Genomic DNA, 52,802 nt, shown 5'->3' with positions numbered 1-52,802 from the left:
GAAACTCAGTATATTGTTTGATAATTATTCAATTTCGGACGACTTGGTTTTCTGTCCGAATTACGCAACAAAGCCATCAATAAGTCTCAAGCTCCTAATGAGCTTACTATTTATGCTATATCTAACCCTGATGATACTTGGGATAGCTTCCGACGTAATAAAAGTAAAGATGCAAAAAAAATAAAAAATAGAATTTTCTCAGAACAAAACTATATTTGTGCGTACTGTGAAATTGAATTATGTGAAGATAATGTTTTTGAGCATCATAGAAGAGTTGAACACTTTAACTCAAAATCTGGTTGGGTGGTAGGTGATGCTCAACCAAATTGGCACTTGGACTGGAATAATGTTATTGGTGTGTGTATTGGTGGTACCGATAGAAATAACACTGAACAGTTTGTTATGCCAGACAATAAATCATGTGATTCATATAAAGAACACCTCGAAACTAACCATGGAGAAAGTAAAAAGTGGCTAGGAAAAATTGTATCTCCCTTAGAAGATAATTTGAGTAGTGATATGTTTAACTATTCTCTAGCCGATGGAAAGCTTGAAGTTAATTTAGATACTGCAAACTTAAAAACATTTGAACACAACAATTTTGGAACAAGTTCAGAACTTCTCGAGTCTACTATCGAAAAGCTTAATTTGAATTGTGATCGACTAAATCTTGCAAGACGAGAAGTCCAATTTAGTTTAGAAAGATTAATAGCATCCTTCAGAAAAACAAATGATATAAACAAATTCAAGTTTATGCTGCGTAAGTGGGCCGGGGTAGATGGACCTCTTTACTTTCAAACAACCAGAGATATATTGGTTAGAGAAAATCGGATTGCTAGAAAAGCTCTAGAGGATTAATCCCATACCCTTCAATATAAAATCCTTGTTCGCTGGGTCGGTCACACCAGATTGGCCCTGTAATTTTATCCCAAACCTTACTTTGCTCAATTCTCAATCTCTAAGTCAAAACAAATTACCAAGTTGTGATAGAGTGAAGAAAAGAGTCGTTTTCTTAATTTAATTACGAGTTAAACAACCCACTCATCAATCATATCAGCCCAGTCCTGTAGCATTGATGCACGTTGCTCTCGATATTCAGCTTTATTGTAAACTGCCCTCACCCCTTTCTGCTCGTGCGCCAGGCATTTTTCTATCCAGTCGGTATTGTACCCTGCTTCATGCAGCAATGTGCTTGCTGTTCGACGTAAATCATGAGGTCCAAATTTATTCAATGACTGGCCCTCCTTTTGCGCGGCCTTGTATGTCAAATCCATGACTCGGTTCATCGTCGCACTACTCATTGGAGCATCAGAGTCATAACGGGAAGGAAGAATGTAATCAGAACCACCGGCAAATGTCTTTAAGGCGATGAGAATGTCCATAGCCTGGCGTGACAAAAATACCAGGTGCGGGTTACGTCGTTTCATTCTCTCCTTGGGGATCGTCCACAACGCTTCACTAAAGTTAATTTCATTCCAGGTTGCATTGGTTAACTCGCTTTTGCGCACCATAGTCAACAACAGCAACTTTACCGAAGCACGAATCGAAGGGGTTGTACCTACCTTTTCCATATAGCGGTACATCAAACCGATCTCAGCCGGCGTTAATGTTCGGTCTCTTGGTTCAAATCGAGCAATACTGGCGGGCCTCACCAAGTCTGCCGGGTTCTCAACTTTCTGCCCTCTCTCAATCGCCCAACGATACACCTGGAGTACAATGTCACGCGTATGCACAGCTGTTGCCGGTGCTCCACGCTCTACTATCGCGTCAGTCAATGCTCGCAGATCTTCATGAGTGATTTCTGTCAGCTTCTGATTGCCAAATTTACCCTCTAACTCTCGGGCATAGACTGAGCGACGCATATCCCGGGTAGAGTCAGCCATCTGATAGCCACGCAGCCATTTCTGAGCCCAGGCACCAAAAGTTTCAGCATCTTTGGCTCTCGCCTTAGCACGGGCTTTCTCTTTGGCCGGTGACTTTCCATCAGTAACCATTCTCTTCGCTTCATTGAGACGCTCACGCGCTTCTGCTAACGTGATGCCTCCTACTCCATAGCGACCAAAGGTAATGGTTTCTTGTCTGCCATTGATCGAGTAATTGTAGCGAAAAGAGATAGAACCTGCGGTAGTGACAGCAACATAGAGGCCATCACGATCATTGACTTTGTAAAGTTTATCTTTGGGTTTGAGATTGCGTAGCTTGGTATCAGTCAGCATGTTTCGACCTATTATTCTTGTTTGATACCATGCTGAAAAACCTCTAAAAAACTAGAAATTAATCTTTATAAAACAGATAGATATAAATATTAATACCATGCCCCATCAAAAACACTCAGCATGGTATCGGGCGTAATCCATGGCATTACCGATGAATCATACCCATCAAAATACCACGGTCAAACCGTGCTTGGCGTTGCCAGACATTGCCAAAAATGACTAAGCCAAAAACAAAAAAAGTCCGCAATTACGCGGACTTAAGTATGATTTAGTGCTTGTTAATGCTAGACCTTTCTTAAAGGAGCATTATTCCCACTCGATAGTCGCTGGTGGCTTACCTGAAATGTCGTAAACAACACGAGAAATGCCATCAACTTCGTTGATAATACGGTTAGATACCTTACCTAGGAAGTCGTATGGTAGGTGTGCCCAATGAGCAGTCATGAAGTCGATAGTTTCTACCGCACGTAGAGACACAACCCAATCGTACTTACGGCCATCGCCCATTACACCAACAGAACGTACTGGTAGGAATACCGTGAACGCTTGAGATACTTTGTTGTATAGATCAGCTGCGTGCAGTTCTTCAATAAAGATAGCATCAGCACGGCGTAGCAAGTCACAGTATTCTTTCTTGATTTCACCAAGAACACGAACACCTAGACCTGGACCTGGGAATGGGTGGCGGTAAAGCATGTTATAAGGCAGGCCTAGCTCTAGACCAATCTTACGTACTTCATCTTTGAACAGCTCACGTAGTGGCTCAACAAGACCCATTTCCATGTCATCTGGAAGACCGCCTACGTTGTGGTGCGATTTGATCACGTGCGCTTTACCAGTCTTAGATGCAGCTGACTCGATTACATCAGGGTAAATCGTACCTTGAGCTAGCCATTTCGCGTTTTTCAGCTTCTTAGACTCTTCATCGAATACATCTACGAATACGTGACCGATAGTCTTACGCTTCTCTTCTGGGTCAGACTTGCCTTCAAGTGCTTTTAGGAAGCGTTCTTCAGCGTCAACTTTGATGATGTTCAAACCAAATTGGTCGCCGAACATATCCATTACTTGTTGACCTTCGTTTAGACGAAGTAAACCGTTATCAACAAATACACACGTTAGCTTGTCGCCGATTGCACGGTGAACCAGCATCGCGACTACCGATGAATCAACACCACCAGATAGACCTAGGATAACTTCGTCGTCACCCACTTGCTCTTTAATGCGAGCAACCGCGTCTTCGATGATAGATTCCGAAGTCCATAGACGCTCACAGCCACATACGCCAAGAACAAAGTTCTCAAGCATTTGTAGGCCACCTTTTGTGTGTGTCACTTCTGGGTGGAACTGAACACCGTAGTATTTCTTCTCTTCGTTCGCCATCGCAGCGTAAGGACAAGTGTCTGTCTCACCAACTTTTACGAAATCGGCTGGGATCTCTACTACTTTGTCGCCATGGCTCATCCAAACGTCTTGAGTTGCTTCAAGGTCTTTAAATAGAGCACATTCACCAGAAACTTTAACCTGAGCGTAGCCAAACTCACGTTCGTTAGAGCCCGCTACTTTGCCTCCTAGCTGTTCCGCCATGGTTTGCATGCCGTAACATACGCCAAGCAAAGGAACACCAGAATCAAACACATATTGAGGCGCGCGTGGAGAGTTCTCTTCCGTTACGCTTTCTGGACCGCCAGATAGGATAATGCCATCTGGGTTGAATTCGCGAATATCCGCTTCTTCTACATCCCAGCTCCATAGTTCACAGTAAACGCCGATTTCACGTACGCGGCGTGCTACTAATTGAGTGTACTGAGAACCGAAGTCCAAGATCAGAATACGTTGGTCATGGATATTTTTAGTCATTTTGAGCAGTCTTTTTAAGGCTAAGTGATTAAAACCGAGGCGAGTGTACTCGCCTCTTCTTAATGCTTCAAGGAAAAAGCAAACGTTTCCGTTGGGTAATTAGTTCCCTAGACGGTAGTTCGGCGCTTCCTTAGTAATTTGAACATCGTGTACATGAGACTCTTGCATACCTGCACCAGAGATACGTACAAATTCAGCTTTCGTACGCATATCTTCGATAGTTGCAGAACCAGTTAGACCCATGCTTGAACGTAGACCACCCATTTGTTGGTGTACGATCTCTTTTAGACGGCCTTTGTATGCGATACGACCTTCGATACCTTCTGGTACTAGCTTGTCCGCTGCGTTGTCAGACTGGAAGTAACGGTCAGAAGAACCTTGAGACATAGCACCAAGAGAACCCATGCCGCGGTAAGATTTGTAAGAACGGCCATTGTATAGAATCACTTCACCCGGCGCTTCTTCAGTACCAGCAAACATAGAACCAACCATCACACATGATGCGCCTGCTACGATTGCTTTACAGATATCACCTGAGAAACGGATACCACCGTCAGCAATAACCGGAATACCATAATCATTAGCCACTTCTGCCGCATCTGCGATTGCAGTGATTTGTGGAACTCCCACACCCGTTACAATACGAGTTGTACAGATAGAACCAGGTCCGATACCCACTTTCACTGCGCTTACGCCAGCTTCGATTAGTGCTTTAGCACCAGCACCAGTTGCTACGTTACCACCGATGATGTCTAGATCTGGGTAAGCAGCGCGAGTTTCGCGGATGCGGTTTAGTACACCTTCAGAATGTCCGTGTGAAGAGTCGATAAGTAGAATGTCAACGCCTGCTTCAACTAGAGCAGCAACACGCTCTTCGTTACCAGCGCCAGCACCAACGGCTGCGCCAACACGTAGGCGACCACGCTCATCTTTACATGCGTTTGGTTTACGTTCTGCTTTGTGGAAGTCTTTCGCAGTAATCATACCGGTTAGTTGGAACTCATCATTCACAACCAATACTTTCTCTACACGAGCTTCGTGCATTTTCTCTTGCACTTCTTCTCGTGTTGCACCTTCTTTAACTGCTGCCAACTTCTCTTTTGGCGTCATTACTGAAGATACTTTCTTAGAAAGGTCCGTCACAAAACGAACGTCACGACCAGTGATAATACCAACAAGCTCATTGCTCTCAGTGACAACAGGGAAACCTGCAAAACCATGCTTTTCAGTGAGTGCAACAACATCAGCGATGGTCGCGTCAGGGTTTACAGTAACCGCGTCAGTTACCATACCAGCTTCGAACTTCTTAACTTTACGAACTTCGGCTGCCTGCTGCTCAATAGACATGTTCTTGTGGATAAAGCCAATGCCACCCTCTTGCGCTAGCGCAATTGCTAGACGAGCTTCAGTAACAGTGTCCATAGACGCTGAAATCATTGGGATGTTTAGGGTGATGTTCTTAGTTAGCTGAGTGCGAAGATCAGCTGTGTTTGGGAGAACGGTGGAGTGTGCTGGCACAAGTAGTACGTCATCGAATGTCAGCGCTTCTTTGGCAATTCTTAGCATTTGCAATATCTCACAATTAGAGGAGTAAAAAGAACAATCCAATCTCATCGTTTCGCATAATGAGGGTAACCTGCGTTAGCAACTAGCTACATTTGGATTAGATATTGCGGAGGGATTATACGGTTAACGCAATCGCTTGACCACAAATTTTTTAATTTTTTTCTTGCAATTACCCCCTTGCTATGTATTATATTGCCGCTAATTTCCATACTCACGTCTAAGAGATTAGCTGTGCTCTCCAAGACCAATCAAAACATCTTTACTGTTTCTCGTCTCAACGCGGAAGTTCGTTTACTCCTTGAAAACGAAATGGGGATCGTTTGGCTCGTCGGAGAGATATCCAACTTTTCAGCTCCTGTCTCTGGTCACTGGTACCTCACTCTTAAAGACTCTCGCGCTCAAGTTAAATGTGCCATGTTTCGTGGTAACAATCGCCGCGTTACTTTCAAACCCGCTAACGGTAATCAAGTCCTAGTAAAAGCTCGTCTGTCTCTTTATGAGCCTCGCGGTGACTACCAATTGATCATCGAAAGCATGCAACCGGAAGGTGATGGCCGTCTTCAACAAGAGTTTGAAGAGCTGAAAATGAAGCTTGCAGCAGAAGGGTTGTTCGCGCAAATCAATAAGCAATCTTTGCCTGAGCACCCTAAACGTGTTGGCGTCATCACATCGAAAACTGGTGCCGCGCTTTACGATATCTTAGACGTATTGAAACGTCGTGATCCTTCCCTACCTGTTGTGATTTATCCGACAGTGGTACAAGGTGAGGACGCAGCCATTCAAATTGCACAAGCCATTGGTCGCGCTAACAGCCGTGATGAATGTGATGTACTAATTGTGGGCCGAGGTGGTGGTTCATTAGAAGACTTATGGTGCTTTAACAACGAGATATTAGCTCGCACGATTGCAGCAAGCCAAATTCCTATTATTAGCGCCGTTGGACATGAAGTTGACGTGACAATAGCTGATTTTGTCGCCGACGTACGCGCGCCTACTCCATCAGCAGCCGCTGAGCTAGTAAGCCGTGATAACAGCCACAAAGATCAAGCTTTAGTTACCCGCCAGCATAAGTTAGCGAGCGCGATGCGTTACTACCTAGCACAACAAAAGCAGCAATCTACTCAATTAGTGCACCGTCTAGAGAGACAGCACCCAAGCTATCGCTTGCAACGTCAGACGCAACAGTTAGATGAGTTGGACATGCGCTTACAGCGAGCGATGAGTCGTTTTATTGCCTTGCGTCAACAGCGAATCGAGCGTCAACATTATCGGCTGCAATTAAATTCTCCTGTAACACGCCTTGCCGAGCAGAAGTCGAAGCTAGAACGTGTTGAGCAAAAGCTCATGGATGCAATGGATCGCAAATTACTGACTATACGCCATCAACTCGCGATTGCCGCAGAAAAGTTGGACACCGTCAGCCCACTAGCGACATTGAAACGAGGTTACTCAATTACTCAAACTGAGCAAGGTAAAGTAATTACGCAATCTTCAGATGTAAAGTCGGGAGATGTATTGATTACCCGGTTAGCCGAAGGCGACGTTCGTTCTACCGTTAACTGAATACAAACTCTGGTTAACTGACTTTCTGGAACTCAAATCGGACACGTGATTTTGATTTGAGTTCATTACACACATTACAAAAGTAACTCGCAGCACCGCATGCTTGCAGCTTCTCCAGCTCCGCCTCACAATCAGGGCAAAAACCTACTTTTTTAAAATCCGATTCACACTGTGCACAATGGTATTGTCCTGTCCATTCCAGTTCGACATTGCAAGTCGGGCAAATGTTCTGCTGCATATCCCGTTCCTCTCTCTAAACTAAGCAATTTCGAGTAACGCATGCTACTCAAAATAACGAACAAGTATGTTGATCTTCATCACCGCCCCAACAAGTTTCACGAGGCGTTAACCATACTTGATACGTAGGATCTTATACTGATCGTCTGATATTTACTCCTTGATCAGCGATCACCCCTTAAAAGAATATTTATATAACCACACACCGAAAGCATAAGTTACATATTCTGCATTCCAATTTAAAAGAGAATAAAAAACCTTAAAGAGATTTAATTAAACGAAAAATCAGAATTTAATAAAAAGATCTTATTCAAAAAGCAGTGTTTACATTGGTGTGCATTTCGATAGTTTGAGCGTCGAGCTTAACGAGTTTAACTTGGATAAAAGCAAACTCATTTAAATGGCTCGCATGCGTTCCACCACAAGGGATTACCGCTAATTGACCTTCCCCTAAATCGCACTTCCAATAGCGAGAATCCGTTAATCTGTCACCGTGGCATTCCATGGTGATCATCGCATCTCGTCGAAGCCATTCCACAAGTTGGCTATTCACTTTTTTTGCAATCGCCTGGAGGTCATTCAGCATATCTGCACTGTTTAATCCTCTTTTACGGAGTGTTTTGCCTAAACGGTACGTATCGAGGCACTTGTCTGGAGTAACATAACTCGTAACTTGTGCATAGCTATTAAAGTCATAATAACCATGTGGGTCTTTGCGGTCTGCGTCTTTTCGCCAATAGTCTTCCGCTAGTACTTTATTCAACGCCAAATACGCTAAGTGTCCTGCAGTGTGGCCTCGACTCAAAGCGCGTTGGTAATCCTTATCTACCGCCAATGTCACCAAATCATCAGTAACAAGTGATTCCGTACGTGATAAAACATGCACGACGACAAACACCCAACCTTCAGCATCACGCTTTACAGGGATGTCACTACCCACATACAGAGCACCACTTTCCTGCTCCACTGCCCCAACTTGGCAATCTACTACGTCATGCTCAGCCCCATTCACCTTCAACGTTCCTTTGTCTGCAGGGTGATCCGGCCATATGTGACTAACGGGATGGAACGGCGTGACATCTGTAATAACGTAAGTCACTTCTTCCGTATATTGAACGAGCTGTATTTGTGCTTCTAATTGCCATGTTTGATGACAAAAACGAGTCTTTGTTGCTGTGATAGTCATTTTTACGATTACTTTTGATAAAAAAATACCCAAGTAGAAACTTGGGTATTCGAATTTCATTATTTATTGCGGTTTTTCACCATCGACATCATACGCTTACGTTTACGCTCTTGTGATAGCGTAAGCTTATTCGTACGGTTCTCGTATGGGTTATCACTGTTGTGGAAGTTAATGCGAATCGGTGTTCCCATAATTTCCAGAGACTTACGGAAGTAGTTCATCAGATAACGTTTATACGAATCTGGCAATTCACGAACCATGTTACCGTGGATAACAACGATCGGTGGGTTGTAACCACCTGCGTGTGCGTATTTGAGTTTGATACGACGACCACGAACCATTGGCGGTTGGTGATCATCCACAGCCATCTTCATGATACGCGTCAGTACTGACGTACCCACACGCGTTGTCGCCGAGTTATATGCTTCTTGGATAGATTCAAACAAGTGACCAACGCCAGTACCGTGCAGCGCAGAGATAAAGTGGATACGCGCGAAGTCGACGAATCCTAGACGGCGGTCCAGTTCTTTCTTCACGCTTTCTTTCACGTCACTGTCTAGACCATCCCACTTGTTAACGGCGATGACAATTGAGCGGCCAGCATTCAGTGCAAAACCAAGCAAGCTTAGGTCTTGGTCTGAAATATTTTCACGAGCATCAATCACCAGTAGAACGACGTTTGCATCTTCTACCGCTTTCAGCGTCTTAACAACAGAGAACTTTTCAACCGTTTCATTGATACGACCACGACGACGAACACCTGCGGTGTCAATTAGTACGTATTCGCGTCCATCACGCTCCATCGGGATGTAGATAGAATCGCGCGTTGTACCAGGCATATCGTATACAACCACACGTTCTTCACCCAGAATACGGTTAGTCAGTGTCGATTTGCCTACGTTAGGACGACCGATGATCGCCAACTTAATCGGCTGCTCTTGAAGGCGTTTGAATTCAGCTTCTGCGTCTTCTTCAGTGTAATCTTCAACAAGAGGCTCTTCGTCTTCGAATCCAGTCAGGTCTTCAATCTCACCTTCTTCAGATTCACTTGTTAGTAGATCATCAAAGAATGGAGATAAAGCACGCTCAAGCAAAGCGGTCACACCACGGCCATGAGCAGCCGCAATCTGGTACATATCATCCACGCCGAGCTGCCAAAAGTCAGCACACGCCGCATCGGCATCAATACCATCGATTTTGTTTACTACCAGCATCGCTGGCTTTTCAATTTTACGCAGATGCGCCGCAATTGCTTCATCTGAAGGTGTCAGACCAGCACGACCGTCAACAAGGAACAATACAACATCAGCCTCATCAATCGCGGCTAATGACTGTTCTGCCATCTTTGTTTCCACGCCTTCTTCTGTGCCATCGATACCACCAGTATCAATCACAATGAATTCGTGCTCTTCACCAAGTCTCGCCTGGCCATATTTACGGTCTCGCGTTAGGCCTGGAAAGTCCGCAACCAACGCGTCACGAGTGCGAGTCAATCGGTTAAATAGTGTAGATTTACCTACGTTCGGACGCCCTACTAGAGCTACAACAGGTACCATAACAACCTCTACAATAATCTTTCTTCTGTAGTTATAGGTAACGACTTGCTCGATGCCAAATCAAACCAGCTTTTTACCTATAACCACGTCAGGGTTAATAAATTCAAACAACAAAACGGCTCCTAGCTGTCACCAGCCAGGAGCCGAATGTGAATTATATCACGATATTATTCGTTAATGGTTAGTTTCTTTACATCGCCGTTGCGAGTTGTAATCACATAACCATCCGACAATAACGTCGGGCCAACAGCCAAGCCGCTATCATCGACAAACTGCTGCGCAACAAATTCGCCCGTTGAACGATCCATCCAGTGAAGGTAACCAAGCGTGTCACCGACAACGAGATAATTGCCAACAATAACTGGCGCTGTAAGTTGTCGGTGCTCAAGCAAGCTGTTTTCCCACAACTCAGTCCCGCTTCGTGAATCAACGGCAACAACATGATCTTTTTCCGTTATCACAAAGATGCGACTACCATCTGTAGAAATGTCTGTCGCAGATGAGTAATTACGCTTCCAAATCGGGTTCGCTGAACGCAAGTCAATGGCGATAAGTTGACCATTGTATCCAATGGTGAAAAGAGTACCGCCTAGCACAATTGGCGATGAATCAACGTCAACCAAACGATCAATTTCTGTCGCGCCTTTTGGCGTACCAACAGGCTGTTGCCAAATCAACTGACCACGCTCAACGATAGCAGCTGCGAGTCGGCCATTTGCCGTTCCCCAAAACACACCGCCGCCAATTGCAGTCGGAGTACTGTCGCCACGTAAAGTTAAGTTCGGCACTTCTGTACTCAATGCCCAGCGTTGCTCACCTGTACTCTCATTAAGGGCAATCAACATGCCTCGGCTAGTATTGATGATAATAAGGCCTGAATCTGCAACTGGCTTCGCCAGTACCTCACCACCAACTTTTACACGCCAAACAATTTCACCTGTTTCTTGGTCAAGAGAGATGACTTCACCATTCTCAGAGCCAATGTAAAGGTTTCCGTATGCCGCTGTGATACCACCAGAGAGACGAGCAATGACATCTTCTTCTAGGTCCGTTTGCCAACGTTGTTTACCATTCTCAGGATCCAGCGCTTTTACTAAGCCATCACGACTTGCCACGAACAATGTATCATTCGCAAATACAGGGGATAGTTTTGAAAAGTAATGACCAACACCATCGCCAACCGATGTGCTCCACTCACTACTGGTTGTAAACTGACTGTCTACCTGAGGTAGTGGCGCCATTACAATGGTGTCTTTCTCACCTGCACAACCGGCAAGTACTCCCATTGTTAACGCCCCTAGCAAGGCTTTCTTAAAGACTCTTTTCATCCAATGCGGTCCTTATTTCGCCAGATCGTCCAATTTCATTTGTAGTGTCGGGCTTGCATCTGCCGCTTGCTGAGCTTCAGTATACGCAGCGTACGCAGCATCTTTGTCACCTTGGCGAATCGCAATATCGCCACGAAGTTCAGCAATACGACCTGTCCATGCTGTATCAGTGACGTTACTTAGCTCTGCCGTTGCAGCGTCGAAGTTACCCATTTCCGTCTCAATACGCGCAATGCGGTAACTAATCAATGGTAACAACGCAGCATCTTGAGTGTTGCTTTGCGCCCACTTCAGTTGCTCCAATGCAGCAGAAAGGTCTTGAGCTTCAACTTGTGCTTTAGCAAGTTGTAGCGCAGCCAATACTGAGTATTCTTTTACTTCATTTGACTCAATGAAAGCTTTCACGTCAGCTTGAGCATCAGTGCCTTTGTCTTGCAAAGCATTCATTGCTGTCGTGTAGCTTTGAGAAGCTGCTTCACTCGCCTGAATCACAGAATCCTGGTAGTAACGCCAGCCAAATAGACCACCTAAACCAACAACCGCACCGATGATGACGGCTTTGCCGTTTTCCTTCCACCAGTCTTTAATGGCTTCAACTTGTTGTTCTTCAGTATCGTAAAGTTCCACTTCCTGTCCTCTTAAAACATGTAAATGGCAGCTTAGCTGCCATTGTTCCTATTTCGTTTAAAGGCTCCACATTTGGGAGCCTTAGCTTACGAACTAGGATGTAATTTTGTTAGATTACTAAAAGACTTAAATCAGTGCTGCGATCTTTTCTGCAACTTCTGCTTGGTTGTAAGTCTCTTGCTCACCACCAGCTAAGTCTTTCAGTACTACGGTATTATCCGCAACTTCGTTTTCGCCCAGAACCAATGCTACAACAGCACCAACTTTGTCTGCGCGTTTAAACTGTTTCTTGAAGTTACCGCCACCGAAGTGATTCATCACACGAACGCCTGGAACAGACTCGCGAAGCTGTTCTGCTAGCTTCATTCCTGCCATCATGGTGCCTTCACCCGCAGTGACTACGTACACGTCAACACTGCGACGAACGTCTGTCAGTTCCAACGTTTCTAGCATCAGTACTAGACGCTCTAGGCCCATTGCAAAGCCAACCGCTGGTGTTGGTTTACCACCTAATTGCTCTACAAGGCCATCGTAACGACCACCGCCACATACAGTGCCTTGAGCACCTAGGCTCTCAGTGATCCACTCAAATACCGTGCGATTGTAGTAATCCAGACCACGAACTAGACGTTCGTTAACTGTGTATTTGATACCTGCGGCGTCTAAAAGTTCACATAGACCTGCGAAGTGTGCTTTAGATTCTTCACCCAAGTAATCTGAAAGGCGAGGCGCATCACCTAAAATAGCTTGAACGTCTGGGTTCTTCGTATCCAGAACACGCAGTGGGTTCGTGTGCATGCGACGCTTACAATCTTCATCTAGCACATCAATATGTTGCTCAAGGAATGCAACCAGTGCAGTACGGTAGTCTGCGCGGTCTTCTTGAGAACCGATAGAGTTCAGCTCAAGACGGACATGTTCATTGATACCTAGCTCACGCCATAAACGCGCCGTCATCATGATAAGCTCTGCATCAACATCTGGACCATTTAGACCAAACACCTCAACACCACACTGGTGGAATTGACGGTAACGACCTTTCTGCGGACGTTCATGGCGGAACATAGGTCCCATGTACCACAGACGCTGTTCATCACGGTTGATCAGGCTGTTTTGGATACATGAACGTACACAACCCGCCGTACCTTCTGGGCGAAGTGTTAGGCTGTCGCCGTTACGGTCATCAAAGGTGTACATTTCTTTTGAAACGACGTCTGTTTCTTCACCAACAGCGCGGCTGAATAGGTTTGTTTCTTCAACGATTGGCATGCGCACTTCGTTATAACCGTATGCGCTAATTACATTTTTCACTGTGTTTTCTAATTTTTGCCACAGTGGCGACTGAGTTGGGAGGCAATCGTTCATGCCTCGAATTGCTTGAATTGTTTTTGCCACAATACTTACCGTAATTCTCGTTGAGATTAATCTTGTACTTTAACTTCGATGCGGTTTTCGCCATTCATCATAGCTGCTTTCGCACGGATCTTAGCTTCTAGCTTATTCACAAGGTCATCGTTATCAAAGCGCTCTTTCTGGCGTTTACCATCTTCGTAGAATGCGCTCTTCTTGTTACTACCTGCTAGACCTAAGTGAGAAACTTCTGCTTCACCAGGGCCGTTTACCACACAACCGATGATAGACACATCCATTGGCGTGATGATGTCTTCTAAACGTTGCTCCAGTGCATTCACCGTACCAATCACATCGAATTCTTGGCGTGAGCAGCTTGGGCACGCAATAAAGTTGATGCCTCGAGAGCGAATGCGCAGAGATTTAAGGATGTCGAAACCGACTTTGATTTCTTCAACTGGATCGGCAGCCAAAGAGATACGCAGCGTATCGCCTATCCCTTCAGATAACAGCATACCTAAGCCAACAGATGACTTAACAGCGCCAGCTCGAGCACCACCCGCCTCTGTGATACCTAAATGAAGAGGCTGATCGATTTTCTTCGCCAGCAGACGATATGAATCCACCGCAAGAAAAACGTCTGAAGCTTTCACGCTAACTTTAAATTGGTCAAAGTTAAGACGATCGAGATGGTCTACGTGACGCATCGCCGATTCAACCAAGGCTTCTGGCGTTGGCTCACCGTATTTCATCTGTAGGTCTTTTTCCAAAGATCCACCATTGACACCAATACGGATCGGGATGTTTTTATCGCGAGCGCAATCAACAACAGCGCGAATGCGCTCTTCATTGCCGATGTTACCTGGGTTGATACGTAAACAGTCAACTCCGTACTCCGCAACTTTCAGCGCGATACGATAGTCGAAATGAATATCAGCCACTAATGGTACAGAAACTTGCTGTTTAATCAGTTTGAAAGCTTCTGCTGCGTCCATCGTAGGCACAGAAACTCGAACGATATCTGCGCCGACTTTTTCTAGTGCTCGGATTTGAGCGACTGTCGCTTCTACGTCAGTCGTGCGAGTGTTAGTCATTGACTGTACTGCAATTGGCGCACCATCACCAATTGGCACATCACCCACATAAATACGCGTCGATTTACGACGAATAATTGGAGATTCGTGTTGCATAATTTTTTATAACGGTAGAGTGAATCTAGCTACTTTGCCTGAAGTATACCCAGAAAGGTCGACAGGTTCACTTGCAAATGTCATTGTAACCCCTTCCGGTGCGCCTAATATCACTTTAAATGGCGCTTTTCCGGTAAGTTCTACATCTTGTCCTGGCTTATGAGTACCACTTACCAGCGTTTTACCATTGGTGTCTTTTACTTGAATCCAACAGTCCGCTTTAAACTTCATAGTAAGAAGTGTCATGCCTTCAGGTACTACTGGCGCAGGCTGTTCCTCTTCCGCCGCTTCAATCACGGCAACAGGTTCTTCAGAATCTACGCTTGTTGTATTTTCAGTTTCAGTCAGCAAAGGATCCGCCCCTTGCTCAACGGGTGCTTCAGTCGATTCAGCAACGCCTTCATTAGTTGAAGCAACTTCTTCAGGAGTGCTTGCGATTAACTCTTCAGCCGTCATCAAATCGATATCAGCTAATTCTTGAGCAGTGGGCTGCGGCGCTTCAACACTTGAATCCGTTACTTCCTTAGTTAGGCTATTCTCTTGTTGGTTTTGCCACCACCATGCCGCTGAAATGCCAATAATGACCAGCCCGATAACCCAAGTAAGGAGCATAATACGGCTATTGTGCTTCTCGTCTTTTGTTTTACGAGAGAAGCTTTGCATTTCAATTTCTTGCTCTTGAGGCTGAGCATCGGCAGTCTGCTCTAACGCCGTCAAAACCACCTTCTCATCAAGACCTACGAATTTTGCGTAAGAGCGTAAGTAACCACGCGTAAATGTCGCGACTTGTTGAGATTCAAATCGGTTATTTTCAATATCTTCAATCACAGAAATGCGAAGCCTCAGGCGATCGGCAACTTGCTTTTGGCTCATTCCCAAGGATTCACGTTTGTTTTTCAGTAATGTGCCAGCTTCAATAGAGAGTGGCACTTCATTCGTATTTTCGTGTTCTGTCATAATGGCGGTATTTAATCTGTTTTAGTGGCTAACGTGGTCATGTATTTTCGTTATTGTTCTTAAGCCTCTTTAAAGATAGCTAGCCAAAACGCGTTAACCAAAAATAATAATTTTAAGAAACTCTCAGCGATCTGAGTGCGAATACCCGTTTTGCAAAAATCAGCAAAACGTATGTGAGAAAGTGCTGAGAATTATCGGTGTCATCGTTAGTGTTACATATCATGATAAGCGAATGCGCAACGAAGACAAAAACTCTTTACACTCAAACTAACAGATAGCTCAAGCTTTTGTCCAAACTTTGACAAAGGAATTCGAAATTATACCCAAATAACCTTAGGTTGAAGAGTGATAGTCCCAAATCTTGGCGAAAATGTCCTAAACAATAAACAAAATAGCCAGAGCGAATGGCTCTGGCTATTTTTGAATTCCGGTCGTTTATACAGCTTTCACTTCAATGGTATCGGCACCGCGTGACGCTTTCAGCATTGCCGTACGTTTAGTTCGGTCAATTACATCACCGACCAACTGACCACATGCGGCATCAATGTCATCACCACGTGTTTTACGAACCGTAACTGTGTGCTCGTATTGCATCAATGTTTTTTGGAAGCGATCAATACGTGAGTTACTTGGTTTCTTGTAAGGTGAACCTGGGTACGGGTTAAACGGAATCAAGTTAATCTTACATGGTGTGTCTTTCATCAATTCAGCCAGCTCGCGTGCATGGTCCATGTCATCGTTCACATGATCAAGCAACACGTACTCGACTGTTACCTTGCCACGGTTTGCATTCGATGAAGCAATGTAACGACGAACGGATGCTAGGAAATCTTGAATATCCCAACGATCGTTAATTGGCATGATTTCACTACGCAGCTTATCGTTTGGCGCATGAAGAGAGATCGCTAACGCAACGTCGATTTTGCCCGTCATCTGATCAAGACCAGAAACGACACCTGATGTTGATACGGTTACGCGACGCTTCGACAAACCAAAGCCAAGGTCATCCAGCATTAACTCCAATGCAGGAATCAAGTTCTTCATATTAAGAAGCGGCTCACCCATGCCCATCATCACGACGTTCGTAATTGGGCGACGGCCTGTTTCTTTCTCAAGACCAATTTCACGTGCAGCACGCCACACCTGACCGATGATCTCTGAAACTTTCAAGTTACGGTTAAAGCCCTGCTGTGCTGTTGAGCAGAACTTACATTCCAATGCACAACCTACTTGAGAAGATACACAAAGCGTTGCGCGATCATCTTCTGGAATGTAAACCGTTTCTACATCCTGATCACCAACCTTCATTGCCCACTTGATCGTGCCGTCTGAAGAATGCTGAGCTTCTGCTACAGTTGGTGCTTTAATTTCACACTTGTGTAAAAGCTTTTCGCGCAGCTTCTTGTTGATGTTTGTCATTTTTTCGAAGTCATCTACACCGAAATGGTAGATCCACTTCATAACCTGATCGGCACGAAACGCTTTCTCGCCAAGTTCTTCCGCGAAAAACTGACGCATGCCTTTGCGATCAAAGTCGAGTAGATTGATTTTTTCAGTGGTCATGTTGCCTCTCAATGACTGAAACAAGAATAAGGGCGCGAATTGTACAGCCTTTATTCAGCTACAACAAGGGGTGTAAGACCTTGAGTTTGCTAAGGCATTAAAATAAAAACGATTAAATTTCAATCAGACTTTACGGTGAGAATAATGATTAGACAACCGACAGCAAAAGCGTAGAAGTGGTGCAGAGAAAGCAGTGAGAAGAAACACACGTAACTAAGCTTTCCCCCCTGTAAGGTGCTCAGATTAGCCAACGTCTTCGCGAGTACTTACGAATGAACTAGCCGATGAAATGGAGAACGCGGAATAAAAAACCTCGGACAATTCCGAGGTTATTACGAACTAGATCATCACGCAAAAGTGATGCATGAACGAGTTAGCGAGAGAAAACTTCTGATTCAGGGAAGAAAAACTCAATTTCACGAGCGGCAGACTCAGGGCTATCTGAACCATGAACTGAATTGTGACGCATGCTGAGTGCGTAATCAGCACGCAAAGTGCCACATGCCGCGTCCTCTGGGTTGGTTTTACCCATTAGCTCGCGGTAACGTGCAATCGCATTTTCGCCTTCCAATACCTGAACCATAATAGGACCAGATGTCATGAACTCTTTTAGAGGAGGGAAAAACTCTTTACCTTCATGCTCTGCATAAAAGCCGCTTGCCTGATCTTCTGTCAGGTGAACCATTTTGGCAGCGATGATACGTAGGCCAGCCTTTTCAATACGATTGTAGATTTCACCAATTAGGTTTCGCTCTACAGCATCAGGCTTAATGATTGAAAATGTTCTTTCTAGAGCCATAAAATTTCCTTTCTGTACTTGTAATAATAGTTGTGCTTTTAAAGTGACTTACTGGGTAAGAGCAGCACTCAAACAAGAGAGTGCTACAATCAATCTTATTTTCCAGCTTGCTCATTGAGGAAACGAGCAAGTGTACGGACACCCATACCCGTTGCTCCCGCAGCCCATTTATCAGAAGCGGCTTTACGATACGTACCCGCACAGTCGAAATGTAACCAGCCTTTTTTGTAGTCCTCAACGAAGTAAGACAAGAACGCAGCTGCAGTACTTGCACCTGGAGAATAATCACCAGAGCTGATATTCGATAAATCGGCAAAATTAGATGGCAACATTTCTCGATGGAAATCAGCAAGTGGTAGCGGCCACAAGCCTTCTTTTTCCTGGCTTGCCGCCGTAAGCGCTTGATGCGATAGCTCATCATCAAAGCTCATTAGCGCATGGTAATCGTTACCTAACGCATTCTTCGCTGCGCCTGTTAGCGTCGCGCAGTCAATGATTAACTCAGGCTTTTGCTCACTGGCGTAGATAAGACCGTCTGCAAGCACCAAGCGACCTTCCGCGTCGGTATTCATAATCTCAACGGTTTTGCCGTTTTTGTAAGTGATGATGTCGCCAAGCTTAAGGGCACGGCCAGAAACCATGTTCTCAGCACAACACAAGATCAGTTTTACGCGCTTGTTTAAACCGCGCAAGATAGCTAATCCTAGGCCACCAGTGATAGTACCCGAGCCACCCATATCTGCTTTCATAGCACTCATGAAGGTAGAAGGCTTCAAGCTGTAACCACCGGAATCAAAGGTGATGCCTTTACCCACAAGACATGCGAATACAGGTGCGTTTTCGTCACCAGTTGGGTTGTAGTCTAACTGAAGCATCGCAGAAGTACGCTCAGAACCACGGCCTACTGCGTAAATACCTTCCCAACCTTCTGCCAACAAGTCTTTGTCTTTGACGATACGTGCTGTCACCGTGCCTTTCGGCGCAACAGATTTGATGAATTCAGCAGCCATTGTCGCTAGCTGACGAGGAGCAACTTCTTCTGCCGTTTTGTTGATAATATCGCGGGTAAAATCAGTCGAAGTAATACGAGCTTGAAGCTCTGCTTGATCTTCATCAGACAATGCTGCCCACTCAACTGAGCCATGTTTTTTAGGGTTACGGAACCCTTGGTGGAAAGCCCATACGCTCTCTAGATCCCAGTTATCACCAGAAAGAAAAATAGAACGAATTCCTTGGCCATCTAGCTGACGAGCTGCACGTTGAATTGCGCCGAGATCATGACCTTCACCTAAGTGAATAGTTGCGCCGTTTTCAGCGAATGAAAGCAGTGCTTTTTCACCCCAATGTGGTGCTGCCGACTCTTGACTTAAAAATACAGACATCTGTGTAGACATGGTTTCTCCTTGTCTTATAGCAGCGTTGCCTACGCTGCTTCTTTTTAATAACTCACGGATGTTAGCATTATGTAGGGCAAAAATGTCAATTGGATAAAAAAACGGACCTAAAGGTCCGCTTTTTTTAGTAAGAATTGTTAACTAGGCTGTGTTTTACAGACTTAGTCCGCTTCGTCCATCCAGCACATGATAACGGCTTCTAGAATCTTTTCATTAGAACGGTTTGGCTCATCGTCAAACTCATCTAACTCCATGATCCATTGATGAAGATCGGTAAAACGCACTGTTTTTGGATCGACATCTGGAAACTTGTCACAAAGTTCAATCGCGATATCGCGAGAATCTGTCCATTTCATTGCTCATCTTCCTTTTGCTTCTTCCCTATATTAGGAAGATAGTTTTAGTGATCTTCTGAAGCGTGGTTTAGTGTGTATTTAGGAATTTCTACCACCAAGTCTTCATCAGCAATTCTCGCCTGACACCCTAGGCGTGACTCAGGCTCTAGACCCCACGCTTTATCTAGCATGTCGTCTTCTAGTTCTTCACTTTCTTCAAGTGAATCAAAACCTTCACGGATGATTACGTGGCAGGTAGTACACGCACATGACTTCTCACACGCATGTTCAATACCGATACCGTTTTTTAGCGCTACGTCTAGAACGGTGTCACCAGAGTTTGCTTCCAACACTGCACCTTCTGGGCACAAATCGTCGTGTGGTAATACAATAATCTTAGGCATAACTACTTATCTCTTATATATCGTCTACTGATTGACCTGACAACGCAGCTCGAATCGATTTATCCATACGGCGTGATGCGAAATCTTGGCTCGCTTTATCGGTATCTTTAATGCCCTGCTCTATCGCATCTGCATCATCACCATTACGCAGCTCAATCAAGGCTTCGATGGCTTTAATCAAGTTTTGTTTCTCTTGTTCTGATAGTAAGTCATCACCATCAGCTTGCATCGCTGCAATCAAACCTTCTATCACTCGGTCGGCTTCAACACGCTGCTCAGCTAAGGCACGAGCTTGCATGTCTTCTTTTGCGTGCGTCATTGAATCACGCAACATATCCGCCACTTCATTGTCACTTAAGCCGTAAGAAGGTTTTACTTGAATCTCTGATTGAACACCAGTGCTCTTCTCCATTGCCGTAACAGAAAGAAGGCCATCAGCGTCAACTTGGTAAGTCACGCGAATATGTGCCGCACCCGCTGCCATCGGAGGAATACCTTTTAACGAGAAGCGAGCAAGTGAACGACAGTCATCAACCATTTCACGTTCACCTTGTACCACATGAACACTCATCGCCGTTTGGCCATCTTTGAATGTGGTAAATTCTTGCGCACGCGCAACGGGAATCGTAGTGTTGCGGGGGATGATCTTCTCGACCAAACCACCCATGGTTTCAATACCGAGCGACAGTGGAATCACATCAAGAAGCAACATTTCAGAGTCAGGTTTGTTACCCGCTAGGATATCAGCTTGAATACCCGCACCGATTGCAACAACTTCATCTGGGTTAATGCTTGTCAGAGGTGTGCGACCAAAAAACTCGCCTACCATTTCACGAACCAACAATGTACGGGTTGAGCCGCCAACCATGACGACCTCGAGTACTTTATCTGCGTCGACATCCGCATCTTTTAATGCGCGACGACAAGACATCAGTGTTTTCTTCACTAGCGGACGAATCAGATCTTCGAACTGCTCGCGAGTCACGGTGCCTTTCCAGCCAAAAACGTCAACGTCAACACTGTCTTGCTCAGAGAAAGCAATCTTAGCTTCAGTAGCAATGTTCAACAGTATACGGTTCTTTTCTGCAGAAAGCGGCGCTTCTAGACCCGCTTGCTCCATTAAATAATCGGCAAATAGATGGTCGAAGTCGTCACCGCCTAATGCAGAATCGCCACCTGTTGCTAATACTTCAAATACGCCTTTCGATAAACGTAGGATAGAGATATCAAAAGTACCGCCACCTAGATCGTAAACCGCAATCACACCTTCTTGACCAGAGTCTAGGCCATAAGCAATTGCCGCAGCGGTTGGTTCGTTAAGTAGACGGAGAACATGAAGACCAGCTAATTTCGCCGCATCTTTTGTACCTGCACGTTGCGCGTCATCAAAGTAAGCAGGAACGGTAATAACTACACCAGCTAACTCACCACCTAACGTATCTTCAGCTCGCTTACCCAATACTTTTAGGATGTCCGCAGATACTTCAATCGGGTTTTTGTCACCTTGAGGTGTTTGCAGAATTGGCAGGCCGTTTTCACTCTCTTTAAAACGATAAGGAAGTGAAGAGTAACGGGACTGAATGTCCTTTAATGAACGACCGATCAAACGTTTTACAGAGATAATCGTGTTCTCTGGTTCAAACTCTGCTTTGGCTTTGGCTTCGTGGCCGACCGTTAACGTTTCCTCAGCGTAATTAACGACTGAAGGTAAAATAGTACGGCCCTGCTCGTCCGCAAGTGGAGTTGCATCGCCGCTACGTACAGAAGCAACCAAAGAGTTGGTAGTACCTAAGTCGATACCCGCTGCTAACTTATGCTCATGAGGTGCCGAGCTTTGGCCCGGTTCTGCGATTTGAAGTAGTGCCATGATAGGTCCTTGTCACGCTTACTAGCCGAGGAGTTTGTCTTCGACTAGCTCAATTTCGTTCTTTAGTTTGGCAATGAATTTTAGCTTACGAACTCGGTCTGCGGCTTCAGCCCATAGACCATCATCAAGCTCTTGCTCGACGCTTGCCAGATGCTGTTTGTACATTTTGCTGACCTTAGAGTCGAAGTCAAAAAGCGCCGATTCAGGATCGGACTTGTCAGCAATCTCTTCCAGTTCTTCGCGCAGTTCCATTTGCTCCATTAAGAACATCGGATCTTGCATTGTTTGCTGTTCACCTCGGATCTCAACACCTTGCTCTGCGAGGATATACTCGGCGCGAGAAATAGGATTTTTCAGAACTTGATAGGCATCGTTGATTTGCGCCGCCTTTTGCACCGCCATCAAACGGTCACGTTCTGAGCCCGTTGCAAAGTTATCCGGGTGGAAGCGTTTTTGTAGTTCTCGGAACTGAGAAGAAAGAAGGCTACCATCCAGCTTAAACTGACTTGGTAGCCCAAATAATTCAAAGTGATTCATTAAGTTCGGGTCCTAGTAAAGCCTTCCGGACTCGTTTGCCCAGAAGGACAATCAATTAGACGTTGAAGCTTTCACCACAACCACATTCACTTTTCGCGTTAGGGTTGTTGAATTCAAAACCTTCATTCAACCCTTCTTTCACGTAATCCAATTCAGTACCATCTAGGTACACTAAGCTCTTTTGATCGATGATAATTTTCACTCCAGAGAGTTCAAATACTTCGTCTTCTTCATTGAGCTCATCAACAAACTCAAGTACGTATGCCATGCCGGAACAGCCAGTCGTCTTCACTCCAAGACGTAAACCGATACCTTTGCCTCGGTTATCTAGGAATGCTCTTACGCGACTTGCCGCTGATTCTGTCATTGTGATGGCCATACTGCACCTTAGTCTGTCTAAATTTCGATTGGAATGGGAGCGTCAAAGCTCCCATTATATTACGGAATAATTATTCTTGGTGTTTTTTCTTGTAGTCAGCAACCGCTGCTTTGATTGCATCTTCAGCAAGAATAGAACAGTGAACTTTCACTGGTGGAAGCTCTAGCTCTTCAGCAATCTCAGAGTTTTTAATTGCTGCCGCTTCATCAACTGACTTACCTTTTACCCACTCAGTTACTAGTGAGCTTGATGCGATTGCACTACCACAACCGTATGTTTTGAACTTCGCATCTTCGATGATACCTTCAGGTGTCACTTTGATTTGAAGCTTCATTACGTCACCACACGCAGGAGCGCCAACCATGCCGCTACCTACTGATGGATCTTCTTTATCGAATGAACCAACGTTACGTGGGTTCTCGTAGTGATCAATTACTTTTTCGCTGTATGCCATGATAAATTACCTCGAATCCTCTATTTCAATCCCTGAGATTAATGGTGAGCCCATTCAACAGTGCTCAAATCAATCCCTTCTTTGTACATATCCCATAGAGGAGACATGTCGCGTAGCTTAGTCACTGCAACGCGGATTTGTTCAATTGCGTAATCAATTTCTTCTTCAGTCGTGAAACGACCAAACGAGAAACGAACCGAGCTGTGAGCCAATTCGTCATCCATGCCTAGGGCACGAAGAACGTAAGAAGGCTCAAGGCTTGCAGACGTACAAGCACTACCAGAAGATACCGCTAGATCTTTAAGCGACATTAGTAGTGATTCACCTTCTACGAATGCGAAACTGATGTTTAGATTGTGTGGTACACGCTGCTCAAAGTCACCGTTTACCGTCACTGCTTCTAAGTCTTTCACGCCATCAAAAAGACGGTTACGAAGCGCTAAAGCATGATCGTAATCTTTTTGCATGTCTTCTTTTGCAATGCGGAATGCTTCACCCATGCCTACGATTTGGTGAGTAGGTAGTGTACCAGAGCGGAAACCACGCTCATGACCGCCACCGTGCATTTGCGCTTCAAGACGAATACGAGGCTTACGACGTACGTAAAGTGCACCGATACCTTTAGGACCGTAAACTTTGTGAGCAGAAAGTGAAATTAGATCAACTTTCATCTCTTGAACGTCGATTGGTAATTTACCTGCAGATTGCGCAGCGTCCACGTGGAAAACAATTTTACGCTCACGGCACAGTTCGCCGATCGCTGTAATGTCTTGAACCACACCAATCTCGTTGTTTACATGCATAATAGACACAAGCACGGTGTCATCACGCATGGCTGCTCTAAGCTTCTCTAGATCGATCAAGCCATTTGATTCTGGCTCAAGGTAAGTCACTTCAAAGCCTTCACGCTCAAGTTGACGACATGGGTCAAGAACGGCTTTGTGCTCTGTTTTACAAGTGATTACGTGCTTGCCTTTCTTCGAGTAAAAGTGCGCTGCACCTTTAATCGCAAGGTTGTCTGATTCTGTCGCACCAGATGTAAATACGATTTCGCGAGGATCTGCATTTAGAAGGTCAGCAATTTGCTCACGAGCAGTATCGACCGCTTCTTCTGCCTGCCAGCCGTAACGGTGCGAACGTGACGCTGGGTTGCCAAATGTGCCATCCATTGTCATGTACTGAACCATTTTTTCAGCAACACGTGGATCAACTGGACATGTAGCGGAATAATCAAGATAAATCGGCAGTTTCATTCTCTACTCCAATGTAAAAAGCTGACCGCTAAGAGCGGACGTTTACACCGATGGGCGCGGCGGTTGTATTTTTGTTTGATAGCCCATGGGTTACCGCCAGATCAATGTCCTGACGATCAGAAATTTCGAGTACTTCATTGTCTGTCATCAACTCACCAAGAGTGATGTTATTCAAAAAGTCACTAATGCGAGAGCTTAGGTCACGCCACAGCGTGTGAGTAAGGCAACGTGTTCCACCTTGGCAATCTCCTTTACCTTGGCATTTGGTTGCATCTACTGACTCATCAACGGCAGCAATCACGGTACCAATAGCGATACTGTGAGCGTCGGCACCAAGTCGGTAACCACCACCAGGACCACGAACGCTGGCAACGAGACCTGCTTTACGCAATTTTGAAAATAGCTGCTCTAAGTAAGAGAGCGAGATCCCTTGACGCTCTGAAATATCAGCCAGAGGTACAGGGTTTTGTTGCGAATGCAGTGCCACATCCAGCATGGCTGTCACCGCATATCTTCCTTTAGATGTAAGTTTCATACCACACCGTATCCACATGGTTTGTAATGGTTAAGATTTTTCCATACCTGAGTAATTTGGTCAAGTATTTATTTGACCATTTTACTCAGGTATTCATCCTCACACCTAAAGTGGTTATTATTCACTCAGAACTTCTTTTCTATCGAAGTCAAAACGCCTCGTAGAATATTAAGTTCTTGGGTTTCTGGTCGAGCACGAGAGAACAAACGGCGCAACTTATTCATCACCTGTCCAGGTTGCTCTTTGTTAATAAACTGGGTCTCAACCATCACCTTTTCAAGATGCTCGAAGAACATTTCGAGTTCTCGATGACGCGGGTATTCTTCCGATTCATTTGGGGAAAACTGGCTTTGCTCTAAGTTCAAGTGTGCAACTCGCACTTCGTAACTGAGAGTTTGTACAGCCATCGCTAGGTTAAGCGAGCTGTACTCAGGATTAGCGGGAATACAAACATGGTAGTGGCACTTTTGTAACTCTTCGTTTGTCAAACCAGTTCTTTCTCGGCCAAACACGAGCGCAACCGGATGCTTTCGGCCTTCAACTGCAAATTTCTCACCGCATTCACGTGGCTCGAGCATTGGCCATTCTAATGTACGAGAGCGGGCGCTAGAACCCACAACAAGGCCACAATCTTCAACCGCTTCTTCTAATGTGCCGACAATCTTTGCATTTTGAGCAATATCACCAGCACCCGCAGCTAAAGCAAGAGTTTGTTCATCCACTTCACATTGTGGATCGACTAATACTAGTTGGTTTAAACCCATCACTTTCATTGCTCGAGCTGCTGAGCCAATATTGCCTGAATGAGAGGTACCTACGAGTACAATTTTTACTTGATCCAACATCTGTGTTTGCTACCTAAATTAAAACCGCAGAATGTTATCATAGTTTTTTAAGACACCCTAGAGGCAAGCAGACCTCTCTTCTCATTCTTGGTTATTGTTCTCGTCCGCAGTATGATCTGTACACTCAGTCGGCCGCAATTAGAGTAAAAAATAACCACTTCCCTTTTTGATTATCTCTGGTATACTCGCCGCCGCTTTCATTTGTTCTTTAACATCCGTTGGGAAATTCGTATGCATCCAATGCTAAACATTGCTATTCGCGCTGCGCGAAAGGCAGGCAATCATATTGCTAAATCATTAGAAAACACTGATAAAGTAGAATCTACTCTTAAAGGCACTAATGACTTTGTCACTAACGTAGACAAAGAAGCAGAATACATCATCATCGATACTATCAAGCAGTCTTACCCTGAGCACTGTATCGTTGCTGAAGAACAAGGTCTTATCGAAGGTAAAGATAAAGACGTACAATGGATCATCGACCCACTGGATGGCACCACTAACTTTGTAAAAGGTTACCCAACTTTCGCGGTTTCTATCGCTGTTCGTATTAAGGGCAAAACTGAAGTTGCTTGTGTTTACGATCCAATGCAAAACGAGCTATTCACTGCACAACGCGGTGCCGGCGCTCAACTAAACAGTGCACGTATTCGTGTTGCTCAACTAAAAGACCTTCAAGGTACTGTTCTAGCAACAGGCTTCCCATTCAAGCAGAAACAACACGCTGAGTCTTACATCAAGATCGTTGGTGCGCTATTCACTGAATGTGCTGATTTCCGTCGTAGCGGCTCTGCTGCTCTTGACCTTTGTTACGTGGCTGCTGGCCGTGTTGATGGTTACTTCGAGCTAGGCCTAAAACCTTGGGATATGGCAGCAGGTGAGCTTATTGCTCGTGAAGCTGGCGCAATCCTAACAGACTTTGCTGGCGGCACTGACTACATGAAGTCTGGTAACATCGTTGCTTCAAGCGCTCGTGGCGTAAAATCTATCCTTAAGCACATCCGCGAAAACGGTAACAGCGCGATCCTTAAGTAAGATTTGAAAGTCATATATAGCCCGTCACGCTGATGACTTTAGAAAGCCCCGCTCATTGAGCGGGGCTTTTTTATTTCGAACAATCAGCCTGTTTGTAGAAACGGTCGTAGTCAGATAAGTGGTCTATTTTTACGTGCTTAACCTTCCATATTTGTTCCTTCATTAAAAACTGCAGCGAAACCGTGACTGGCTGGTATACATCACCAAAGCCGTTTACAGAAAGACATCCAACTCCTCCATCCTCACTGTACTCTTCAAAGTAAGACAGCTCTGTAACCAAACTTGATGGGATAGATGATAAAAATGGAAATTGATGACCAAATTTTATTGGGTGAGACTTAATACTGTTCAGCTCTTCAATCGATAGATTTGGTCCTGCCATAGCTTCTACCACCTCTATATACTGCATCTTGTATAAATTATTACGTATATCAAGGTAAGTATCGTGGAGTGGACTTGCGATGCAGGGCGTTGAAACACTTAGTAAAACCGGAATAGGTAGAATTCTATTTAGCATAACCAACTAAACCCCAGCTTCACGGAGCGCTTGATCAATTTTACTCGGCTTAAATCTGTACTTACAAAGCCCCCACTCGCACTGCTCTAAAAGCTCACGGACATTTACCTGCCCAGTAACTCCAAAGGAAACAACACCAAAAAGAGAAACACTCCCACTGTATGTCAAAACACCATCACGAGTAGTTTTAAAAGTAACAGAAACGGCTTTTAATTTTATGCCCAGCTCTTCAACCATTTCTTTTGAAACTTCAAACTTAGTAAATCCAAGCTCACCAGATAAAGTTACTTTACCTGACTCATCAACTGCTAACTTGAACCTTTTCCCTCCAGTAACTAGCTTGGTGGTAACACCTTTATTGTGCTTGTAAGAAATCTCTACAAACTTCAGTAACTGTACTTTTATTTCAGCTTGCCTTGACATTATTTCCTCCCGAAATTGTTGAACATACTTCCGATATTCAACTCAATCAAAAAACTACAATTCAAGCTGGAAGTACCTCAAAAAAAAATGAAACTTTCAAATCTATCAGGCATAAAAAAACCGCTGATTGCTCAGCGGTTTTTGTTTTCGGTTCTCAATCTGCCTTATGGCATCTCGTCGAACTCTGCACCTTCTTTTTCTACTTGAGGTGGCATCAAGTGCTCTTTCTGGATACCCAGTTTCAGAGCCAGTGCTGATGCTACGTAGATAGAAGAGTAAGTACCTACAGTGATACCGAGTAAAAGTGCGGTTGCAAAGCCGTGAATCATAGCACCACCCTGCATGAACAGTGCAATTACCACGAACAAAGTCGTACCAGATGTAATCAATGTACGGCTCAACGTCTGAGTGATTGAGGCGTCCATAATGTCTGAAGGTTCACCCTTACGCATCTTACGGAAGTTTTCACGAATCCGGTCAAATACAACGATGGTATCGTTGAGTGAGTAGCCCACAACCGTCAGTAGCGCAGCTACGATGGTCAGGTCAACTTCAATTTGTAGAAACGAGAAGACACCTAGCGTGATTATTATATCGTGAGCCAATGCCATTACCGCACCAGCCGCTAGACGCCATTCAAATCGCATCGATACATAAAGCAGAATACAGATCAGCGATACCAAGATCGCTAGACCACCAGCTTCTGTTAGCTCATCACCAACATTGGGACCTACGAACTCAATACGACGCATTTCTACGCTTTCGCCAGTACCATCTTTGATAGCACCAATGATTTGGTTACCTAGCGTTTCACCAGAAACGTCATCACGTGGACGAAGACGGACCATGACTTCACGAGCACTACCGAAGTTTTGTACTGTCGCATCGCCAAAGCCTTTTGAATCTAGTGCTGCACGAATCTCTTCAAGGTTTGCTGGCTGTTCAAAACCGACCTCGATAAGCGTACCGCCAGTGAAATCTAGACCCCAATTAAGCCACTTGGTTGACAAAGTGAAGATAGAAGCAGCAATCATTATAATTGAAAAAACGAATGCTACTTTCGACCAACGCATAAAGCCGATCGTCTTCTCTGCTTTTAGAATTTGAAACATATTAATTCCCAGCCTTAGATCGACAATTTATCAACGCGTTTGCCACCGTAGATCAGGTTCACGATACAACGTGTACCAATAATGGCGGTGAACATTGAAGTTAAGATACCGATAGATAGAGTAACTGCGAAACCTTTCACCGCACCTGTACCGACCGCAAATAGAATGATTGCAGTAATTAGTGTTGTGATGTTCGCATCAGCAATCGTGCTGAATGCATTCGCGTAACCTTGGTGAATTGCTTGTTGTGGACTGCGTCCATCACGAATTTCTTCACGGATACGCTCGAAGATCAGTACGTTCGCATCAACCGCCATACCGACTGTTAACACGATACCGGCTATCCCTGGAAGCGTCATGGTAGCGCCTGGAATCATCGACATAACACCAATGATAAGCACCAAGTTTGCCATTAGAGCGATGTTTGCAATCAAACCAAAGCCGCGGTAGTAAAGCAGCGTAAATAGCATTACGGCAACCATACCCCAGATACATGCTTGGATACCCATATCGATGTTTTGCTGGCCCATTGATGGACCAATGGTACGTTCTTCAACGATAGAGATAGGTGCAATCAGTGCACCAGCACGTAGTAGAAGTGCTAGGTTGTGTGCTTCTGCAGCAGAGTCGATACCTGTGATACGGAAGTTACGACCAAGAGCCGATTGAATCGTTGCTTGGTTGATGACTTCTTCATGCTTATCCAGAATAACTTTGCCTTCAGGCGTACGACGGCCACTGTCTTTGTATTCTGCAAACACGGTAGCCATTAGCTTACCAATGTTCTTCTTAGAGAACGCAGACATCTTATTACCACCTTCGCTGTCTAGCGAGATGTTAACTTGTGGACGACCATATTCATCAACACTTGAGCTTGCATCTGTGATGCTTTGACCGCCAAGAATAACGCGCTTCTTAAGCACAACTGGGCGACCATCACGGTCCATCTTGATTTCACTACCTGCTGGCGCACGACCATTTGCCGCTGCCGATAGGTCAGCTTTATCATCAACTTCACGGAATTCAAGCGTTGCCGTAGCTCCGAGAATTTCTTTTGCACGAGCAGTGTCTTGAACACCAGGCAGTTCAACCACAATGCGACTAGCACCTTGACGTTGAACCAATGGTTCCGCAACACCTAGTTCGTTGACACGATTACGTAAAATCGTAATGTTTTGCTCAACAGCATAGTTACGGATCTCTTGTAAACGTTGCTCAGTAAAGGTGGCAGTAAGAGCGTAACGGCCATTTGAATCAGAATCGACAAAAATCATGTCCGGGTGATTCTTTTCTAGCGTTGCTTTCGCTTCTGCTAATTGCTCTTCGTTACGCAACAACACTTCTACCGCTTCTTTTCCAGAAGGGCGGATTGCACGGTAACGAATCTTGGCGTCACGAAGTTCGCTACGGAAAGCTTCTTCTTGTTGACCAACAAGCTTTTCCATCGCTGCATCCATATCCACTTCCATTAAGAAGTGAACACCACCGCGAAGGTCAAGACCTAGCTTCAATGGTGACGCGCCAATCGCTTCTAGCCAATCGGGTGTAGAAGGTGCAAGGTTAAGTGCAACAATTGTGTCTTTGCCTAGCGCTTCGCTGATGACATCACGAGCACTGATTTGTGTGTCAGTGTCGTTAAAACGAACAAGAATTGATCCATCTTCGAGAGCAATGGATTTATGAGAAAGTTGCTCTTTGTTAAGAGCAGTAGTGACAGCATCCAGCGTTGACATATCTACAGAGGCGCCACGCGCCCCTGTAACTTGAATAGCCGGATCTTCACCGTAGATATTTGGAAGTGCGTATAACGCAGCGGTGATGATGGCAAAAAGCACCATCAAGTACTTCCATAATGGATAACGGTTTAGCACAGCGAGGATCCTTTAGCTGTTTTATAGAGACTTAAGCGTACCTTTTGGTAGCACTGCAGTGATGAAGTCTTTCTTGATTACTACTTCATTGTTCGCGTTAAGCTCAATTGAAATGTAGTCATTGTCTTCAGCAATCTTAGTGATTTTACCCACTAGGCCACCGCTAGTTAAAACTTCGTCGCCTTTGCCCATAGAAGCCATTAGGTTTTTGTGTTCTTTTACGCGTTTCGCTTGTGGGCGGTAAATCATGAAGTAAAAGATCACTGCGAACATGCCAAGCATGATTAGCATTTCAAAACCACCGCCTGCTGGCGCGCCTTCTGCTGCTGCGTGAGCCTGAGAAATAAACATTAAAACATCCTCATTATATTTTATTGATAATCAAACAAATTGGGCTTTCGCATTTTAGATTCAAGTCTGAGAGTAACTAATAGAGATCGCTCTCTCAAAAATAACGTGCGTTAGCCTACTTTATTAGCAAAAGCCTCTGGCGACATGCCAAAGGCTTTAATTCTTTTAGTTTTTCAATTACTGCTCTTTTGCTAGTGGTGGCACTTCACGGCCACGACGCTCATAGAACTCAGTAACAAATTCATCGAAGCGATCTTCATCAATTGCTTTACGAATGCTTTCCATCAGACGTTGGTAGTAACGCAGGTTATGGATTGTATTCAAGCGAGCGCCTAAGATTTCATTACAACGCTCTAAATGGTGAAGGTACGACTTGCTGTAGTTTTGACAAGTGTAACAGTCACAATGCGGATCCAATGGTGTTGTATCCGTTTTATGTTTCGCATTACGGATCTTGATCACACCACCAGTCACAAATAAGTGACCATTACGTGCGTTACGCGTTGGCATTACACAGTCAAACATGTCGATACCACGACGAACACCTTCAACCAAGTCTTCTGGCTTACCTACGCCCATCAAGTAGCGAGGTTTGTCTTCAGGAAGTTGAGGACAAGTATGCTCAAGAATACGGTGCATGTCTTCTTTAGGCTCACCTACTGCCAAACCACCAACCGCGTAACCGTCAAAACCGATTTCCGTTAGACCTTTTACCGACACATCACGTAAATCTTCGTAAACACCACCTTGGACAATACCAAATAGGTTGTTCGGGTTTTCTAGCTTCTCGAAGTGGTCACGTGAACGCTGTGCCCAGCGTAATGACATTTCCATCGATTTCTTCGCTTCATCGTGTGTCGCTGGGTAAGGCGTACACTCGTCAAAAATCATAACGATGTCAGAGCCCAGGTCTTTTTGAATTTCCATCGACTTTTCTGCGTCCATGAAAATCTTGTCACCGTTTACTGGGTTACGAAAGTGAACACCTTCTTCAGTGATCGTACGCATCTTACCAAGGCTGAATACTTGAAAGCCGCCTGAATCAGTAAGAATAGGACCGTGCCAGTTCATAAAATCGTGCAGGTCACCGTGCATTTTCATCACTTCTTGACCAGGACGTAGCCACAGGTGGAACGTATTACCTAGCAGAATTTCTGCACCAGTACCTTTTACTTCTTCTGGTGTCATACCTTTAACGGTACCGTAAGTACCTACTGGCATGAACGCAGGAGTTTGAACAGTGCCGCGTTCGAAAGTCAGTTGACCACGACGTGCATTGCCGTTTTTCTTCTTAAGATCGAATTTTAATTTCACGATGCCTCCGGGTGTCAGAGAAACAGTCTGACTGAGTGTTTAGGGCTCTACCCTACTTTAAGGAGCGGTCGCTTTTCCTTGCGAGAGACAAAGCAATGGATGCTTTATTTCCTAGCTTACTGCTAGCACTCGTAAATCTATTTTTAACTACGCCGTTTTCTTCTTGATGAACATTGAATCGCCATACGAGAAGAAACGGTATTTGTTTTCCACCGCATGTTTGTAAGCATTCATGGTGTTCTCGTATCCAGCAAATGCACTCACCAACATGATCAGTGTTGATTCAGGCAAGTGGAAGTTTGTGATCAAGCAATCCACTAGCTGATATTCGTAACCAGGGAAAATAAAGATTTCAGTATCGCCAAAGAATGGGGCCAGCTCAGTCCCTTTTTGCAATGCGTCTTGCGCTGCACTTTCAAGTGAACGCACAGATGTGGTACCAACAGCAATAATTCGTCCGCCACGCGCTTTCGTCGCTTTAATTTCTTCGACGACTTCTTGTGGTACTTCTACGTACTCGGCATGCATGTGGTGATCGTTGATATTTTCCACTTTTACCGGCTGGAATGTACCCGCCCCAACGTGCAAAGTAACGTAAGCAAACTCTGCACCTTTCGCTTTGATTTTCTCCAAGAGAACATCATCAAAGTGAAGGCCCGCTGTCGGTGCCGCAACCGCACCTGGCTTTTGATTATATACCGTTTGGTAACGCTCTTTATCTGCATCTTCGTCTGGACGGTCGATGTAAGGAGGAAGCGGCATATGGCCGATTTCTTCCAGAATTTCTAGTACCGTCTTATTTGAACTAAATTTCAGTTCAAATAAAGCATCATGGCGTGCCACCATTTCTGCTGAATATTCATCATTCTCGCCAACAATAATGGTTGTACCTGGTTTTGGTGACTTAGAGCAGCGAACGTGCGCGAGGATGCTTTTCTCATCCAACATGCGCTCCACTAGCACTTCTAATTTACCGCCCGATTCCTTGCGGCCAAAAAGACGAGCAGGAATAACACGAGTATTATTAAACACCACTAAGTCACCGGGTTGAACTTGGCCCAATACATCAGTAAATGTGCCATCAATGAGCTCTCCGGTATTGCCGTCCATTTGCAGCAGTCGGCTAGCGGTACGCTCTGGTTGAGGGTAGCGAGCGATGAGTTCATCTGGAAGGTCGAAATGGAAATCTGATACTTGCATGTTACTTGTCTTATCTATTGGTCAAATCACGTCTAGGCGACGATAAAATTGCGACGAGTTTTTCGCAGCAGACTAGTATATGTTTACATGCTGCAATAGCAAGCAAATCACCAGAATATAGCAGTAAAAGCCATGGTGAAGAGTGTAATAAAACGTGAAAAGCCTCGATTACTTGGCACTATTTTTAATTTGAGCCCCAAAGAGAGAACATGAAAAAGCAAAGCAGCGTATACCGCTGCTTATTAGTTTGGCATTCCAATCGCCCTATCAAACCTCACGCTTTCGCCACAAGAATAACGGCACGAATAAACCCAATAACCAAAACCCCAGACTGCCACCTTCATCATCTGAGCCTTTGAAATCACAGTTATTGGTCGCAATGCCATCGTGACACTCTTTATTATCACCACTTTCATTGTTAGCGCTTTTGATAAAATTTGGCGCAATGATGTAACGACTAGGTGGCGCATCGGCAGTGATGTAAGACTGCACCCAGTCGTAATAGTGGCTCACTTTGGTATAGAAACTTGGGATCGTCAAAGAGCCACATGTTGGTAGAATAAGGGGGCCGCCACTAACAATACCAATTTGTTTGCCGGTCGCCACATCGACCAACGGGCCACCACTGTCACCTTTACATGCTGAGTTGCCATATTGGGTATGGCTATCCGGCTCCAATACATGGTTTTGTGTTGGTAGCGTACAAATTTTGGTTTGGTTGTCTCTTGAATCAATGATCCCCGGAAAACTGCTGCCAATTTCTAAACGCTCATAACATTTGTCGATGGGTAAAAATGTGCTAATGGTGGTTTTGAGCGTATTAGAAGGTTCAGAAGCATCCGGCTGAGTAGCCCCCCATCCAAACACTTGCACATTTTCGACACGTTGATTGGTCAGGTAATTATCGTTCCAATCCGCCGCCAAACGTGCTTCGATACTCTCCATGTCAACTTTACTCGCTAGGTCAGCAAAGCTCGCGTTTGCCACTGGGCGCGTGAGATACAGCAACGCGATGTCTGAATCTAAACCGGTTTGGATAGGTTTCACGTTGCCATTACTGTCGGTCTCAGCTTTTGAAATCCGGGTGTAATCCGGATGAACCACAACGTGAGACACCGGATAGAAGTTATCAAGCCCTGCAGAATTAAGTTCATACACATTCGCATTCACCGACAGCTCACCCGGCGGGGTCACATAGTAGGTTGCTTCATTGGTTCCTTGTCCCATCACCACACAGTGCGCCGCAGTCAGTACCCATTGCTCTGTCAGCATCGTTCCACCACACAGCGGAAACTCTGCCATATTACTTGCTCGCAAAGTAACGCGGTCAACAGGATCGGTTTGTTCATCTCCTAACACAATCGCCTGTGTTGATGGCACACTGAATGCCGCCACTGCCAGCGCAATAAGTTTGTTACACGTTGTTCGTTTCATCTAGGTTGCTGTCTTCAATTTGGTAAGCCTGGACGTATCTTCTTCGAGAGAAGAATCTTGGAAAATCCAGCGAATAAAAATGTGCGATTCAATTCATTGGATTACCTTGGGGACACATTCAATATCAACTAAAAATGCCAACTGACTCGCACACAAACCGACTTATTCAAATTAATAAAAACACCAATAAAACACAGATTACGCAGCCCATCAGCATTGTGCTATTTAATTGATGAAAAACGAGTTAGCTCCCAGATATACAGAAAAATATTCTCTATATTTAAGAGAAGGACAATGCCGCTGGAGGTCTCTATGATCAAGGTTGAAGACATGATGACTCGTAATCCTCATACCTTACTGCGCACGCACACCTTGCGTGATGCAAAAAGCATGATGGATGCGCTTGATATTCGACACATTCCGGTTGTTGATGCCAATAACCACTTACAAGGCTTGGTGACTCAACGCGACATTCTTGCTGCTCAAGAATCGAGCTTGCACCCAGATGAGGCTGAACAATCTTTTACTTTAGACACACCGCTCTACGAAATGATGCACACCAATATCATGACGGCAGAGCCTATCGCGGGGCTCAAAGAGAGCGCTATCTATATGCAAAAGCATAAAGTTGGCTGTCTACCTGTTGTCACCAAAGGTCGATTGGTCGGCATTATTACTGATAGTGACTTCGTGACGATTGCGATTAACTTATTGGAACTACAAGAAGAAGTGGAACCTGAAGAAATCGAGCAGGAAGAGTAGTACGCAAGCGTATTCTCTTTGTTGTAAGTTTCGTTTTTACACCGGTTAAACGAAAAAAGAGCGGCAGGGTTGCCGCTCAAAATGCCATTACTGACGCTGATTAAGGAAGTGTTTCTCTGCCAATTAGAATTGGTCTTCTTCGGTCGAACCTGTCAATGCTGTCACTGAAGAGTTACCACCTTGGATAGTATTGGTCATTCTATCGAAGTAACCTGTACCTACTTCTTGTTGGTGCGCAACAAACGTATAGCCTTTTTCAGCTGCTTGGAATTCAGGACGCTGAACTTTCTCAACATAATGACGCATACCTTCACCTTGAGCGTAAGCGTGCGCCAGTTCAAACATGTTGAACCACATGTTGTGAATGCCTGCTAGCGTGATGAATTGATACTTGTAGCCCATGTCTGCAAGCTCTTGTTGGAACTTAGCAATGGTTTCTGCATCTAGGTTTTTCTCCCAGTTGAATGAAGGCGAGCAGTTGTACGCCAACAATTGATCTGGGTATTCAGCGTGAATTGCTTCTGCAAACTTACGTGCTTCTTCCAAACATGGCGTAGCCGTTTCACACCAAATCAAGTCTGCATATGGTGCGTAAGCCAGGCCGCGAGAGATAGCTTGGTCGATACCCGCGCGAACGCGGTAGAAACCTTCTTGAGTACGCTCACCTTCGATGAAGTCTTTATCATATGGGTCGCAATCTGAAGTAATGAGATCCGCCGCATTCGCATCAGTACGAGCAATAACTAATGTTGTTGTTCCCGCTACGTCAGCAGCCAAACGAGCTGCAACGAGCTTTTGTACCGCTTCTTGCGTAGGAACTAATACCTTACCCCCCATATGACCACACTTTTTCACCGATGCTAACTGGTCTTCAAAGTGAACGCCTGCGGCACCGGCTTCGATCATCGATTTCATTAGTTCGTAAGCGTTAAGCACACCACCAAAGCCCGCTTCAGCATCCGCTACGATAGGTAGGAAGTAATCAATACCACCTTCATCTTCAGGCGTCTTACCAGCAGCCCACTGAATTTGGTCTGCACGACGGAATGAGTTGTTGATACGCTTTACTACTGACGGTACAGAATCTACTGGGTAAAGAGATTGGTCTGGATACATCGTCGAAGCGGTGTTGTTATCCGCCGCTACCTGCCAGCCTGACAGATAGATCGCTTCAATACCTGCCTTAGCTTGTTGAACCGCTTGACCCCCCGTTAGCGCACCAAGACAGTTTACGTAACCTTTTTTCGCACTACCGTTGACCAGTGACCAAAGTTTGTCTGCACCACGTTGTGCAATTGTGTTTGCAGGCACCATAGAGCCACGCAGTTCCACCACTTCCTCGGCAGTGTAAGTACGCTTCACATTTTTCCAGCGTGGGTTAGTTGCCCAGTCTTTTTCCAGAGCTTCAATTTGTTGGCGGCGAGTTAAGTTAGTCATTGGTCTATCCCTCTTTATAATTTGCACTTTATGCGTGTGCGTTGAGTTTCCGTTCTCAGGCAGTACTTCCCTATCTGCCTTGAAAATCCTTCACGTTATTGGTGTTACAGTTATTCTTTATTAATCCAGGTAGTCATAACCAGGAACTGTCAAAAAGTTGGTCAGTTCATCGCTCGTCGTGAGCCTTGCCATTAAGTCTGCTGCTTCTTCAAATCGACCCGCATGGTAGCGCTGCTCGCCAATTTCTTGCTTCACGACTTCAATCTCTTCTTTTAGATAGAGCTCGAACAGCTCTTTAGTGACCTTTAATCCGTTGTCTAGCGACTTGCCGTGTTGAATCCATTGCCAGATAGAAGCTCGGGAGATTTCTGCCGTTGCAGCGTCTTCCATCAGTCCGTAAATCGGCACACAACCATTGCCAGAAATCCAAGCTTCGATGTATTGCAGCGCAACGCGAATATTGTGGCGCATTCCGCCTTCAGTGCGCTCGCCTTCACAAGGCTCAAGCAGTTCGGCTGCTGTAATAGGCGCATCCTCTGCACGGCTCACATCCAACTGGTTGGTGCGTTCACCCAGCACAGCACTAAAGACTTCCATAGCAGTGTCAGCCAAACCTGGATGAGCCACCCAAGTACCGTCGTGGCCGTTGTTAGCTTCTAACGATTTGTCAGTCTGGATCTTGTCTAATACTTTTTGATTCTCTTTCGGGTCTTTAGCTGGGATAAATGCGGCCATTCCTCCCATCGCGAAAGCACCTCGTTTATGGCAAGTACGTACCAATAATCGCGAGTAAGCGTTTAAGAATGGCTTGTCCATCGTTACCACTTGGCGATCTGGCAGTACTCGGTCTGAGTGTTTTTTCAATGTTTTGATGTAGCTAAAGATGTAATCCCAGCGACCACAGTTCAAACCAACGATGTGTTCTTTAAGCGAGAACAGAATCTCGTCCATTTCAAATACCGCTGGTAAGGTTTCAATCAGCACAGTCGCTTTGATGGTGCCTGTATCCAAACCGAAATAGTCTTCCGTGAAATGGAACACTTCGCTCCACCACTTCGCTTCGTGATGCGATTGCAGTTTTGGAAGGTAGAAATAAGGGCCGCTGCCTTTTTGAAGTAACGCTTTGTAGTTGTTATAGAAATACAGAGCGAAATCGAATAGCGCACCTGGAATGATCTGACCGTGCCACGTAACGTGTTTTTCTTTTAAATGAAGGCCGCGAACACGGCAGATCAACACCGCTGGGTCATCTTCCAGCTGATAATGTTTGCCATTGCCAGGATTGGTGTAACTGATGGTGCCATTAACAGCATCGCGCAAGTTAATTTGACCATCCAGCACTTTACTCCATGCAGGAGACATTGAATCTTCAAAGTCTGCCATGAACACTTTTACATTCGCATTCAGTGCGTTAATCACCATCTTGCGGTCAGTTGGTCCGGTAATCTCCACACGGCGATCTTGCAGATCTTGTGGGATTCCTAGGATCTTCCAACTTCCTTCACGGATGTCTTGTGTCTCTGGTAGAAAATCTGGTAGCTCACCAGCATCAATACGTGCTTGCTTCTTTTCTCTTGCTTCCAGCAACTGTTCAACACGTCCGGCAAATTTTTCACACAGTAGAGATAAAAAGGTTTGGGCTTCAACAGGGAAAATTGCTTGATGTTCTGGAGCAACGACTCCATTCACCTCAAGCATGCCTTGGGTTTGCTTTAGTTGTTGTGTTTTTTGTTCTGTCTGAGCAAGCATAATCATTCATCCTTAACGTGCTTTATCAATCTTGGGCAGTCAGCGTAAAGCTACATTTGTAAGTTATGAACAACAAATTACATCCTTTAACTTTGTGTTCAACTCGTCTAGCCATGCCGATAGATTGCGTAATGCTACGTGTATTTTCAATCTAGACATAAGTCGTATCGCCTTTAAATAAGCTATATCAACAAAGGGTTTAGTGAAACCCCTAATATAAACAAAACAGAAAATTCAAAGTTTTATTCCGCAAGGTAAAAACCATCTATCAAGCGCCTTACTTTGTAAGTTATTACGTAATAAAATTACATTAAATTTAAAGTCGCTTTATAATTTCAAACAAGCGTATGAATATTGACAGGTAAACAAACACCTTGTATTCACAAGGGCTGAAGAGATGGATTTAAACAGGAGTCAAACAAGGTATGCAGGGCTTTGTGTAAAATTAACATTGTGAAATTTCACTATTTTATGAAATCTTCATCAAAGAAGAGCTGTAAAATTTTACAAGTCAAAGTTTACCAGCAGAATAAAATACTAGAAAGCGCACTGTTTCCAGTGCGCTTTTAGATAAATAATGGAGAAGTAAGGGCTAATACTAATAGCTAAAGCAGCTCTGAAACGACTTCTGCAAGTTGATTAAATGTTTTCGTTCTTGACGAGCTCGGACGCCAAACTAAGCCGATTTCGCGATAAGCTTGTTTACCAGGAGGATCGATCACGACTAAATTCTGGTTATGCAGCAAGCCATGGTCGATAGCCATTTGAGGAATGAACGTTGTTCCCAAACCATTCGCAACCATTTGCACCAGTGTATGGAGGCTGGTTGCCGTAAACGGATTGATTTTTTCTTTGTCTGTTAATTTACACGCTGATACCGCATGTTCCGTTAAGCAATGTTCTTTCTCTAGTAGAAAGACGGATTCATCAGGTAAATCCGCGTAACGAATCGGCACAGGGACCGATTGGGCTTGATTAGCGCTTATAACCATTCGAAACGGATCCTTACCCACTACTCGGCTTTCCATCCCATCAATTTCGACTGGTAACGCTAAAATAAGCACATCCAGCTCACCATGTCTGAGCGCTTGAAGTAAGTTTGTCGTCGTGTCTTCTCTTAATAAAAGATTCAGTTGTGGAAAACGGTAGTTCACCTCTTGTACCAAATCACACAGTAAAAACGGAGCAATTGTTGGTATGCATCCTACTTTTAGCTGGCCTTGCATATCGTCGCCTTGGCACATACGTCCAAGCTCGACCAAATCTTGCCCTTTTGCTAACAGCTCTCGCCCCTGCTTTACTACCATTTCTCCTGTTTGGGTAAAAACCAGTGGACTTTTCTTGTCTTTCTTTTCATATAATGGACAGCCAATCAACTCCTCTAAGTTTTGAATACCCTTACTTAAAGTCGACTGACTGACAAAACAACGCTCTGCAGCGTCACTAAAATGTCTTGTTTCATGCAGTGTGACTAAATAGTGTAACTGCTTCAAACTGGGCCATTTATTCATAATTGTATTTGTATCTACCGCCGTTCCAGTGATCGAGTTAAGAGTTTTGTTATTATCGTTTTTTTCGATTAACTCAATCTATTTATTTCGCTTTTTTCAATACTACAATCTGTACTATAGTTTGTCTCGTACAAACACGAACCAAACCGACACAACTGAATTCGGTTTGGAGCTAACCATACTTTTTAGGAGCAAAAAAATGGTACTAGTAGGTCGTCAAGCCCCTGATTTTACTGCAGCAGCTGTTCTAGGTAACGGTGAAATCGTTGAAAACTTCAACTTTGCAGAGTTCACTAAAGGTAAGAAAGCAGTAGTATTCTTCTACCCACTAGATTTCACTTTCGTTTGCCCATCTGAGCTAATCGCATTCGACAACCGTCTAGCTGACTTCCAAGCTAAAGGTGTTGAAGTAATCGGTGTTTCTATCGATTCTCAGTTCTCTCACAACGCATGGCGTAACACTGCTATCGAAGATGGCGGTATCGGTCAAGTTAAGTACCCACTAGTTGCTGACGTTAAGCACGAAATCTGTAAAGCTTACGACGTTGAGCACCCAGAAGCAGGCGTTGCTTTCCGTGGTTCTTTCCTAATCGACGAAGAAGGCGTTGTACGTCACCAAGTAGTTAACGACCTACCACTAGGCCGTAACATCGACGAAATGCTACGCATGGTTGACGCTCTTAACTTCCACCAGAAGCACGGCGAAGTATGTCCTGCACAATGGGAAGAAGGTAAAGCAGGTATGGACGCATCTCCAAAAGGTGTTGCAGCGTTCCTATCTGAGCACGCAGCTGACCTAGGCAAAAAATAATAGACCTTCACCCTAGCTCAACGGGTGTGATGGTTGGATGTATATAAAGCAATAAGCTAATGCGGAAAACCGCAAACGCCAATCAGTCTAAGTAAAGTCCTATCAAAGCCCAGAGCCTCTGCTCTGGGCTTTCTTTTTCCTTCAGATAAACCGCCAAAATGAGGTAACGCTTTAGCGTAAACTTTACCTCTATTTATCATCCCCTCCATACAGATTCTGCTTACTGGCCCTGTTAATATCTTAGCCACAACACTTATTTGTAACGTTAGCAGGATGAATGAACGTGGTTACTCACCTAGAAGTCTGTATTGATAATATTGAATCTCTGCACTACGCCATTGCTGGCGGCGCCACTCGGATTGAACTTTGCTCCTCTTTGGCTTTAGGCGGACTAACACCCAGTTATGGCTTTATGCAGCAAGCGGCTAAGCTTTCTAGTGTTCCAGTTTATGCCATGATCCGCCCACGCCAAGGTGACTTCTTCTACAATGCAGAAGAGATCGAAATGATGCGTTGGGATATTGAAGCGGTTCACCAATCAGGCTTGAGCGGTGCCGTGTTCGGCGTGCTCACTCAAGACGGTGATATTCATATGCCTTACGCGGCTACGCTGTGTGAATTTGCTCAAGCGCTTGGCTTAGGCGTGACCTTCCATCGTGCCTTTGACCAGTGTCGTGACGCTGAAAAAGCTTTGGAAGAAGTGATCAGCTTAGGTTGTGAACGTATTTTAACCTCCGGTCTTGCGCCTTCAGCACCACAAGGGATCGATGTGCTTAGAGCTTTGGTTAAGCAAGCCCAAGGACGCATAGCAATCATGGCGGGTGCTGGCGTTAATGCGAGTAACGTACGTGAGCTAGTAGAAGACACTCAAGTTCCTGAAATCCATCTGTCAGGCAAAACCACACGCCCTAGCCAAATGACCTTTGTTGCTGAACAAAGCAAAATGGGCGCATCCGATGTCGATGATTTTTTAATCCCCATCACAAGTACACAAGCCATTACCGATGTCGTAGCAGCTCTCAAATAGACCACCGTAACCTCACGCGCATAGCTTTTGAGTGCTAACATATTGTTTATCAAGGAGTGAGGAAATGTGTATGTCTAAATTGAAGAAAAAGGAATACGAAAAGGAGCTCAAAAACCTTCAAGTTGAGCTCGTAAAACTTCAAGAGTGGGTCAAACACAAAGGGTTAAAAGTGGTGGTTCTGTTTGAAGGACGTGATGCTGCGGGCAAAGGCGGAGTGATAAAGCGAATTACAGAAAAGCTAAACCCGCGTGTTTGTCGCGTAGTGGCTCTGCCTGCACCGACAGAAAAAGAAAAAACGCAATGGTACTTCCAACGTTACGTCGCTCATTTACCATCTGCTGGTGAAATCGTTTTATTTGACCGAAGTTGGTATAACCGAGCAGGTGTCGAAAAAGTCATGGGGTTCTGTACTCCAGACGAATACGAGGAGTTTTTACGCTCTTGCCCTGAATTCGAGAGAATGTTGCAACGATCTGGGATTATTCTGATTAAGTATTGGTTTTCGGTTTCAGACGAAGAGCAGGAAAAACGTTTTCTAGGTCGAATTAATACGCCGATCAAACGTTGGAAATTCAGCCCAATGGATTTAGAGTCACGTCATCGCTGGGCGGAGTATTCGGAAGCAAAAGATAAGATGTTTGCCTATACAGACACGAAAAACTGCCCTTGGTGGGTCGTCCCTTCAGATGACAAAAAGAAAGCGCGCTTGAACTGTATCAGTCATTTACTAAGCCAGATTGATTACAAAGCACTTGAGTACTCACCCATCGAATTACCTGAACTCAATAAAGAAGGTTACGTCAGAGCGCCCATTGATGATCAGACCTTCGTTCCTGATAAATATTAACGTGCTTTCCTTCTCTCTAATAAATAGGCCAGCCTAAAAGCTGGTCTATTTGTTGAAGTCAGTTACTTCAGTACGTCATCAATACTTTGATCACCTAGGTGGCGTACATCTTTCCCTTTCACAAAGTAAATAATGTATTCACAGATGTTCTGGCAGCGGTCCCCCACGCGTTCAATCGCGCGTGCAGACCACATCACTTGCAGAATATTAGGGATATTTTTTGGATCTTCCATCATGTAAGTCATCAACTGACGAATCACCGCTTCATACTCGGCGTCTAGTTTGTCATCTTGTTTGTGCACCTCTGCTGCCGCTTCTACATCCATACGGGCAAACGCGTCTAAAACCTGATGCAGCATATTAATTGCCTGACGGCAGAGAGGCTCTAACGACACTTGGAATTGTCGTTCTTTTGATGATGGGCTTTCAATGGCAACGTAAGCAATACGTGTCGCCACGTCACCGATACGTTCTAAATCAGTGATCGTTTTGATGATAGCCATAATTAAGCGCAAGTCTTTTGCCGTTGGCTGACGCTTAGCAATAATGCGTGTACAGGCGTCATCGATCGAGACTTCCATCGCATTCACTTTATGATCGTCACGCACAACCTTACGCGCCAGTTCGATGTCTTCTTTATGCAAGGCTTGAATAGCATACGAAAGCTGCTGTTCTACCAAGCCCCCCATGGTTAATACATGAGTACGAATCGATTCTAGCTCTACGTTAAATTGTCCTGAAATATGACGTCCAAAGTGCATGATGTTCCTTATTCCGTATAGAGTCGCGACTTAACCGTAGCGACCCGTAATGTAATCTTCGGTCTGTTTCTTCATTGGCGAAGTGAAGATCGAATCCGCGTCAGAGTATTCAATTAACTTACCCATATGAATGAATGCAGTATGATCACTCACCCGCGCCGCTTGTTGCATATTATGGGTAACGATAACGACAGTATATTGAGTCTTCAGCTCATTGATAAGCTCTTCAATAGTTAAAGTTGAGATTGGATCCAACGCTGATGTTGGCTCGTCCAATAACAGGACTTCCGGCTCAATCGCCACCGCACGTGCAATGACCAAGCGCTGTTGCTGACCACCAGATAAGCCAAATGCGTTCTCATGCAAGCGGTCTTTTACCTCATCCCACAACGCCGCCGAGCGCAAGGATCGCTCCACTGCGTCATCTAAACTGCGGCTGTTTTTTACACCTTGTAAGCGTAAGCCATAAACTACGTTTTCATAAATAGACTTAGGAAATGGATTGGGTCTTTGAAACACCATCCCCACTCGGCGTCGAAGTGTCGCAACATCGACATTAGGATGATAAACATTCTTGCCGTGGAGACGCACTTTACCTGTGACTCGACACCCTTCCACTAAGTCGTTCATGCGATTGATGCAACGTAATAACGTCGACTTTCCACACCCTGAAGGACCGATAAAAGCGGTGACTCGCCCTTTGGGAATTCGCATCGAAATATCATGCAGCGCCTGAGTTTGACCATAGAACAGATTAAGGTTCTCGATTGAGATGGCTGTTTGTTCATCCGTTAAATTATGAACATCCAATGGTGGCTCATAACCTAATGTACTATCAAAATTAAACATACTTAATCTTGTCCTAACGTTCTGTATTTTTCTCGTAAATTATTGCGAATACTGATTGCTGTTAAGTTTAGCCCGACAATCACTGTCACGAGTAAGAAAGAGGTAGCATAAACTAATGGTCGCGCCGCTTCGATGTTGGAGGTTTGAAAGCCAACATCGTAAATGTGAAAACCTAAATGCATGAACTTTCTATCCAAATGCACATAAGGGAATTGTCCGTCAACCGGTAAACTGGATGCCAATTTCACGACCCCCACCAGCATCAGTGGCGCTACTTCGCCAGCTGCACGTGCAATCGCAAGGATCAAACCTGTGATAATAGCTGGCGTCGCCATAGGTAAAACCACACGCCATAGTGTTTCGAACTGAGTTGCACCAAGCGCCAGAGAACCATGTCGTACTGAGCTCGGAATACGAGTTAAACCTTCTTCAGTAGTCACAATCACAACTGGAAGCGTCAGCACGGCAAGAGTTAGTGCAGACCATAACAAACCCGGCGTACCAAAGGTTGGTGCCGGTAGCTTCTCCGCATAGAATACGTTGTCGATAGAGGCACCTATCGTATAAACGAAGAAGCCTAAACCAAACACGCCATAAACAATCGATGGAACACCCGCTAGGTTTATAACTGCAATACGAATCACTCTGGTTAGAGCGTTATTCTTAGCGTATTCATGTAGATAGATAGCGGCGATCACCCCAAGTGGCATCACAATGATCGACATAATGAGTACTAAGAAAACCGTACCAAATATCGCAGGGAACACGCCTCCTTCGGAGTTTGACTCTCTTGGATCTTCAGATAAAAACTTCCAAACCTGTTTTCCCCAATGCATGACTTTATCAGGCAGTGACATTTGGTTTGGATACCAGTAGTCCAAAATATCTTCGAGCGGAATCGATACTTGTGACCCCGTCATATCCTCGGCAATCAAGGCGTAGTCAGAGAGCTGAAGTCGTAAACCATCAAGTTGCAAATCTAACGTCGCAAGCGCTTTTTCTATCTGCTCTTTTTTCGTCTGATTTTCCTTTAAGAAGCTTTCTGTCAGCGTGTCATTCAATTCATGCTTGCGCTTTTCTAATCGCAACTGCTCTAGCTTCCAACCAAGCTCTTTAAGCTGATCGACCACCAAAGAATCAATCTCATGGCGCAGAGTTTCTGCATCATCAAGCTTTTTATTTAGTACCGATTGAATATCACTGGTGTATATATTATCGCCATCTTGAAACGCCACCAGCTTACCAAAGAAATAACCACCGCTACTGCGCTCTATCACCGCCCACTCTTTTGGCGTCGTGGGCTCATCCAACTGCATTTGCAATACGGAGATAAAATCGGCGGGATACAACTCTCGGTTAGCGATTTTGATGTTGAGTCGCGTGGCAAAATCTTCATCGTCTTCTAACTGTTGTGCTGCGCTTTCAGGCAAATAACTCTTCGGTACAAAGCTGCGCTCATACACTTGACCAATCAGAATAGTATTTTCATGTAGCACTTCGCCTTGTACAGGAGTCAGCGCTGCAACATTCCACTGATACAAGGGCGCTGGCCAAAAGTAAGTCAGGCCTTTCCAGCCGATAAGGAGTAACAACCCTAATACCGACAACAAACTGATGCTGACTGCACCGCCTGTTAGCCATATCCACGGTGCGCCAGAACGAATCCAATTTAACACGTTATTACTCGCTCTTTATTCAAACCATTATTACAACGCACGGTACTTATCTCTCAGTCTCTGACGAACCCACTCCGCAAGCGCGTTTACTGCAAACGTAAACACAAACAAAATCAATGCAGCTAGGAACAGCAGGCGATAATGCGAACTTCCAACTTCCGACTCTGGCAACTCAACGGCGATGGTCGCCGACAGGCTGCGCAATCCTTCCAAAATATTCCAATCCATTAATGGCGTATTGCCCGTTGCCATTAACACAATCATGGTTTCGCCAACAGCGCGTCCCAGGCCCATCATAATGGCAGAAAAAATACCTGGGCTTGCAGTAAGCAAGACAACATAGATTAAAGTTTGCCAAGGCGTGGCCCCTAATGCCAAAGAGCCATCCGATAAATGCTTCGGTACAGAGAAAATAGCATCTTCGGCAATGGTAAAAATCGTCGGGATAACAGCAAACCCCATCGCTAGCCCCACCACCAATGCATTGCGTTGATCGTAACCAATACCATGCTCGGTTAAGAATAAGCGCATATCGCCACCAAAGAACGTCTGCTCAATCGTAGGCGAAATCCACACTCCAAACCCAATCAGTACCAATATGACAGGCATGAGCACTAAAGCATGCCAACCATTAGGCAGACGATTCCGCAAAGGTTGCGGTATTAATGCCCATAGCCCGCCCATAATCATGGTGCTCAAGGGCAAAACAAACAGCATAACGACGATCGTAATCAGGTGATCTTCGACAATAGGCGCGAACCACAATCCCGCGAGGAAACCAATGATCACCGTCGGCAGTGCTTCCATTAGCTCAATCGACGGTTTTACGACACGACGCATGCGTGGCGACATAAAGTAAGCCGTATAAATAGCACCTAGCACTGCGAGCGGTACTGAAAACAGCATCGCAAACATCGCCGCTTTTATCGTTCCAAACGCAATAGGTACTAGGCTGAACTTAGCCTCAAAGTTATCGCTCGCCGAAGTCGATTGCCACACAAATTCAGGCTCAGGATACCCTTCGTACCACACTTCTTGCCATAATGAAGACAATGAAATTTCCGGATAGGCATTGTCCACTTCCGCAACATTTAACGCATTATTTTGCCAAGTGATTAAGTAGCGTTCATTGTTAGACATTGCTGCGATTGCGGGCGCTTGATTATACGCACGCTTAAACAACACCAGTTTTTCACTGGTTGTATAATGGCTTTGCAACGTGCCGTTGGTGTAAAAGCTATAAAATCCTTTTTGATGAGAATCCGGCAACAAATACTTAAGCTCTGATGCCAATTTAAAATCACGAATATGCGTTAACGTGCGTTTTTCTTCTTGCAGCGTATCAAACCATTGCGACACCCGACCATCGTTGTGCGTCACCAAAAGCGAGTAAGCACCAGCCAATAAGTCTATCGTACGAACGGAATGCTTCTTATCACCTTGAGTGAGATCGACCACCTCTCGCACAGCAAATTTACGTGCGGTTTTCTTTAACACGATCAACTCAGAGCCATCGCGCAAATAAAGCGTTTCACCGTCAGGTGTCAACAACATTTGCTGAGGCGTATTAAAGCCTGAAGAGAACGTAAAATCGATCGTTGTAGGAGACGTACCCAAAGACGAAGCCACTTGCCAGCGAGCTTTCACTTCACCGCTTTGCGTCTGCCAAACAACCGTTGGTAAGGGCGTCGAAGCTGCAAATACAAACTGAGTCACAGGATCTTGAGGCGTACTTAGTGTCAGATCCATGCTGGTGTCTAGCTCAATCACTTCCGGAGGACGTGTATTTTCTCTCAATGTGGCATTAAATTCTGGCTTGAAAAGGTTCGCTTTACCCTGCCCATCAACAAATCCATACCAACCTAGCCCAGGAGCAGATTGAGAGAAAGCGACGGGTTTCTGGGCGATTTGCTGTGTATACACCGCAGGTTTCGTAGGATCGTCCATCGACAAATATTGAATCTCACCACTTTGGGTTAGAACGAACGCGAGCTGAGCGTAATCATCCACTGAAATCGCAAGTGGTGTTTCAATATGAGTGGCTCGAATGGCTTGGTTGGTTTTGATCTCCGCATCAGAAAAAAGCGGAATGATCACCATGGCGAGGTAGACAAAGATCAAAATAAGCGCCGCAAGTACGCCGACACCACCGGATGTCACTGCAAGTCGAACTAAACGATCTTTTATCAGTCGTTTCTTATCTTTTTCCTGCAATGAAAACTCGGCTTGTGCCATTTAAATCTCTACCTTTTTTGACTTAGTACTAGAATATGTCGTTAAGATGACAATTATATTACAGATCACATTAAACACCTGAAAAGAATACAACTCTTATGCAATGCGTGGTATGAAATAAATCTGTAATGAAAATCTCATAATGTTCTCACTCATCCATTTTTCCAAGATGAGTACGTATTACTTCACTTTTGGCTAGGTAAGGTTATGAGCGCAGAAAAACTATATATAGAAAAAGAACTGAGTTGGTTGTCTTTCAACGAACGAGTATTACAAGAAGCTGCCGATAAAACCGTCCCTTTGATCGAACGTATTCGCTTTCTTGGGATCTTTTCCAACAATTTAGATGAATTTTACAAAGTACGCTTTGCGGACGTGAAGCGCAGAATCCTAATCAGCCAAGAGCGCGGTGGCAGTGATAGCCCTAAACGACTGTTAACCAAAATGCAGTCGAAAGCACTAAAGCTTAACGAACAATTTGATGAGCTTTACAGCGAATTGATTCGAGAAATGGCGCGACGTCGCATTTTCTTGGTCAACGAACAGCAACTGGATGAATCGCAACAAAAGTGGATCGCGAAATACTTCCGTAGAGAGGTAATGCCGCATATCACTCCCCTCCTAATGAAAGACGAGATTGATGTTCTGCAATTTCTCAAAGACGAGTACGCTTACATCGCCGTAGAACTGCGTAAAGAAGAACATTACCAATACGCTCTGATCGAAATTCCGACCGATCACCTTCCCCGCTTTGTGATGGTACCAGAACAGAAAGGAAAGCGTCGAAAAACCATCATCTTACTTGATAATATTATCCGCCACTGTTTGGACGAGCTGTTCAAAGGCTTTTTTGATTATGATGAGCTTAGCGGCTATGCGATGAAAATGACGCGTGACGCTGAATACGATTTACGCAATGAAATCGAGTACAGCTTGCTTGAACAAATGTCAGAGGGTGTCAATCAGCGACTGACAGCAAAGCCCGTTCGCTTCGTCTACGAACGCGATATGCCGCCTCAAATGTTAGAGTTTCTGTGTAACAAACTTAATATCTCTAACTACGATAACCTTATCCCCGGCGGACGCTATCACAACTTTAAAGACTTCATCGGCTTTCCAAATGTTGGACGAGAATATCTTGAAAATAAACCTCTCCCGCCAATGAAATGTGCCGATTTCGAAGGTTATGCCAACAGCTTTGACGCGATTAAAGCGAAAGATATTCTGCTCTATTATCCCTACCACACTTTTGACCACATTAGTGAGTTAGTGCGCCAAGCCTCCTTCGATCCCAAAGTACTTAGTATCAAGATTAACATTTATCGCGTCGCGAAAGATTCTCGCTTGATGAACTCTTTAATTGATGCGGTGCACAACGGCAAAAATGTCACTGTGGTCGTCGAACTGCAAGCTCGCTTTGATGAGGAAGCCAATATCGAATGGTCAAAAGTATTAACTGAAGCGGGTGTGCACGTCATCTTTGGTGCGCCTGGTCTTAAGATTCACTCAAAGCTACTGATGATTAGCCGCCGCGAAGGTGAAGAAATTATTCGCTACGCACACATCGGCACAGGCAACTTCCATGAGAAGACGGCACGAATTTATACCGACTTCTCCCTGCTTACGGCAGATCAAGAAATCACTAATGAAGTCCGTAATGTCTTCGGTTACATTGAGAATCCATACCGACCAGTGAAGTTCAATCACCTTATGGTATCTCCTCGTAATTCTCGAACCCAAATCTACCGCTTAATTGATAATGAAATTGCGAATGCCAAGCTAGGGAAAAAAGCCGCTCTTACGATCAAGGTCAATAACCTAGTCGATAAAGGCATCGTCAATAAGCTTTATGGAGCAAGTACTTCCGGTGTAAAAATAAACATGATCATTCGAGGTATGTGCTCATTAGTACCGGGCATTGAGGGGATCAGCGACAATATTCGCATCATCAGTATTGTTGACCGCTTTCTTGAGCACCCTCGCGTGGTGATCACCCACAATGATGGCGATCCGCAAGTTTATATCTCCTCCGCAGACTGGATGACAAGAAATATTGATCACCGTATCGAGGTAGCAGTACCAGTCCGTGATCCACGTTTGAAACAGAGAATTATTGATATAACGAATATCCATTTTACCGATACAGTAAAGGCTCGTTTAATAGATAAAGAAATGAGTAACGCTTACGTACCACGAGGTAATCGCAAAAAAGTTCGCTCTCAAATCGCTATCTATGACTATCTTAAAAATATAGAAAAGCAAACTAGAAAACAAAATTCAGATGCCTCAAATACTTGAACAAGATACTCGCTACATTGCCGCGATAGACCTCGGCTCAAACAGTTTCCATATGGTGGTGGCCAAAGTTGTTGGCAGTGACCTACAACTGGTTAGTCGTCATAAACAACGTGTTCGCTTAGCATCAGGACTCGACAGTGAATTGAACTTAAGTCACGCCGCAATGGAGCGTGCGCTAGAATGCTTAGCCATGTTCGCTGAAAGGTTGCAAGGGCTTGATGAGTCAAATGTACGTATCGCCGCCACACACACACTAAGACGCGCTAAAAATGCCCACCTTTTCATCGAGCGTGCAAAAGAAGTGATGCCTTTCCCAATAGAAATTATCCCTGGAGAAGAAGAAGCCCGCCTGATTTACTTAGGCGTCGCGCACACTCAAGTAGAATCCAACTCCAAACTAGTCATCGATATCGGAGGCGGCAGTACCGAGATGATTATTGGACAAGAATTTGAGCCTGAGCTTCTCAACAGTAAACAGATGGGATGCGTCAGTTTTACAGAGCAATACTTTAAAAACGGCAAACTGTCAGGAAAAAACTTCAGCAAGGCGATGTTAGCTGCCGAACAAAAACTCGAGTCCATCGCTTCAACATATCGTAAAAAGGGCTGGGATATTGCTCTCGGCTCATCAGGAACCATCAAGGCGATTCAAGAAGTGCTAGTAGGATTAGGTTTTGAAGATGGCCTGATCACAGCGAGTCGACTGGATACACTTATCGAAACTCTGTGTAAATTTGATTCCATTGAAGATATTGAACTGGCGGGTCTAACAGAAGAACGTAAACCCGTATTCGCAGCAGGCGTAGCGATTTTGTCCGCGATTTTCAAAGCGCTTCGCATTGAGCAAATGTTTTTCTCCGATGGTGCTCTACGCGAAGGCCTGTTGTACGAAATGGAAGAACGTTTTGCACGCTCCGATATTCGCATGCGCACCACAGAAAATTTAGCCAACAAGCACCGAGTCGACTTAGAGCATGCCGCTCGTGTTAAGGGGCATGCACGTGAGATGTTATGTCAGGTACGCTCTGAACTAGGCATTAAGAAAAAGAGTGAGTTATTTGACTTACTAGAGTGGGCAGCGTTGCTTCATGAAGTCGGATTAAGTATCAACTTGCGTAGTTTCCATCGCCACTCTTTTTATATTCTGTTGCACTCCACCCTACAAGGCTTCAACCGTGAGCAGCAATTAGTGCTTGCAACATTAGCTCGCTTCCAGCGTAAAGCGCTCAAATTGCAAGAACTACCAGATTTCAACCTCTATAAACAGAGTGACGTTATAAGCCTCATCAAAGTATTACGACTTTCTATCGTATTAAATGGGCAGCGTAATGAAGATCCATTGCCTGATATCACCTTATCTATCAAAAATGACGAATGGATTCTCACCTGCACAGATGAAGCATGGCTAGAAAACAATAAATTACTTCACGCGGATTTACAGGAAGAACAAGAACGTTGGGACAGCGCGAAGTGGACACTCACTTTCTGATCTCGTACTGTCCATTGACCCGTCCTGATATGGGTTGACACTTTTTAACTAAAACGCTCGATGTACTTCATCGGGCGTTTTGTATTTTAAAG

Annotated in this window: 47 protein-coding genes; 9 read left to right on the top strand and 38 right to left on the bottom strand. The window is 44.8% G+C overall.

The window, feature by feature from the left end; translation table 11 throughout:
* The first annotated feature begins 51 nt into the window (after positions 1 to 51).
* Complete coding sequence (gene ptuB, locus R7O12_RS17695; protein WP_318126170.1) at positions 52 to 858, top strand: retron Ec78 anti-phage system effector HNH endonuclease PtuB; 807 nt, start codon at positions 52 to 54, stop codon at positions 856 to 858.
* A 170-nt stretch (positions 859 to 1,028) separates the two neighbouring features.
* Here ptuB and R7O12_RS17690 read toward each other — a convergent pair whose 3' ends face one another.
* The 3 genes from R7O12_RS17690 to guaB all read right to left on the bottom strand — a co-directional run bounded on the left by R7O12_RS17690 (position 1,029) and on the right by guaB (position 5,642).
* Positions 1,029 to 2,216, bottom strand: a complete 1,188-nt coding sequence (locus tag R7O12_RS17690; RefSeq protein ID WP_025576694.1) for a tyrosine-type recombinase/integrase — start codon at positions 2,214 to 2,216, stop codon at positions 1,029 to 1,031.
* 306 nt (positions 2,217 to 2,522) lie between these two features.
* Complete coding sequence (gene guaA, locus R7O12_RS17685) at positions 2,523 to 4,076, bottom strand: glutamine-hydrolyzing GMP synthase (RefSeq protein WP_005381685.1); 1,554 nt, start codon at positions 4,074 to 4,076, stop codon at positions 2,523 to 2,525.
* Positions 4,077 to 4,175: 99 nt separating this feature from the next.
* A complete protein-coding gene (gene guaB, locus R7O12_RS17680) occupies positions 4,176 to 5,642 on the bottom strand; it encodes an IMP dehydrogenase (protein ID WP_017633908.1) in 1,467 nt (488 codons plus the stop codon).
* A 231-nt stretch (positions 5,643 to 5,873) separates the two neighbouring features.
* Here guaB and xseA point away from each other — a divergent pair, with 231 nt between their 5' ends.
* Positions 5,874 to 7,205 (top strand): exodeoxyribonuclease VII large subunit, encoded by a 1,332-nt coding sequence (gene xseA / locus R7O12_RS17675; RefSeq protein WP_062730731.1) that lies wholly within the window; start codon positions 5,874 to 5,876, stop codon positions 7,203 to 7,205.
* 13 nt (positions 7,206 to 7,218) lie between these two features.
* Here the strand turns inward: xseA and R7O12_RS17670 are convergent, their stop codons facing one another.
* The 20 genes from R7O12_RS17670 to trmJ all read right to left on the bottom strand — a co-directional run bounded on the left by R7O12_RS17670 (position 7,219) and on the right by trmJ (position 26,001).
* The gene (locus R7O12_RS17670; protein WP_005381691.1) at positions 7,219 to 7,443 is read right to left on the bottom strand and encodes a zinc ribbon domain-containing protein; all 225 of its coding nucleotides are present in this window, start codon (positions 7,441 to 7,443) and stop codon (positions 7,219 to 7,221) included.
* Between the two features lie 309 nt (positions 7,444 to 7,752).
* Positions 7,753 to 8,628: a metal-dependent hydrolase gene (locus tag R7O12_RS17665; RefSeq protein WP_025768864.1), complete on the bottom strand. Its 876-nt coding sequence runs from the start codon at positions 8,626 to 8,628 to the stop codon at positions 7,753 to 7,755.
* A 59-nt stretch (positions 8,629 to 8,687) separates the two neighbouring features.
* Positions 8,688 to 10,184: a ribosome biogenesis GTPase Der gene (gene der, locus R7O12_RS17660; protein WP_017820569.1), complete on the bottom strand. Its 1,497-nt coding sequence runs from the start codon at positions 10,182 to 10,184 to the stop codon at positions 8,688 to 8,690.
* 167 nt (positions 10,185 to 10,351) lie between these two features.
* A complete protein-coding gene (gene bamB / locus R7O12_RS17655) occupies positions 10,352 to 11,512 on the bottom strand; it encodes an outer membrane protein assembly factor BamB (RefSeq protein ID WP_005381696.1) in 1,161 nt (386 codons plus the stop codon).
* Between the two features lie 12 nt (positions 11,513 to 11,524).
* On the bottom strand, positions 11,525 to 12,139 hold the full coding sequence (locus R7O12_RS17650; protein ID WP_005381697.1) for a YfgM family protein: 615 nt from the start codon (positions 12,137 to 12,139) through the stop codon (positions 11,525 to 11,527).
* A 126-nt stretch (positions 12,140 to 12,265) separates the two neighbouring features.
* Entirely contained in the window at positions 12,266 to 13,534 is a 1,269-nt protein-coding gene (hisS, locus tag R7O12_RS17645) for a histidine--tRNA ligase (protein WP_005381698.1), read from the bottom strand.
* Between the two features lie 26 nt (positions 13,535 to 13,560).
* On the bottom strand, positions 13,561 to 14,679 hold the full coding sequence (ispG, locus tag R7O12_RS17640) for a flavodoxin-dependent (E)-4-hydroxy-3-methylbut-2-enyl-diphosphate synthase (RefSeq protein ID WP_005381699.1): 1,119 nt from the start codon (positions 14,677 to 14,679) through the stop codon (positions 13,561 to 13,563).
* Between the two features lie 6 nt (positions 14,680 to 14,685).
* Positions 14,686 to 15,636 carry a cytoskeleton protein RodZ gene (gene rodZ, locus R7O12_RS17635; protein WP_136976155.1) on the bottom strand — a complete coding sequence of 317 codons (951 nt, stop codon included), beginning with the start codon at positions 15,634 to 15,636 and terminating at the stop codon, positions 14,686 to 14,688.
* 435 nt (positions 15,637 to 16,071) lie between these two features.
* Complete coding sequence (locus tag R7O12_RS17630) at positions 16,072 to 17,199, bottom strand: bifunctional tRNA (adenosine(37)-C2)-methyltransferase TrmG/ribosomal RNA large subunit methyltransferase RlmN (protein WP_017633913.1); 1,128 nt, start codon at positions 17,197 to 17,199, stop codon at positions 16,072 to 16,074.
* A 373-nt stretch (positions 17,200 to 17,572) separates the two neighbouring features.
* Positions 17,573 to 17,998, bottom strand: a complete 426-nt coding sequence (gene ndk, locus R7O12_RS17625) for a nucleoside-diphosphate kinase (protein ID WP_005381702.1) — start codon at positions 17,996 to 17,998, stop codon at positions 17,573 to 17,575.
* A gap of 95 nt (positions 17,999 to 18,093) precedes the next feature.
* On the bottom strand, positions 18,094 to 19,392 hold the full coding sequence (pepB, locus tag R7O12_RS17620; protein ID WP_151514537.1) for an aminopeptidase PepB: 1,299 nt from the start codon (positions 19,390 to 19,392) through the stop codon (positions 18,094 to 18,096).
* Positions 19,393 to 19,553: 161 nt separating this feature from the next.
* Positions 19,554 to 19,748, bottom strand: coding sequence for a Fe-S cluster assembly protein IscX (iscX, locus tag R7O12_RS17615; RefSeq protein WP_005381711.1), 195 nt, complete (start codon positions 19,746 to 19,748; stop codon positions 19,554 to 19,556).
* 44 nt (positions 19,749 to 19,792) lie between these two features.
* Positions 19,793 to 20,131 carry an ISC system 2Fe-2S type ferredoxin gene (gene fdx / locus R7O12_RS17610; protein ID WP_005381713.1) on the bottom strand — a complete coding sequence of 113 codons (339 nt, stop codon included), beginning with the start codon at positions 20,129 to 20,131 and terminating at the stop codon, positions 19,793 to 19,795.
* A gap of 13 nt (positions 20,132 to 20,144) precedes the next feature.
* Positions 20,145 to 21,998: a Fe-S protein assembly chaperone HscA gene (gene hscA / locus R7O12_RS17605; RefSeq protein ID WP_017633916.1), complete on the bottom strand. Its 1,854-nt coding sequence runs from the start codon at positions 21,996 to 21,998 to the stop codon at positions 20,145 to 20,147.
* A 21-nt stretch (positions 21,999 to 22,019) separates the two neighbouring features.
* Complete coding sequence (gene hscB / locus R7O12_RS17600; RefSeq protein WP_033905803.1) at positions 22,020 to 22,535, bottom strand: co-chaperone HscB; 516 nt, start codon at positions 22,533 to 22,535, stop codon at positions 22,020 to 22,022.
* Positions 22,536 to 22,590: 55 nt separating this feature from the next.
* Complete coding sequence (gene iscA, locus R7O12_RS17595) at positions 22,591 to 22,914, bottom strand: iron-sulfur cluster assembly protein IscA (protein ID WP_005381717.1); 324 nt, start codon at positions 22,912 to 22,914, stop codon at positions 22,591 to 22,593.
* A gap of 70 nt (positions 22,915 to 22,984) precedes the next feature.
* Positions 22,985 to 23,368 (bottom strand): Fe-S cluster assembly scaffold IscU, encoded by a 384-nt coding sequence (gene iscU, locus R7O12_RS17590; protein ID WP_005381718.1) that lies wholly within the window; start codon positions 23,366 to 23,368, stop codon positions 22,985 to 22,987.
* Positions 23,369 to 23,406: 38 nt separating this feature from the next.
* Entirely contained in the window at positions 23,407 to 24,621 is a 1,215-nt protein-coding gene (locus R7O12_RS17585; protein ID WP_005381719.1) for an IscS subfamily cysteine desulfurase, read from the bottom strand.
* Positions 24,622 to 24,649: 28 nt separating this feature from the next.
* The gene (iscR, locus tag R7O12_RS17580) at positions 24,650 to 25,156 is read right to left on the bottom strand and encodes a Fe-S cluster assembly transcriptional regulator IscR (RefSeq protein WP_005381720.1); all 507 of its coding nucleotides are present in this window, start codon (positions 25,154 to 25,156) and stop codon (positions 24,650 to 24,652) included.
* 125 nt (positions 25,157 to 25,281) lie between these two features.
* Positions 25,282 to 26,001, bottom strand: coding sequence for a tRNA (cytosine(32)/uridine(32)-2'-O)-methyltransferase TrmJ (gene trmJ / locus R7O12_RS17575; RefSeq protein WP_005383693.1), 720 nt, complete (start codon positions 25,999 to 26,001; stop codon positions 25,282 to 25,284).
* 231 nt (positions 26,002 to 26,232) lie between these two features.
* Here trmJ and suhB point away from each other — a divergent pair, with 231 nt between their 5' ends.
* Complete coding sequence (suhB, locus tag R7O12_RS17570; protein WP_005381722.1) at positions 26,233 to 27,036, top strand: inositol-1-monophosphatase; 804 nt, start codon at positions 26,233 to 26,235, stop codon at positions 27,034 to 27,036.
* A gap of 70 nt (positions 27,037 to 27,106) precedes the next feature.
* Here the strand turns inward: suhB and R7O12_RS17565 are convergent, their stop codons facing one another.
* From R7O12_RS17565 to R7O12_RS17530, 8 genes are all read right to left on the bottom strand, one after another.
* Positions 27,107 to 27,418: a hypothetical protein gene (locus R7O12_RS17565; RefSeq protein WP_017633920.1), complete on the bottom strand. Its 312-nt coding sequence runs from the start codon at positions 27,416 to 27,418 to the stop codon at positions 27,107 to 27,109.
* 141 nt (positions 27,419 to 27,559) lie between these two features.
* Complete coding sequence (locus R7O12_RS17560) at positions 27,560 to 27,976, bottom strand: hypothetical protein (RefSeq protein ID WP_017633921.1); 417 nt, start codon at positions 27,974 to 27,976, stop codon at positions 27,560 to 27,562.
* 164 nt (positions 27,977 to 28,140) lie between these two features.
* Positions 28,141 to 29,088 carry a protein translocase subunit SecF gene (gene secF / locus R7O12_RS17555; RefSeq protein ID WP_005383689.1) on the bottom strand — a complete coding sequence of 316 codons (948 nt, stop codon included), beginning with the start codon at positions 29,086 to 29,088 and terminating at the stop codon, positions 28,141 to 28,143.
* A gap of 14 nt (positions 29,089 to 29,102) precedes the next feature.
* Positions 29,103 to 30,959, bottom strand: coding sequence for a protein translocase subunit SecD (secD, locus tag R7O12_RS17550; RefSeq protein ID WP_005381724.1), 1,857 nt, complete (start codon positions 30,957 to 30,959; stop codon positions 29,103 to 29,105).
* A 21-nt stretch (positions 30,960 to 30,980) separates the two neighbouring features.
* Complete coding sequence (gene yajC, locus R7O12_RS17545; RefSeq protein WP_005381725.1) at positions 30,981 to 31,310, bottom strand: preprotein translocase subunit YajC; 330 nt, start codon at positions 31,308 to 31,310, stop codon at positions 30,981 to 30,983.
* A gap of 177 nt (positions 31,311 to 31,487) precedes the next feature.
* The gene (tgt, locus tag R7O12_RS17540; protein WP_005381727.1) at positions 31,488 to 32,624 is read right to left on the bottom strand and encodes a tRNA guanosine(34) transglycosylase Tgt; all 1,137 of its coding nucleotides are present in this window, start codon (positions 32,622 to 32,624) and stop codon (positions 31,488 to 31,490) included.
* A 147-nt stretch (positions 32,625 to 32,771) separates the two neighbouring features.
* A complete protein-coding gene (gene queA / locus R7O12_RS17535) occupies positions 32,772 to 33,824 on the bottom strand; it encodes a tRNA preQ1(34) S-adenosylmethionine ribosyltransferase-isomerase QueA (RefSeq protein WP_318101973.1) in 1,053 nt (350 codons plus the stop codon).
* A 267-nt stretch (positions 33,825 to 34,091) separates the two neighbouring features.
* Positions 34,092 to 35,258 (bottom strand): trypsin-like serine protease, encoded by a 1,167-nt coding sequence (locus R7O12_RS17530; RefSeq protein WP_042521159.1) that lies wholly within the window; start codon positions 35,256 to 35,258, stop codon positions 34,092 to 34,094.
* A 312-nt stretch (positions 35,259 to 35,570) separates the two neighbouring features.
* Here R7O12_RS17530 and R7O12_RS17525 point away from each other — a divergent pair, with 312 nt between their 5' ends.
* Entirely contained in the window at positions 35,571 to 36,020 is a 450-nt protein-coding gene (locus tag R7O12_RS17525) for a CBS domain-containing protein (protein ID WP_017820562.1), read from the top strand.
* Between the two features lie 123 nt (positions 36,021 to 36,143).
* On the opposite strand, the gene aceA is transcribed toward R7O12_RS17525, so the two are convergent.
* The 3 genes from aceA to R7O12_RS17510 all read right to left on the bottom strand — a co-directional run bounded on the left by aceA (position 36,144) and on the right by R7O12_RS17510 (position 40,717).
* Positions 36,144 to 37,457, bottom strand: a complete 1,314-nt coding sequence (gene aceA, locus R7O12_RS17520; RefSeq protein ID WP_005381733.1) for an isocitrate lyase — start codon at positions 37,455 to 37,457, stop codon at positions 36,144 to 36,146.
* A gap of 120 nt (positions 37,458 to 37,577) precedes the next feature.
* Positions 37,578 to 39,206: a malate synthase A gene (aceB, locus tag R7O12_RS17515; RefSeq protein ID WP_170960414.1), complete on the bottom strand. Its 1,629-nt coding sequence runs from the start codon at positions 39,204 to 39,206 to the stop codon at positions 37,578 to 37,580.
* Positions 39,207 to 39,811: 605 nt separating this feature from the next.
* Entirely contained in the window at positions 39,812 to 40,717 is a 906-nt protein-coding gene (locus R7O12_RS17510) for a hydrogen peroxide-inducible genes activator (RefSeq protein ID WP_005383681.1), read from the bottom strand.
* A gap of 199 nt (positions 40,718 to 40,916) precedes the next feature.
* Between R7O12_RS17510 and R7O12_RS17505 the strand changes: the two genes are divergently transcribed.
* From R7O12_RS17505 to ppk2, 3 genes are all read left to right on the top strand, one after another.
* The gene (locus R7O12_RS17505) at positions 40,917 to 41,528 is read left to right on the top strand and encodes a peroxiredoxin C (RefSeq protein ID WP_005381738.1); all 612 of its coding nucleotides are present in this window, start codon (positions 40,917 to 40,919) and stop codon (positions 41,526 to 41,528) included.
* 283 nt (positions 41,529 to 41,811) lie between these two features.
* On the top strand, positions 41,812 to 42,555 hold the full coding sequence (locus R7O12_RS17500) for a copper homeostasis protein CutC (protein WP_406707486.1): 744 nt from the start codon (positions 41,812 to 41,814) through the stop codon (positions 42,553 to 42,555).
* Between the two features lie 70 nt (positions 42,556 to 42,625).
* Entirely contained in the window at positions 42,626 to 43,402 is a 777-nt protein-coding gene (gene ppk2, locus R7O12_RS17495; RefSeq protein WP_005381743.1) for a polyphosphate kinase 2, read from the top strand.
* A gap of 62 nt (positions 43,403 to 43,464) precedes the next feature.
* Here ppk2 and phoU read toward each other — a convergent pair whose 3' ends face one another.
* From phoU to R7O12_RS17475, 4 genes are read right to left on the bottom strand one after another with little or no spacing between them, the layout of a single operon-like run.
* Positions 43,465 to 44,163 carry a phosphate signaling complex protein PhoU gene (gene phoU / locus R7O12_RS17490; protein ID WP_005381744.1) on the bottom strand — a complete coding sequence of 233 codons (699 nt, stop codon included), beginning with the start codon at positions 44,161 to 44,163 and terminating at the stop codon, positions 43,465 to 43,467.
* Between the two features lie 30 nt (positions 44,164 to 44,193).
* Positions 44,194 to 45,012, bottom strand: coding sequence for a phosphate ABC transporter ATP-binding protein PstB (gene pstB / locus R7O12_RS17485; RefSeq protein WP_005381745.1), 819 nt, complete (start codon positions 45,010 to 45,012; stop codon positions 44,194 to 44,196).
* Positions 45,013 to 45,014: 2 nt separating this feature from the next.
* A complete protein-coding gene (gene pstA, locus R7O12_RS17480) occupies positions 45,015 to 46,688 on the bottom strand; it encodes a phosphate ABC transporter permease PstA (RefSeq protein ID WP_151514535.1) in 1,674 nt (557 codons plus the stop codon).
* Between the two features lie 30 nt (positions 46,689 to 46,718).
* The gene (locus R7O12_RS17475; protein ID WP_318101976.1) at positions 46,719 to 48,923 is read right to left on the bottom strand and encodes an ABC transporter permease subunit; all 2,205 of its coding nucleotides are present in this window, start codon (positions 48,921 to 48,923) and stop codon (positions 46,719 to 46,721) included.
* Between the two features lie 207 nt (positions 48,924 to 49,130).
* On the opposite strand from R7O12_RS17475, the gene ppk1 reads away from it, so the two are divergent.
* The gene (gene ppk1 / locus R7O12_RS17470) at positions 49,131 to 51,221 is read left to right on the top strand and encodes a polyphosphate kinase 1 (RefSeq protein ID WP_005381748.1); all 2,091 of its coding nucleotides are present in this window, start codon (positions 49,131 to 49,133) and stop codon (positions 51,219 to 51,221) included.
* Positions 51,205 to 52,710 (top strand): exopolyphosphatase, encoded by a 1,506-nt coding sequence (gene ppx / locus R7O12_RS17465; protein WP_318101978.1) that lies wholly within the window; start codon positions 51,205 to 51,207, stop codon positions 52,708 to 52,710. Before ppk1 ends, ppx begins: the two co-directional genes overlap by 17 nt.
* Positions 52,711 to 52,802: the final 92 nt, after the last annotated feature.

It is taken from the genome of Vibrio sp. Vb1574, from assembly GCF_033338675.1.
Note: the sequence above shows the minus strand (reverse complement) of the source record. Positions and strands in the feature narration are given on the sequence as shown.

Coding starts and splice junctions, on each gene's coding strand:
- R7O12_RS17690 (WP_025576694.1), bottom strand. CDS start 2,216: ATGCTGACTGATACCAAGCTACGCAATCTCAAACCCAAAGATAAACTT.
- guaA (WP_005381685.1), bottom strand. CDS start 4,076: ATGACTAAAAATATCCATGACCAACGTATTCTGATCTTGGACTTCGGT.
- guaB (WP_017633908.1), bottom strand. CDS start 5,642: ATGCTAAGAATTGCCAAAGAAGCGCTGACATTCGATGACGTACTACTT.
- R7O12_RS17670 (WP_005381691.1), bottom strand. CDS start 7,443: ATGCAGCAGAACATTTGCCCGACTTGCAATGTCGAACTGGAATGGACA.
- R7O12_RS17665 (WP_025768864.1), bottom strand. CDS start 8,628: ATGACTATCACAGCAACAAAGACTCGTTTTTGTCATCAAACATGGCAA.
- der (WP_017820569.1), bottom strand. CDS start 10,184: ATGGTACCTGTTGTAGCTCTAGTAGGGCGTCCGAACGTAGGTAAATCT.
- bamB (WP_005381696.1), bottom strand. CDS start 11,512: ATGAAAAGAGTCTTTAAGAAAGCCTTGCTAGGGGCGTTAACAATGGGA.
- ispG (WP_005381699.1), bottom strand. CDS start 14,679: ATGCAACACGAATCTCCAATTATTCGTCGTAAATCGACGCGTATTTAT.
- rodZ (WP_136976155.1), bottom strand. CDS start 15,636: ATGACAGAACACGAAAATACGAATGAAGTGCCACTCTCTATTGAAGCT.
- R7O12_RS17630 (WP_017633913.1), bottom strand. CDS start 17,199: ATGACCACTGAAAAAATCAATCTACTCGACTTTGATCGCAAAGGCATG.
- ndk (WP_005381702.1), bottom strand. CDS start 17,998: ATGGCTCTAGAAAGAACATTTTCAATCATTAAGCCTGATGCTGTAGAG.
- pepB (WP_151514537.1), bottom strand. CDS start 19,392: ATGTCTACACAGATGTCTGTATTTTTAAGTCAAGAGTCGGCAGCACCA.
- iscX (WP_005381711.1), bottom strand. CDS start 19,748: ATGAAATGGACAGATTCTCGCGATATCGCGATTGAACTTTGTGACAAG.
- fdx (WP_005381713.1), bottom strand. CDS start 20,131: ATGCCTAAGATTATTGTATTACCACACGACGATTTGTGCCCAGAAGGT.
- hscA (WP_017633916.1), bottom strand. CDS start 21,998: ATGGCACTACTTCAAATCGCAGAACCGGGCCAAAGCTCGGCACCTCAT.
- hscB (WP_033905803.1), bottom strand. CDS start 22,535: ATGAATCACTTTGAATTATTTGGGCTACCAAGTCAGTTTAAGCTGGAT.
- iscA (WP_005381717.1), bottom strand. CDS start 22,914: ATGGCCATCACAATGACAGAATCAGCGGCAAGTCGCGTAAGAGCATTC.
- iscU (WP_005381718.1), bottom strand. CDS start 23,368: ATGGCATACAGCGAAAAAGTAATTGATCACTACGAGAACCCACGTAAC.
- R7O12_RS17585 (WP_005381719.1), bottom strand. CDS start 24,621: ATGAAACTGCCGATTTATCTTGATTATTCCGCTACATGTCCAGTTGAT.
- iscR (WP_005381720.1), bottom strand. CDS start 25,156: ATGAAACTTACATCTAAAGGAAGATATGCGGTGACAGCCATGCTGGAT.
- trmJ (WP_005383693.1), bottom strand. CDS start 26,001: ATGTTGGATCAAGTAAAAATTGTACTCGTAGGTACCTCTCATTCAGGC.
- suhB (WP_005381722.1), top strand. CDS start 26,233: ATGCATCCAATGCTAAACATTGCTATTCGCGCTGCGCGAAAGGCAGGC.
- R7O12_RS17565 (WP_017633920.1), bottom strand. CDS start 27,418: ATGGCAGGACCAAATCTATCGATTGAAGAGCTGAACAGTATTAAGTCT.
- R7O12_RS17560 (WP_017633921.1), bottom strand. CDS start 27,976: ATGTCAAGGCAAGCTGAAATAAAAGTACAGTTACTGAAGTTTGTAGAG.
- secF (WP_005383689.1), bottom strand. CDS start 29,088: ATGTTTCAAATTCTAAAAGCAGAGAAGACGATCGGCTTTATGCGTTGG.
- yajC (WP_005381725.1), bottom strand. CDS start 31,310: ATGTTTATTTCTCAGGCTCACGCAGCAGCAGAAGGCGCGCCAGCAGGC.
- queA (WP_318101973.1), bottom strand. CDS start 33,824: ATGCAAGTATCAGATTTCCATTTCGACCTTCCAGATGAACTCATCGCT.
- R7O12_RS17530 (WP_042521159.1), bottom strand. CDS start 35,258: ATGAAACGAACAACGTGTAACAAACTTATTGCGCTGGCAGTGGCGGCA.
- R7O12_RS17525 (WP_017820562.1), top strand. CDS start 35,571: ATGATCAAGGTTGAAGACATGATGACTCGTAATCCTCATACCTTACTG.
- aceA (WP_005381733.1), bottom strand. CDS start 37,457: ATGACTAACTTAACTCGCCGCCAACAAATTGAAGCTCTGGAAAAAGAC.
- aceB (WP_170960414.1), bottom strand. CDS start 39,206: ATGCTTGCTCAGACAGAACAAAAAACACAACAACTAAAGCAAACCCAA.
- R7O12_RS17510 (WP_005383681.1), bottom strand. CDS start 40,717: ATGAATAAATGGCCCAGTTTGAAGCAGTTACACTATTTAGTCACACTG.
- R7O12_RS17505 (WP_005381738.1), top strand. CDS start 40,917: ATGGTACTAGTAGGTCGTCAAGCCCCTGATTTTACTGCAGCAGCTGTT.
- ppk2 (WP_005381743.1), top strand. CDS start 42,626: ATGTCTAAATTGAAGAAAAAGGAATACGAAAAGGAGCTCAAAAACCTT.
- phoU (WP_005381744.1), bottom strand. CDS start 44,163: ATGCACTTTGGACGTCATATTTCAGGACAATTTAACGTAGAGCTAGAA.
- pstB (WP_005381745.1), bottom strand. CDS start 45,012: ATGTTTAATTTTGATAGTACATTAGGTTATGAGCCACCATTGGATGTT.
- R7O12_RS17475 (WP_318101976.1), bottom strand. CDS start 48,923: ATGGCACAAGCCGAGTTTTCATTGCAGGAAAAAGATAAGAAACGACTG.
- ppk1 (WP_005381748.1), top strand. CDS start 49,131: ATGAGCGCAGAAAAACTATATATAGAAAAAGAACTGAGTTGGTTGTCT.
- ppx (WP_318101978.1), top strand. CDS start 51,205: ATGCCTCAAATACTTGAACAAGATACTCGCTACATTGCCGCGATAGAC.